The 54,727-nt window shown below is 66.0% G+C and carries 55 protein-coding genes and 1 pseudogene (2 of these 56 running past the window's edge); 25 read left to right on the top strand and 31 right to left on the bottom strand.

Annotated features, from left to right (window positions below; translation table 11 throughout):
* Positions 1–539 carry the end of a TonB-dependent receptor gene (locus tag KK488_RS13635; RefSeq protein ID WP_214624229.1) on the top strand. 1,705 nt of this gene lie to the left of the window's left edge, so the window shows 539 of its 2,244 coding nt (coding positions 1,706–2,244); its start codon lies beyond the left edge, outside the window; the stop codon is at positions 537–539.
* Positions 539–1,873 (top strand): alkaline phosphatase family protein, encoded by a 1,335-nt coding sequence (locus KK488_RS13630; protein ID WP_214624228.1) that lies wholly within the window; start codon positions 539–541, stop codon positions 1,871–1,873. Before KK488_RS13635 ends, KK488_RS13630 begins: the two co-directional genes overlap by 1 nt.
* A 230-nt stretch (positions 1,874–2,103) precedes the next feature.
* Here KK488_RS13630 and KK488_RS13625 read toward each other — a convergent pair whose 3' ends face one another.
* The 3 genes from KK488_RS13625 to KK488_RS13615 form a co-directional block, all read right to left on the bottom strand.
* Positions 2,104–4,206 (bottom strand): PQQ-dependent dehydrogenase, methanol/ethanol family, encoded by a 2,103-nt coding sequence (locus KK488_RS13625; RefSeq protein WP_250890406.1) that lies wholly within the window; start codon positions 4,204–4,206, stop codon positions 2,104–2,106.
* A 155-nt stretch (positions 4,207–4,361) separates the two neighbouring features.
* Positions 4,362–7,490 (bottom strand): TonB-dependent receptor domain-containing protein, encoded by a 3,129-nt coding sequence (locus tag KK488_RS13620; RefSeq protein ID WP_250890404.1) that lies wholly within the window; start codon positions 7,488–7,490, stop codon positions 4,362–4,364.
* A gap of 405 nt (positions 7,491–7,895) precedes the next feature.
* Positions 7,896–9,623 carry an acyl-CoA dehydrogenase gene (locus KK488_RS13615; protein ID WP_214624225.1) on the bottom strand — a complete coding sequence of 576 codons (1,728 nt, stop codon included), beginning with the start codon at positions 9,621–9,623 and terminating at the stop codon, positions 7,896–7,898.
* A 99-nt stretch (positions 9,624–9,722) separates the two neighbouring features.
* Between KK488_RS13615 and dctA the strand changes: the two genes are divergently transcribed.
* On the top strand, positions 9,723–11,033 hold the full coding sequence (dctA, locus tag KK488_RS13610) for a C4-dicarboxylate transporter DctA (protein ID WP_432653851.1): 1,311 nt from the start codon (positions 9,723–9,725) through the stop codon (positions 11,031–11,033).
* Positions 11,034–11,121: 88 nt separating this feature from the next.
* Complete coding sequence (locus KK488_RS13605) at positions 11,122–12,894, top strand: chloride channel protein (protein ID WP_214624224.1); 1,773 nt, start codon at positions 11,122–11,124, stop codon at positions 12,892–12,894.
* A 9-nt stretch (positions 12,895–12,903) separates the two neighbouring features.
* On the opposite strand, the gene KK488_RS13600 is transcribed toward KK488_RS13605, so the two are convergent.
* A complete protein-coding gene (locus KK488_RS13600) occupies positions 12,904–15,021 on the bottom strand; it encodes a nuclear transport factor 2 family protein (protein WP_214624223.1) in 2,118 nt (705 codons plus the stop codon).
* Positions 15,022–15,159: 138 nt separating this feature from the next.
* The gene (locus KK488_RS13595; RefSeq protein WP_214624222.1) at positions 15,160–16,176 is read right to left on the bottom strand and encodes an alpha/beta hydrolase; all 1,017 of its coding nucleotides are present in this window, start codon (positions 16,174–16,176) and stop codon (positions 15,160–15,162) included.
* Between the two features lie 95 nt (positions 16,177–16,271).
* On the opposite strand from KK488_RS13595, the gene KK488_RS13590 reads away from it, so the two are divergent.
* On the top strand, positions 16,272–16,745 hold the full coding sequence (locus KK488_RS13590) for a Fur family transcriptional regulator (RefSeq protein WP_214624221.1): 474 nt from the start codon (positions 16,272–16,274) through the stop codon (positions 16,743–16,745).
* A gap of 353 nt (positions 16,746–17,098) precedes the next feature.
* Here the strand turns inward: KK488_RS13590 and KK488_RS13585 are convergent, their stop codons facing one another.
* The 3 genes from KK488_RS13585 to KK488_RS13575 all read right to left on the bottom strand — a co-directional run bounded on the left by KK488_RS13585 (position 17,099) and on the right by KK488_RS13575 (position 18,907).
* Positions 17,099–17,974, bottom strand: coding sequence for an OmpA family protein (locus tag KK488_RS13585; RefSeq protein WP_214624220.1), 876 nt, complete (start codon positions 17,972–17,974; stop codon positions 17,099–17,101).
* A 194-nt stretch (positions 17,975–18,168) separates the two neighbouring features.
* Positions 18,169–18,516: a hypothetical protein gene (locus KK488_RS13580; protein ID WP_214624219.1), complete on the bottom strand. Its 348-nt coding sequence runs from the start codon at positions 18,514–18,516 to the stop codon at positions 18,169–18,171.
* Between the two features lie 4 nt (positions 18,517–18,520).
* Positions 18,521–18,907 carry a VOC family protein gene (locus KK488_RS13575; protein WP_214624218.1) on the bottom strand — a complete coding sequence of 129 codons (387 nt, stop codon included), beginning with the start codon at positions 18,905–18,907 and terminating at the stop codon, positions 18,521–18,523.
* Between the two features lie 94 nt (positions 18,908–19,001).
* On the opposite strand from KK488_RS13575, the gene dxs reads away from it, so the two are divergent.
* On the top strand, positions 19,002–20,930 hold the full coding sequence (dxs, locus tag KK488_RS13570) for a 1-deoxy-D-xylulose-5-phosphate synthase (RefSeq protein WP_214624217.1): 1,929 nt from the start codon (positions 19,002–19,004) through the stop codon (positions 20,928–20,930).
* Complete coding sequence (locus tag KK488_RS13565) at positions 20,927–21,724, top strand: DUF72 domain-containing protein (protein ID WP_214624216.1); 798 nt, start codon at positions 20,927–20,929, stop codon at positions 21,722–21,724. Before dxs ends, KK488_RS13565 begins: the two co-directional genes overlap by 4 nt.
* Before the next feature lie 43 nt (positions 21,725–21,767).
* On the opposite strand, the gene KK488_RS13560 is transcribed toward KK488_RS13565, so the two are convergent.
* The 4 genes from KK488_RS13560 to ileS all read right to left on the bottom strand — a co-directional run bounded on the left by KK488_RS13560 (position 21,768) and on the right by ileS (position 26,408).
* Positions 21,768–22,241, bottom strand: a complete 474-nt coding sequence (locus KK488_RS13560) for a pyridoxamine 5'-phosphate oxidase family protein (protein ID WP_214624215.1) — start codon at positions 22,239–22,241, stop codon at positions 21,768–21,770.
* Between the two features lie 89 nt (positions 22,242–22,330).
* A complete protein-coding gene (locus KK488_RS13555) occupies positions 22,331–22,750 on the bottom strand; it encodes a DUF3035 domain-containing protein (protein ID WP_214624214.1) in 420 nt (139 codons plus the stop codon).
* Positions 22,751–23,266: a signal peptidase II gene (lspA, locus tag KK488_RS13550; protein WP_214624213.1), complete on the bottom strand. Its 516-nt coding sequence runs from the start codon at positions 23,264–23,266 to the stop codon at positions 22,751–22,753.
* A 187-nt stretch (positions 23,267–23,453) separates the two neighbouring features.
* Positions 23,454–26,408, bottom strand: coding sequence for an isoleucine--tRNA ligase (ileS, locus tag KK488_RS13545; protein ID WP_214624212.1), 2,955 nt, complete (start codon positions 26,406–26,408; stop codon positions 23,454–23,456).
* A gap of 277 nt (positions 26,409–26,685) precedes the next feature.
* Here ileS and KK488_RS13540 point away from each other — a divergent pair, with 277 nt between their 5' ends.
* Positions 26,686–26,955: a hypothetical protein gene (locus KK488_RS13540; RefSeq protein WP_214624211.1), complete on the top strand. Its 270-nt coding sequence runs from the start codon at positions 26,686–26,688 to the stop codon at positions 26,953–26,955.
* A gap of 22 nt (positions 26,956–26,977) precedes the next feature.
* Here KK488_RS13540 and KK488_RS13535 read toward each other — a convergent pair whose 3' ends face one another.
* From KK488_RS13535 to purE, 7 genes are all read right to left on the bottom strand, one after another.
* Positions 26,978–27,385, bottom strand: coding sequence for a polyketide cyclase (locus KK488_RS13535; protein ID WP_214624210.1), 408 nt, complete (start codon positions 27,383–27,385; stop codon positions 26,978–26,980).
* 195 nt (positions 27,386–27,580) lie between these two features.
* Positions 27,581–28,144 carry a GNAT family N-acetyltransferase gene (locus tag KK488_RS13530; protein WP_214624209.1) on the bottom strand — a complete coding sequence of 188 codons (564 nt, stop codon included), beginning with the start codon at positions 28,142–28,144 and terminating at the stop codon, positions 27,581–27,583.
* A gap of 146 nt (positions 28,145–28,290) precedes the next feature.
* On the bottom strand, positions 28,291–29,217 hold the full coding sequence (locus KK488_RS13525) for a bifunctional riboflavin kinase/FAD synthetase (RefSeq protein ID WP_214624208.1): 927 nt from the start codon (positions 29,215–29,217) through the stop codon (positions 28,291–28,293).
* 105 nt (positions 29,218–29,322) lie between these two features.
* Positions 29,323–29,817, bottom strand: a complete 495-nt coding sequence (locus tag KK488_RS13520) for a dihydrofolate reductase (protein WP_214624207.1) — start codon at positions 29,815–29,817, stop codon at positions 29,323–29,325.
* Positions 29,818–29,828: 11 nt separating this feature from the next.
* On the bottom strand, positions 29,829–30,323 hold the full coding sequence (locus tag KK488_RS13515) for a dihydrofolate reductase (RefSeq protein WP_214624206.1): 495 nt from the start codon (positions 30,321–30,323) through the stop codon (positions 29,829–29,831).
* Positions 30,320–31,408, bottom strand: a complete 1,089-nt coding sequence (locus KK488_RS13510; protein WP_214624205.1) for a 5-(carboxyamino)imidazole ribonucleotide synthase — start codon at positions 31,406–31,408, stop codon at positions 30,320–30,322. The genes KK488_RS13515 and KK488_RS13510 overlap by 4 nt, the downstream gene beginning before the upstream one ends.
* 137 nt (positions 31,409–31,545) lie before the next feature.
* Positions 31,546–32,055: a 5-(carboxyamino)imidazole ribonucleotide mutase gene (gene purE, locus KK488_RS13505; protein WP_250890401.1), complete on the bottom strand. Its 510-nt coding sequence runs from the start codon at positions 32,053–32,055 to the stop codon at positions 31,546–31,548.
* Positions 32,056–32,251: 196 nt separating this feature from the next.
* Here purE and KK488_RS13500 point away from each other — a divergent pair, with 196 nt between their 5' ends.
* Positions 32,252–32,872 (top strand): GGDEF domain-containing protein, encoded by a 621-nt coding sequence (locus KK488_RS13500; RefSeq protein ID WP_214624204.1) that lies wholly within the window; start codon positions 32,252–32,254, stop codon positions 32,870–32,872.
* Positions 32,873–33,151: a GNAT family N-acetyltransferase gene (locus KK488_RS13495; RefSeq protein ID WP_214624203.1), complete on the top strand. Its 279-nt coding sequence runs from the start codon at positions 32,873–32,875 to the stop codon at positions 33,149–33,151.
* A gap of 91 nt (positions 33,152–33,242) precedes the next feature.
* Here KK488_RS13495 and gpmA read toward each other — a convergent pair whose 3' ends face one another.
* Positions 33,243–33,929, bottom strand: coding sequence for a 2,3-diphosphoglycerate-dependent phosphoglycerate mutase (gpmA, locus tag KK488_RS13490; RefSeq protein WP_214624202.1), 687 nt, complete (start codon positions 33,927–33,929; stop codon positions 33,243–33,245).
* A 134-nt stretch (positions 33,930–34,063) separates the two neighbouring features.
* Here gpmA and KK488_RS13485 point away from each other — a divergent pair, with 134 nt between their 5' ends.
* Entirely contained in the window at positions 34,064–34,774 is a 711-nt protein-coding gene (locus KK488_RS13485) for a dienelactone hydrolase family protein (protein WP_214624201.1), read from the top strand.
* A gap of 18 nt (positions 34,775–34,792) precedes the next feature.
* On the opposite strand, the gene KK488_RS13480 is transcribed toward KK488_RS13485, so the two are convergent.
* Positions 34,793–35,950, bottom strand: a complete 1,158-nt coding sequence (locus KK488_RS13480; RefSeq protein WP_214624200.1) for a M14 family metallopeptidase — start codon at positions 35,948–35,950, stop codon at positions 34,793–34,795.
* Positions 35,947–36,540 carry a DUF4136 domain-containing protein gene (locus KK488_RS13475; protein ID WP_214624199.1) on the bottom strand — a complete coding sequence of 198 codons (594 nt, stop codon included), beginning with the start codon at positions 36,538–36,540 and terminating at the stop codon, positions 35,947–35,949. The genes KK488_RS13480 and KK488_RS13475 overlap by 4 nt, the downstream gene beginning before the upstream one ends.
* Positions 36,541–36,813: 273 nt before the next feature.
* Here KK488_RS13475 and KK488_RS13470 point away from each other — a divergent pair, with 273 nt between their 5' ends.
* The 3 genes from KK488_RS13470 to KK488_RS13460 all read left to right on the top strand — a co-directional run bounded on the left by KK488_RS13470 (position 36,814) and on the right by KK488_RS13460 (position 38,658).
* Entirely contained in the window at positions 36,814–37,197 is a 384-nt protein-coding gene (locus KK488_RS13470; RefSeq protein WP_214624198.1) for a GFA family protein, read from the top strand.
* 112 nt (positions 37,198–37,309) lie between these two features.
* The gene (ykgO, locus tag KK488_RS13465) at positions 37,310–37,435 is read left to right on the top strand and encodes a type B 50S ribosomal protein L36 (RefSeq protein WP_008069451.1); all 126 of its coding nucleotides are present in this window, start codon (positions 37,310–37,312) and stop codon (positions 37,433–37,435) included.
* A gap of 503 nt (positions 37,436–37,938) precedes the next feature.
* Positions 37,939–38,658: a 2-phosphosulfolactate phosphatase gene (locus tag KK488_RS13460; protein ID WP_214624197.1), complete on the top strand. Its 720-nt coding sequence runs from the start codon at positions 37,939–37,941 to the stop codon at positions 38,656–38,658.
* A gap of 138 nt (positions 38,659–38,796) precedes the next feature.
* On the opposite strand, the gene KK488_RS13455 is transcribed toward KK488_RS13460, so the two are convergent.
* On the bottom strand, positions 38,797–39,342 hold the full coding sequence (locus tag KK488_RS13455; RefSeq protein WP_214624196.1) for a TetR family transcriptional regulator: 546 nt from the start codon (positions 39,340–39,342) through the stop codon (positions 38,797–38,799).
* A gap of 78 nt (positions 39,343–39,420) precedes the next feature.
* On the opposite strand from KK488_RS13455, the gene KK488_RS13450 reads away from it, so the two are divergent.
* Together KK488_RS13450 and KK488_RS13445 are read left to right on the top strand one after the other, a co-directional pair.
* Positions 39,421–40,485: a Rieske 2Fe-2S domain-containing protein gene (locus tag KK488_RS13450; protein ID WP_214624195.1), complete on the top strand. Its 1,065-nt coding sequence runs from the start codon at positions 39,421–39,423 to the stop codon at positions 40,483–40,485.
* A gap of 45 nt (positions 40,486–40,530) precedes the next feature.
* A complete protein-coding gene (locus tag KK488_RS13445; protein WP_214624194.1) occupies positions 40,531–41,157 on the top strand; it encodes a hypothetical protein in 627 nt (208 codons plus the stop codon).
* A gap of 10 nt (positions 41,158–41,167) precedes the next feature.
* Here the strand turns inward: KK488_RS13445 and KK488_RS13440 are convergent, their stop codons facing one another.
* Complete coding sequence (locus tag KK488_RS13440; protein WP_214624193.1) at positions 41,168–41,632, bottom strand: VOC family protein; 465 nt, start codon at positions 41,630–41,632, stop codon at positions 41,168–41,170.
* Positions 41,633–41,933: 301 nt separating this feature from the next.
* A complete protein-coding gene (pyk, locus tag KK488_RS13435; RefSeq protein WP_214624192.1) occupies positions 41,934–43,397 on the bottom strand; it encodes a pyruvate kinase in 1,464 nt (487 codons plus the stop codon).
* A 113-nt stretch (positions 43,398–43,510) separates the two neighbouring features.
* Between pyk and KK488_RS13430 the strand changes: the two genes are divergently transcribed.
* The gene (locus KK488_RS13430; RefSeq protein WP_214624191.1) at positions 43,511–43,804 is read left to right on the top strand and encodes a DUF1244 domain-containing protein; all 294 of its coding nucleotides are present in this window, start codon (positions 43,511–43,513) and stop codon (positions 43,802–43,804) included.
* A 131-nt stretch (positions 43,805–43,935) separates the two neighbouring features.
* Here the strand turns inward: KK488_RS13430 and KK488_RS13425 are convergent, their stop codons facing one another.
* The gene (locus tag KK488_RS13425; protein WP_214624190.1) at positions 43,936–44,226 is read right to left on the bottom strand and encodes a GIY-YIG nuclease family protein; all 291 of its coding nucleotides are present in this window, start codon (positions 44,224–44,226) and stop codon (positions 43,936–43,938) included.
* A gap of 313 nt (positions 44,227–44,539) precedes the next feature.
* On the opposite strand from KK488_RS13425, the gene KK488_RS13420 reads away from it, so the two are divergent.
* Positions 44,540–45,583: an aspartate-semialdehyde dehydrogenase gene (locus KK488_RS13420; protein ID WP_214624189.1), complete on the top strand. Its 1,044-nt coding sequence runs from the start codon at positions 44,540–44,542 to the stop codon at positions 45,581–45,583.
* 385 nt (positions 45,584–45,968) lie between these two features.
* Positions 45,969–47,339 (top strand): annotated as a pseudogene (locus tag KK488_RS13415) (DEAD/DEAH box helicase); the annotation flags it as partial.
* Between the two features lie 663 nt (positions 47,340–48,002).
* Here KK488_RS13415 and KK488_RS13410 read toward each other — a convergent pair.
* The 3 genes from KK488_RS13410 to KK488_RS13400 form a co-directional block, all read right to left on the bottom strand.
* Complete coding sequence (locus KK488_RS13410; RefSeq protein ID WP_214624187.1) at positions 48,003–48,872, bottom strand: sigma-70 family RNA polymerase sigma factor; 870 nt, start codon at positions 48,870–48,872, stop codon at positions 48,003–48,005.
* The gene (locus KK488_RS13405; protein WP_214624186.1) at positions 48,872–49,327 is read right to left on the bottom strand and encodes a carboxymuconolactone decarboxylase family protein; all 456 of its coding nucleotides are present in this window, start codon (positions 49,325–49,327) and stop codon (positions 48,872–48,874) included. The genes KK488_RS13410 and KK488_RS13405 overlap by 1 nt, the downstream gene beginning before the upstream one ends.
* A gap of 215 nt (positions 49,328–49,542) precedes the next feature.
* Positions 49,543–50,166, bottom strand: a complete 624-nt coding sequence (locus tag KK488_RS13400; RefSeq protein WP_214624185.1) for a LysE family translocator — start codon at positions 50,164–50,166, stop codon at positions 49,543–49,545.
* A gap of 123 nt (positions 50,167–50,289) precedes the next feature.
* Between KK488_RS13400 and KK488_RS13395 the strand changes: the two genes are divergently transcribed.
* The 5 genes from KK488_RS13395 to KK488_RS13375 all read left to right on the top strand — a co-directional run bounded on the left by KK488_RS13395 (position 50,290) and on the right by KK488_RS13375 (position 53,043).
* Positions 50,290–50,529, top strand: coding sequence for a DUF2312 domain-containing protein (locus KK488_RS13395; RefSeq protein WP_214624184.1), 240 nt, complete (start codon positions 50,290–50,292; stop codon positions 50,527–50,529).
* 26 nt (positions 50,530–50,555) lie between these two features.
* On the top strand, positions 50,556–51,227 hold the full coding sequence (locus tag KK488_RS13390; RefSeq protein ID WP_214624183.1) for a glutathione S-transferase family protein: 672 nt from the start codon (positions 50,556–50,558) through the stop codon (positions 51,225–51,227).
* A 51-nt stretch (positions 51,228–51,278) separates the two neighbouring features.
* Positions 51,279–51,596 carry a YbjQ family protein gene (locus KK488_RS13385; RefSeq protein ID WP_214624289.1) on the top strand — a complete coding sequence of 106 codons (318 nt, stop codon included), beginning with the start codon at positions 51,279–51,281 and terminating at the stop codon, positions 51,594–51,596.
* A gap of 15 nt (positions 51,597–51,611) precedes the next feature.
* Positions 51,612–52,364: an SDR family oxidoreductase gene (locus KK488_RS13380; RefSeq protein WP_214624182.1), complete on the top strand. Its 753-nt coding sequence runs from the start codon at positions 51,612–51,614 to the stop codon at positions 52,362–52,364.
* Positions 52,365–52,554: 190 nt separating this feature from the next.
* Positions 52,555–53,043, top strand: coding sequence for an arsinothricin resistance N-acetyltransferase ArsN1 family B (locus KK488_RS13375; RefSeq protein ID WP_214624181.1), 489 nt, complete (start codon positions 52,555–52,557; stop codon positions 53,041–53,043).
* A gap of 9 nt (positions 53,044–53,052) precedes the next feature.
* Here KK488_RS13375 and KK488_RS13370 read toward each other — a convergent pair whose 3' ends face one another.
* Complete coding sequence (locus KK488_RS13370) at positions 53,053–53,484, bottom strand: Rrf2 family transcriptional regulator (RefSeq protein ID WP_214624180.1); 432 nt, start codon at positions 53,482–53,484, stop codon at positions 53,053–53,055.
* Positions 53,485–53,569: 85 nt separating this feature from the next.
* Between KK488_RS13370 and KK488_RS13365 the strand changes: the two genes are divergently transcribed.
* Positions 53,570–54,271, top strand: coding sequence for a class I SAM-dependent methyltransferase (locus KK488_RS13365; RefSeq protein ID WP_214624179.1), 702 nt, complete (start codon positions 53,570–53,572; stop codon positions 54,269–54,271).
* Between the two features lie 16 nt (positions 54,272–54,287).
* Here the strand turns inward: KK488_RS13365 and KK488_RS13360 are convergent, their stop codons facing one another.
* A protein-coding gene (locus KK488_RS13360) for an NAD-dependent epimerase/dehydratase family protein (protein ID WP_214624178.1) crosses the window boundary here: on the bottom strand, positions 54,288–54,727 show its 3' end. Its footprint extends 541 nt past the window's final position; only the last 440 of its 981 coding nucleotides appear in the window; its start codon lies beyond the right edge, outside the window — the gene reads right to left on this strand; the stop codon is at positions 54,288–54,290.

The raw sequence follows: 54,727 nt of genomic DNA, 5'->3' as shown, positions 1-54,727 counted from the left end.
TGCTGGTCATTCCCGGCGGCGCGGGCATCGTTGGCGCGCCCAACGTGCTGGCCAATGTCGGCGGCGTCCAGTCGCTCGGCTTCGAGGCGGCGGGCGACCTCAAGCTCGGCGCCGGCTTCAGCCTCTACGCCTCCTACAGCTACACGGACTCGACCTATCAGGACGACGTGAAGCTTGGCACCGGCACGGTCGTGCCGATCTCGGGCAAGACGGTAGTCGACAGCCCGCGCCACATGGCGCGCGGCGAGCTGGCCTATGATCAGGGCCCGATCTATGGCCGGGTCGGCGTCAACTACATGTCCAAGCGCTACTTCAGCTACATGAACGATGCCTCGGTGCCGAGCCGGGTGCTGGTCGATGCGTCGGTCGGCTATCGCTTCACGCCGCAGATCGAGCTGCAGCTCAACGCGACCAACATCTTCGACAAGGAATATGTCGGCACGATCGGCTCCAACGGCTTCTCCGTCAGCGGCGATTCCCAGACGCTGCTGATCGGCGCGCCGCAGCAGTTCTTCGCGACGCTGAAGGCCGGCTTCTGATGGGCCGCCAGTCCCTGCTGGCAGCCCTGGTTCTCGCCGCGACTCCGGTCGCGGCGAGCGCCGAGCCGGTGCTGATGATCTCCATCGACGGGCTACGGCCGGGCGACGTGATCGAGGCCGACAAGCGCGGCCTCAAGCTGCCGAACCTGCGGCGCTTCCTGACGGATGGAGCCTATGCACAGGGCGTCAACGGCGTCCTGCCAACCCTCACTTATCCAAGCCACACCACCCTACTGACCGGCGTCGGCCCGGCGAAGCATGGCATCTATAGCAACACGACCTTCGACCCGTTCCAGGCCAATTATGACGGCTGGTACTGGTATGCGAGCGACATCAAGGTACCGACCCTGTGGGACGCGGCCGCCAAGGCGGGCCTCTCGACCGGCAATGTCCACTGGCCGGTCAGCGTCGGCGCCCATGCCCGCTGGAACCTGCCACAGATCTGGCGCGCGGGCACAGCCGACGACGCCAAGCTGATCGGCGCCCTCGCTTCGACCGGGCTGGTGGCCGAACTGGAGAAGTCACTTGGCGAGCCCTATGCCGCCGGGATCGACGAGAGCATCGATGCCGACGAGAAGCGCGGGCGCTTCTCGATCGCGCTGATCAAGGCGCACAAGCCGGACTTCACCACCGTCTATCTGACCGCGCTCGATCACGAGCAACATGCCAAAGGGCCGGACACGCCGGAAGCCCATGCCGTGCTAGAGCGGATCGACGCGATCGTCGGCAAGCTGATCGACGCGGAGCTGGCGGCGCATCCCGATGCCGCGATCGCGCTGGTCAGCGATCATGGCTTCGAGCCGATCACGTCCGAGACGAATTTCTTCCGGGCGTTCATCGACGCCGGGCTGATCACAATGGACGGCACGAAGATCAAGGACTGGGAAGCCGCGCCCTGGATCTCCGGCGGATCGGCCGCGATCATGCTGCGCCGGCCGGACGATGCCGCGCTTGCCGCCCGAGTCCGCGCGGTGCTGGAGAAGCTCAAGGCCGATCCCGCCACGCATATCGCGCAGATCATCGGCAAGGACGAGATCGCCACGATGCGCGGCAATCCGGAGGCAAGCTTCTATGTCGATCTGATGCCCGGCACGATGACGGGGCCGTTCCTCTTCGCCGCCGGGCCGGTCTCCGGGGCGCCGCATTATCTGGGGATGCACGGCTATTTTCCCGGATCGGCGAATATCCGCTCGACCTTCATGCTGCTCGGCAAAGGGATCGCCAAGGGCAAGGATCTGGGCGTCATCGACATGCGCGCGATCGCCCCGACAGTGGCGTCGCTACTGGGCGCGGAACTGCCCAATGCGGAGTTGAAGGCGCTGGCGGTGCGATAGAGCTACTTAAGCCCCTCCCTTTCAAGGGAGGGCGCATCAGGTCGGTCATGCCCCCGGCATGACCTAAACAGCGCAGGGCGCTGTTTACAGGATCCGGGGTGGGTGTCGCGCAGCGATCTGAAACGCCGCAGCCCCACCCCAATCCCTCCCCTCAAGGGGAGGGGCTAATTTTCCTCGATCCCCCAAAAAAATGCGGGAGGGGCGCAGTGACACCCCTCCCCAAGGGGGGATTATTTGCCGCCTTCGGCCTTCAGCAATTCCTTGGCCTGGCCGTTGAGGAAGGCGCGGATACCCTCGGCATCCTCGGGCTTCAGATAGTCCTTGAAGCTCGCCATGCCGTTCTGCGCCAGCGCCCCACCGATCACGACCTGCTGGAACGCGTCCTTGTCCTTCAGCAGCGCCGAGCGCTTAAGATCCGGATTCACCGGACCATTGTGGCAGATGGTGCAATACATGTAGTAAAACTTGCTGCCGGTCGCGACCTGCGCCGGCGTGAACGCCTCATTGCTCGGCGTCGGCTTGTCCTTGGGAACCGGCGTGTAGGCCGGCAGCTGCGCCTTGCCGCCGATCTTGAAGGCGACGATCATGCCGGTGGGCATCTTGTCCTTCATGAAGGGCGTGCCGCTCGCCATGCCCATCGAGCCGCCATAGCCGGCCATCACGGCGATATATTGCTCGCCCTTGACGCGGTAGGTGATCGGCCCGGCCAGCACGCCGCGATTGGTCTGGAAGGACCAGAGCTTCTTGCCTTTATCGGCGCTGTACGCCTCGAATTCGCCATGGGCCGTGCCTTCGAAGACGAGATTGCCCGCCGTCGCCAGAGTGCCGCCATTCCAGGGCCAGTCGCGCTGGATCTCCCACCGAGGCTTCTGCGTGAGCGGATCATAGGCGACGAGCTTGCCCTTCACCATGCCCTCGAGCGCCTTGCGGCGGCCTTCGACCGTAGCCGGCATGCCGGGCACCGCTGGCGGATCGAGGAAGGAGACCGCGGTGTTCCAGCGGCCGGGATGGATCTCGAACGGCTTGGCATCGCCATAGACGAGCGGATGCTCCATCGCCGGGATATAGACGAGGCCGGTCTTGGGCGAATAGCTCATCGGCATCCAGGCATGGGCGCCGATGCCCGAGGGAATGATCAGCGCCGGGCCATTGTCATAGCGGATGCCCGGCTTCTCGATCGGCCGGCCGGTCTTGTAGTCGATGCCCACCGCCCAGTTCTGCACGGCATAGGGCTGGGCCGAGATGAACTTCCCGTTGGTGCGGTCGATCACATAGAAGAAGCCGTTCTTCGGCGCCTGCATCGCGACCTTGCGGACCTTGCCGTCGATCTTGAGGTCGGCGAGCATGATCTGCTGCGTGGCGGTGTAATCCCAGCTCTCGCCCGGATTGATCTGATAGTGCCACTTATATTTGCCGGTGTCCGGATCGAGCGCGAGGATCGAGGACAGGAACAGATTGTCGCCCTTGCCCTGGCTGCGCCAGTGGTGGTTCCAGGGCGATCCGTTGCCGACGCCGATCAGCAGTTGGTTCAATTCACGGTCATAGACGATCGAGTCCCAGACGGTGCCGCCGCCGCCCAGCTTCCAGTAATTGTCGCCATACCAGGTCGGGCGGGCCAGCTTCTCGAGAATCTCGTCCGAGGCGGCATGATCCGGCCCGTCCTTGGGATTGCCGGGCACGGTGTAAAAGCGCCAGACCAGCTTGCCGGTGTTGGTGTCATAGGCGGAAATATAACCGCGCACGCCGAGCTCGGCGCCCGAATTGCCGATCAGCACCTTGTCGCGCACGACGCGCGGCGCGCCGGTGATCGTATAGGGCTTCTTCTGGTCGACGGTGACGACCGACCAGACCTGCTTTCCAGTCCTGGCATCGATCGCGATCAGGCGACCGTCGATGGTGCCGACGAAGACGCGGCCCTTCCACACTGCGACACCGCGATTGACCACGTCGCAGCAGGCATGGGCGGCCTTGGAGCCGTCATTCTGCGGATCGAACTGCCAGAGTTGCTTGCCGGTCGCAGCGTCGACCGCGACGACCTTCGACCAGGCGGTGGAGGTGTACATGACGCCGTCGACGACGATCGGCGTCGCTTCCTGGCCGCGGGCCGTATCGAGATCGAGCGACCAAGCGAGGCTGAGATCCTTGACGTTGCCGTCGTTGATCTGGGTGAGCTGCGAGTAACGCTGCTCGTCATTGGTGCGGCCATAGGTCAGCCAGTTGTCGTCATCGCTTTCAGCCCGGTCGAGCCGACCCTGATCGATCGCGGCGGGCCCAGCGGAGGATTGGCCGAAGCCGGCATCCTTGTTGCATCCGGCCAGGGCGAGAAGCGCCATTGCCGCCGACGCAAACCCTATCGCTCGCCGCATCTCCATCTCTCCGTTTCTTGATCTGTCAGGCTTTTCCGCTCGTTTTATCACGACGCGGCGACGTCGTTGGCAAAAAAGGGGGACCGCCCGGCTGGAGCGGCCCCCCTCTCCCCTTTTTGGGATCAGAACTTGAATGTCGCGCCGACGTAGAAGCGACGGCCATTCAAGTCATAGAAGTAGGCGTTGAACGGGCTGGCGCCGATGCCGTTGGCAAGGCCCGTGGCCGAGGCATTATATTCAACCAGCGGCGGAGCCTTGTCGAACAGGTTGTCCACGCCCCAGCGCAGCGTCGCATTCTTCGTGATCGTGAAGGTACCGCTCAGATTGAAGAGATCATAAGCGGGCGCTCCGACGAACGGCGTCGCATTGTTGGACGTATAGGCGATCGACTTGGCGGCAGGCAGATGCTGCCACTGCAGCGAGATCGACGCGCGATCGAGCGAGTAGCCGAACGTGTTGAACATCTTCCAGCGGAAGGCGCCCGGGTTCAGACCATTCTCGGCGATGGCGGCGCTGCCTGCCGGACCCAAGGTACCCGCATATTCGACCAGCTGACCGGCCGCGCCAGCCGAAGCAGGCAGAGGTGCGGACTTGAGCGAGATCAGATAGTTGAACACCGAGTTCAGGCTGAACGTGCCAGGACCGACCGGGAAAGCCCAGTCGAGCTGCAAGTCGATGCCCTGCGTGCGGAAGCGACCATTGTTGAGATAGGTCACCTGCACGTTGCCGAGCGCACCGTCGCCAGCCACGCGACCGATCGCCTGGCACTGCGCCGTAGCAGCGGCCGCCGTCGGATTGTTGGCGATCGCCGGGTTGAAGGTCGGATCGAAGCAGGTGCGCTGGGCAGTATCCAGCGTGAGCGGCCCGATCGCGTCGTCGACCGAGATGTTGTAATAGTCGACCGACAGACGCAGGCGGCGGAACATCTCATTCGACGAAGGGGAGCTGATCACTGCACCCAGCGTCCAGGTCTTTGCCTTCTCGGGCTTGATATTCGGGTTGCCGACCAGGGTCGGGAACGCGAATGCGGGGCCAGGATTGTTGTAGAACTGGGGGTCACTATAGAATTTTGCCGACGTTCCTGCGATCGACTGATCCATCAGGCTCTTGCAGACCGCGAGCACATTGGCGGCGTTCGGATTGGCCTTGGGATTGGCTGACCAGCCGAGCGTGTTGTTCAGGCGGCAAACGTCACCACCGCCCGCGGCCGTAAAGGTCTGCTGCGGAGCGAGGTAAAGCTCGGCGACGTTCGGTGCGCGGATCGCCTTGTTGTAACCGCCGCGGATACGCAGCCAGTCGGTGACTTCCCAGTCGGCGGCCGCCTTCCAGGTGAAGGCATTGCCCGTCGTGTTGTAGTCGGAGTTACGAACGCCCAGGTTCAGCTCCAGCTTCTTGACCAGAGGCAGATCGGCCAGGACCGGAACCAGCAACTCGCCGTACAGCTCGTTAGCGGTGATCTTGCCGTTGGAGCTGCCGCTCGGATAGATGCCGATCGTCTGATCAAGGAAGGACGAGCCCTGCGTGGTCAGGGTGTCGTTCTGGAAGTCATAGGCGTTCTGGCGATGGCTCGCACCGAGCGCGATCCGGACGGAGCCGGCCGGCAGGGTGAAGATGCCGCCCTGGAGGTTACCCTCGAACACGGTCTGCTGCATCACGGCGCGGTTGGAGAGCGGCGCGCTGATCGCGTTGATGCAATCCTGCGTGATCGCCTTGTTCTTGTTGAACGGATCGAAGCCGCTGGTGCAAGTGGCCGACGACGCACCGAAGCCGCCGAATGCCGCATTGCCCTGCGCCTTGAAACCCGCACCCCAATTCGGCGCCGAGATCACCGCGCGGAAGCGCTCGAGCGATGCCGTGCCCTTGATGAGCGCATTCGTCTCCGATTCACCCTGCGATGCGCTGACGTCCCACGTGAAGTCGGTGCCCGGGATCTTGCCCTCGAAGCCGGCGACCATGTTGTAGGTGAACACGTCCGTGCGAGCGGTGCGGTTCATGAAGTCGAGATAGTAAGTGAGCTGCCATGGACCGTTCGGATCCGGGCGACCGTTGAGCAGCGTGGCAAGCTCGGTCGGAATAGCGCGGCCGTCCCGCGGGATTGCGGCCGACCATCCGTTCACGGAAGGTGACGGCTGGTTGATCGTCGTGGTCTGAACGCGCGTGAAGGTGGCCTGAGCGAAGACGCCGACCCAGTCGTTGATCTCGTAATTGCCACGCGCATAGACATTGTAGCGCTCGAGCGGCAGCTGCAACAGTTCGTCCTGGAAGTTCTGACCGAGCGTACCGTCGCCCTGCTTCTTGTACTTCAGGCCCGTCAAGTCACCCTTAAACCGGTATGCGCCACCGGGAGGGCTCTGGAAGAAGCCCGTGAAGGCCGTGCCGTCATCATTGAAATAGAAACGGCTCGAATTGAAGCCGGTCGGAACGCCATTTACGGTGTCGCCGGGAACATTCGTGCCGAAGATCGAAGCGACGGCCCCCTGCACCGGTGCGTTACCAGGAATAGGCTGATAGCCCGACTGGTGCGGGAAGAACTCGTTGCCGGTAAAGCGCGGATCCCGCCAGGCGTCGCGGAACCAGCTACGGTCGCGGCGATAGGCCGCCTCGCGATTGTTCATCGACAGGCCGATGGTGATGTTGCCGCGGCCATCGTCAAAGTTGGAACCCATGATGCCGCTGATCGAATATTCGCGGCCATCGCCCCGCTGCGAGAGGCCCATCTGAGCGTCGAGCTGTAAGCCCTGGAAATTCTTCTTGAGGATGAAGTTGACGACGCCGGCGACGGCGTCCGCACCGTAAGTCGCCGAAGCGCCGCCAGTGATAACCTCGACGCGCTCGATCGCGGCGGCGGGGATGGTGTTGATGTCGACCACGCCAAGCGCGTTCGCCGGCGTCGTGCGGCGACCATCGACCAGGACGAGGCTGCGGTTGGTGCCAAGGCCGCGCAGCGAGACAGTCGCAGCGCCCGGGGTGCTGGTCGCGGTCGGCTGAATGTCGCCGCCGAGTGAGGGGGTCTGGACCGGCGTGAAGTTGGGCAGCTTGTTGAGATTGGTTTCGAGCGCAGCGGTCGAAGACTTCTGCAGCAGTTCCTGACCGGCGGTCACGATCGGGCTGTTCGCCTCATAGTCGCGCCGCACGATGCGCGAACCGGTGACGACGATCGCGGGCTCACTGGGCTCGTCGGCCTGCTGCGCATCCTGCGCGTGGCCAATCGTGGGAAAGGTCAGCGCGCTCGTGCCGGCGAGCACCGACATCAAGCAGAATTTTCGGAATGTAAAAGACATATCTCTCTCCCTTGTTCAACGACGCGCTTGCGCGCCAATCCGGTTCTCTCGGCCGCTGTAGGCCTTGTCCGTTGTTGACTTTATCCCGCGCCAAAAGTGGCCCGGGGAGCCGTTTCACGCTGACTAGCTATCATGATATATAGATTCAAGCGGATATTGTCATTTTCAAAAACTGTGACCGCATTGCATCACTCAGCCGTAACGGCCGGGATAGCTTCCTGTTTTTCATTACATGATGCGCAAATTCGCTGCGTGAGCAAGGCACCGGCAAGGGCCTTAAGAGCCGGTTGAATTATAGAGATATTCAACCGTTTAGAGTCCGCAGGCGTTTGCGCCACTCCGCCATTCTTGCATGAGGGAGCAGGCGATATTGATCTAGTCCGGGATTTCGAGCTGGTCGGATGGCGCGCGGATCGCCGCGATCTGAGCCAGCGCAACCGGCAGGCGCTGCGTCACGAAGAAGCTCGCCACGGCCTGTTTGTCTTGGAGCAAGGCGGGATCACCCTCGTTCGCGACCAGCTTGCGCGCCGCACGGTCGGCCTGGCGCCCGAACAGCCAGCCGCCGATGACGCCGCCGCACAGGGCGAGGAAGGGAGTTGCTGCCGCACCAAGGCCGACCTGATCGTGGGCGAGCATGGCTTCGCGGGCCCGCGCGAGTTGATCCAGCGCCGCGGTCATCGCCCCTTGCATCTCCGCATCGGTCCAGCCGGCCACGTCCCGCGCGATCGTCGTTTCAAGCTCTCTCATCGCCGCGCCATTGTCGAGGCGCAGCTTGCGGCCGGCCAGATCCATCGCCTGGATACCGTTGGTGCCTTCGTAGATCGCCGCGATCCGCGCATCGCGATAATGGCGCGCGACACCCGTTTCCTCGATGAAGCCGGCGCCGCCATGCACCTGAATGGCGAGGCTGGTCACCTCGATACCGGCGTCGGTCGCCCAGGCCTTGCTGATCGGCGTCAGCAGGTCCGCCCGGCGCTTCCAGTAAGCGCGCCGCTCCGGGTCGCTCTCCTTGTGCGCGCGGTCGACGGCGGCGGCATTGGCATAGACGATCGCGCGCGCCGCCTGCGTCAGGCTGCGCATCGTCATGAGCATGCGGCGCACGTCCGGATGGCCGATGATGGGACCGAACTGGACGCGCTCCCGCGCATAGGCCAGCGCATCCTGCGACGCGCGCTCGGCGATGGCGACACCCTGATTGCCGACATTGACGCGGGCATGGTTCATCATCGTGAACATGGCTGCGAGCCCACCATTGGGCTCGCCGACGAGCCAGCCGAGGCAGTCGCCCGTCTCGCCGAACGCCATGGTGCAGGTCGGCGAGGCGTGAATACCCATCTTGTGCTCGATGGCGATGCAGCGCGCATCGTTGCGCACGCCCGGATTGCCGTCCGCATCGGGCAAAAATTTCGGCGCGAGAAACAGGCTGATCCCCTTCGAGCCGGCTGGCGCGTCGGGCAGGCGTGCAAGGATGAAGTGGACGATATTCTCGGCGAGATCATGCTCGCCCCAGGTGATGAAGATCTTCTGACCCTTGAGACGATAAGTGCCATCGCCGGCCGGCGTCGCGCTCGTGCGCAGCGCACCAACGTCCGATCCCGCCTGCGGCTCGGTGAGCAGCATCGTGCCCGTCCATTCCCCTGAGACCAGCTTGGGGAGGTAAAGCGCCTTCATCGCATCATCGCCATGCGCCTGCAGCGCCTCGATGGCGGAGAGGCTGAGCATCGGACAGAGCGCGAAGGCCATGTTGGCGGCGGTGAACTGCTCCTGCACCGCCACCGATAGGACGAAGGGCAGGCCTTGGCCGCCCGCCGCCGGATCGGCGGAAAGGCCGTTCCAGCCCGCCGTCGCGTAGTCCTGATAGACCTGCGCGAAGCCCGCTGGCAGCGTCACCTTGCCATCCGCAAACCGCGCGCCTTCGCGATCGCCAATCCCGTTCAGCGGCGCGAAGCCCTGCTCAGCAAGCCGGGCTGATTCGGCCAGGATCTGGCCCGCCATGTCGAGAGTCGCATCCTCGAAACCGGGCAGCGTGCTCAATTCCGTAAGGTCCGCGACCGTCTCCAGCACGAACAATTGTTCCTGCGTCGGCGCGCGATAATCGGCCATTCCGCTCTCTCCTGTTTCCTGTTGCCCCGGCTGTATCGCGAAACCCTGCGCTCGTGTAGGGCAAGCGCAAACGGGCACGACGGACGGGGCGGATCGGGCATGGCGGACACGGTCATGGGCAAGGAACGGAGCGCAAGCGGCAGGACCGCCTGGTGGCGTCATCTCTACCTCCAGGTGCTGATCGCGATCGCGCTGGGCGTCCTGCTCGGCGCCCTGCGGCCCGAATGGGGCAGCGCGATGAAGCCGATCGCCGACGCCTTCATCAAGCTCATCAAGATGGTCATCGCGCCGGTGATCTTCCTCACCCTGACGAGCGGCATCGCCCATATGCGGGGTCTCGGGGAGCTCGGCCGGGTCGCCTTGCGCGCCCTCGGCTATTTTGTCGTGGTGTCGAGCCTCGCCCTGATCATCGGGATGATCGTTGCCAATGTCGTGCAACCGGGCGCGGGGCTCAATATCGATCCGCGCACGCTCGATGGCGCGGCCGTGGCGGATTATGTCGATCAGGCGCATCATGCCTCGATCACGGACTTCCTGCTGGCGATCATCCCGACCACGCCGCTCTCCGCGCTCACCGACGGATCGATCCTGCAGGTATTGTTCGTCGCGGTGCTGACCGGCATCGCCATCGCCCTGGTCGGCGAGCCGGCGACGCCGGTCGTCGACCTGCTCGACCGGCTCTCGGTGATCGTCTTCCGCCTCGTCGCCCTGATCATGCGCCTCGCGCCGATCGGCGCTTTCGCGGCCATGGCCTTCACCATCGGCCATTATGGCATCGGCGTGCTCGTCAATCTGGCCGGGCTGGTGGCGACTTTCTATCTCACATCGGCCTTGTTCGTGCTGCTGGTGCTGGGCGCCATCGCGCGGGTAGCGGGCTTCTCGATCCTGCGGCTGCTCATCTATATCAAGGGTGAGTTGCTGATCGTGCTCGGCACCTCCTCGTCCGAGGCAGCCCTGCCCCCGCTCATTGCGCGGCTGGAAGTGGCGGGCTGCGAGCCGGGCGTGGTCGGGCTGGTCATTCCCCTGGGTTACAGCTTCAATCTCGACGGCACGAACATCTACATGACTTTGGCCGCCCTCTTCATCGCGCAAGCCTGCGGCGTCGAGCTCTCGCTCGGCCAGCAATTCGCCCTGTTCGGCGTCGCGATCATCTCCAGCAAGGGCGCGGCCGGCGTCACCGGATCGGGATTCATCACATTGGCCGCGACACTTGCCGTGGTGCCGAGCGTGCCCGTCGCCGGCATGGCACTGATCCTGGGGGTCGACCGCTTCATGAGCGAATGCCGGGCGCTCACCAACATCATCGGCAACGCCGTCGCCACCATCGTCATCGCGCGCTGGGAAGGCGCGCTGGACGAGGACCTACTGACGGCCGCGCTGGGCCAGCAGGGCGCCGCGGCAAGCGCGTAATGGCGATGCCTGGCGCGCACCGGGCACCTTTGCCGGTGCTCGGCATATTTCTTGACGGACAGGGGCAAGGGGGCGCTTAGGTTCCGTCATGCGCCGATCCTGGAAATCCCTTCTGTGGCTCCTTGCGCTGCGACAGCGCCGGTTCCTGCGTGAGAGCGAAGCCGCTTTCATCCTGCTGGCCGCGCTCGCCGGCCTGAGTGCTGGCCTGGCGACGAATCTCCAGCAGTGGCTGGCCCATGGCATCCAGCACCTCTTTTACGGTGTAGCGATGAACCGGCTCAGCGCACTGGCATCGATTCACCATCCCTGGCGCTTGCTGGCATTACCGATTGGCGGGCTGCTCCTGGCCTGCCTGATGCGCGCTCTGCGGCACCGCAAGCGGGCGCCGATCGACGTGGTCGAGGCCAATGCACTGCACGGCGGGCGGATTCCCTTCAGCGACAATCTCGTGATCGCCGCGCAGACGATCCTTTCCAACGGCGCGGGCGCGTCGGTCGGTCTGGAGGCAACCTACGCCCAGATGGGCGGCGGCATCGCGTCGGTGCTAGGGCAGTGGCTGAAGCTGCGCCGCAACGACCTGCGCACCCTCGTCGGCGCCGGTGCCGGCGCCGCCGTCGGCGCGGCGTTCGGGGCACCGCTGACGGGCGCTTTCTACGCATTCGAGATCGTGATCGGCAATTACACGCCGGCGGCCGTTGCGCCGGTGATGGCGGCGGCGCTGTCGGCCGCCTTCGTCACGCGTGCGCTCGGCGTGTCGCCCTATCTCATTGCGACGACCGCGGACCGGGCTCTCGCACTTCCGGATTATCTGGCCTATGCCGCGCTCGGCCTGATCTGCGCGGCGATCGGCATCGCCATCATGCGCCTCGTCACGTTTGCAGAGCAGCGGGTGCAGCGCTGGACGGCGATCCTGAGCTGGCGACCGGTGATTGGCGGCGCCCTGCTCATTCCGCTCGCCTGGCTCTCGCCACAGTCGCTCTCGGCAGGCCATGGCGCGCTGCATCTCGACCTGCTGCTGCGGCCAGCCCTCTCGGTATTGCTCGTGATCCTGCTGATCAAAATCGCCGCCTCGGTGATCTCGCTCAGCTTCGGCTTCAGAGGCGGTCTGTTTTTCGCCTCGCTGTTTCTGGGCTCGCTCATCGGACAGATTTTCGCGGGCGTGATCAACGACAGCCCGCTGGCTCTGTCCCTCAATGTCTATGATGCCGCGCTGGTCGGCATGGCCGCGCTCAGCGTCTCGATCGTCGGCGGCCCGATGACACTCGCCATGCTGATGCTGGAGACGACCCACGACTTCGCGCTGATGGGCGTGGTCCTCACCGCCGCCTTGCTGTCCAGTTCCGTCACGCGCGAGGCGTTCGGCTATTCCTTCTCGACCTGGCGCCTGCACCTGCGTGGCTCGACCATTCGCAGCCCGCGCGACATCGGCTGGGCGCTGACGCTCACCGCCGGCCAGATCATGCGCAAGGACTGGGTTGCGGTGCCGGACAGCATGTCGGTGGCAGCGTTTCGCGCGCACGTCCCGCTGGGCTCGACCAGCAAGGCGATCATGGTCGACGCGCACGGCGCCTATCGCGGAATCATATCGACGGCGTCGGCGTACAGCCCGGATCTGGACGGAGCAGCGCCCATCGCGCCTCTCGCGACCCTGAGCAACATCACGCTCGCACCGGACACCGACATCCAGTCCCTGCTCTCCCTGTTCGATCGATTGTCGGCCGACGAGATCGTGGTCGCGGATGCGGCGCGGAACGTTTTGGGTATCGTCACCGAGAAGCATGCGCGGCGACGCTATTTCGAGGAATTCGAGGCTTCGCAGCGGGAAGTCTTCGGCGAGGGCCGGCGCGTGCGCGGCCGTTGATCAGCAACGTTAGGGCGAGCTGTTCGCGATGGGTGCGTTGGGGGGGGTCTGGTAGCCGTTACGATCCAGACGAAGATCGGGACGAACCTCGCAGGGGCCGCAATCCTCCTGATAGCGCTCGGGAACGCGGCCGCTGACCGGATTGGTATAGTTGAACCACATCGGCATGATGCTCGGCCATTCCAGCGCCGGACCGATGCCGCCGCGCATGCCCTCCTCGCGCCGGCCCATCGACTTCAGCGGCACGTCAGGCGGGAAATTGCCGCCGGTGAAGACACGCTGCGGCGTGCCGGGCGGCGGCGGGACAGGATCCTTGGACTTCGCCCAGACGCCGTCCTTCCAGGCGACGGGATTGATGTAGGGCTCGTCGAGCGTCAGGTCCCAGATGCGCCAGACGCCATTCTCCAGCACATATTGGTTGTTATACATGCCGCCCCAGAAGGCGGCGGCGTAGAAATCGCCGGCCTTGCCGACCTCCCTGCCGGTGCGCGGCTGGAACAGGCGGCTGCGGCCGGTGGTGGATCGGCCGTCCGCCGAGACGAGGATCACCGGCTGGACCAGCCAGTGATAGGAGATGCCCGGGCGCATCTGCGGCACGGGCCCGCTGACGCGCGCTTTGATGATGCGATCGCGGCCGATATAATAGCCGGCGAAGGGAGTTTCCTTGAAGCCCTTCTCGGCCATCACGCCCGCGAAGCCGGCGGCGTTGCCGTCGTCGATATAGTAGCCATAGGCCGTCGAGACATTGTTCGCGCCGTCCCACGCAGCGGAACGGGCGAGGCGTCGCCTGGCCTCGTCGAGCGTGACGGGCGCGGCCTTGACTGACCTGATGGCGCCGGTGAGCGGGTGCGCGGCGACGAGCCTGGCCTCCCCGGTCAGCGCGATCGCCTTGCCCGTCACGGGATGGGCGGTGAGGAAGGCAGGGACGGCGAGGCCCTGCGACGCGGGAGCGGCGTCCGGGCTCGGCGCATCCGACGCGTTGGGGGGGGCGGGCACCGGGTCGACAATGCGGCTCTTGCCCCAGCCCTGAAAGATGTCGGTCTTCATCAGCGGGAAGCGACGCAGCTCACGGAGCTTCCACACGCCATTCTCGCGCACGAAGCGATTGCGGAAGGCGGCAACCTCCCACCAGCCCTTTTCCTGATCGGCCTCGCCGAGCATGCCGAGCTCGATGCCGCGCGCATAGGCCTCGTTGCCGCCGGGCGCGATGGTGACGGTCACGTCGAACTGGACGCGATCGTTAAGCTGGCCGTGGCTCAGGCCGGCCGGACCGATACTCTCCAGCCAGCGGCGCACACCGGCCTTGCCCCGCCAGACGCCCTGACCGCCATTCTCGACGACGCTGTCCGCCGCGAACAGATCGACCACGTCGTCCCACATCCTGCGATCGGCATAGAAGCCATAGGCGGCCTGGAGATTGCGGATGCGATCTTCCTCATTGAGCGCGTCGACGCGCTTCTGGAGGGCGGCGAGGCTGGCCCGGGCCGCAGGCGCCGTGCCGGTGGCGGGCGGGATCGGGATGCCGGCGCTCTCGACGGTGTAATGCGCGGGCGGGATCGGCAGATCGCCGCCGCCCCAGTTCGTCCAGCCATCCTCATAGGCGCCGTCATATTGCGGATAATAATGGGCAGTGGCGATCTTCCAGACGCCGCGCTCGCGCACATAGTCATTCTCGAACACGCCGCCCTCGATGCGCGCGGCGCCGCTATGACCATGGAAGATGATCGCCTGCCAGCGCACCTTGGCGCTTTCGCCGCCCGCCGACAGGTTCGCCAAGGGCGCGTCGATCATCATGGTCGAGAGATCGCCGGCGCGCAGACCCTCATGACCGCCGCCATAGCGTGTGCGCAGGAAGGCGGCGATGGCGCCGGGGCCGGTCACGGTCTGCGCGGCCTTCACCTGGCCGTCGAAGATGAATTGCCCACCAGAGGTGAACAGCGCCCCCGCTTCGCGCCACAGCCCTGCCTGCGCATATTGGGCATAGCTGCGCTGGAGCGTCAGCACGGCGCGCAGGCTCTCGGTGCGATCGACGTCGCGCGCGAAGCTGTCGAGGGCAGGATCGGCCTGGGCGGGAACCGCGAGGAGCAGGGCAAGCAGCGAGCAGATCAGGGCGAACGGACGCGGCATGGCTCTCTCCTCGATTGACGGCCCCATCGGGGTCGCGCGTTTTCTAGCGCCCGGCGGGGCCGGAGCAAGGAAAGCGAACCATCCGCCCCGCCCTATCCAAGCTTTAGTGCCGTTCTGGGCATGTCGATCGCCCGGCCATTACTTCGTCGCGAGATGCTCGGCGAAGAAGGGCAGCACGAAATCACGGAAGCGCAACGGCATATGGTTCATATGATCGCCGTCATATGTCTCGAACTTGTGCGTCACGCCGAAGCGGGTGAGTTGCCTGTCCATGTCCTGATTGCTGCCGAGCAGCGTGTCCTTGTCGCCCACGTCCATGGCGATGGCGGTCATGGTCTTGAGGCTGCTCGCATATTGCGGGATCATGATGTCCGGCGCGTTGGCCGCCCATTGCGCCATCACGCGCCGGTCGGGCTCGCCATTCCTGGTCGGCAGGTCGACGAACAGGGGCGCCTTGTCCGGCGCGGGCGACCAGGCGGCGGCGGAGGCGAACATGGCACGGACGCTGAAATCGCCTTTCAGCACTTCCTCAGGCGTGAGCATCTCGAGCGCCTTGCCGCGCTCGGGCGTCATCGGCTGGGGCAGGAGGCAGCAGGCGCTCATCGCATAAAGGCTGGAGAAGACCCCGGGATATTTCATGCCGATCTTGAACGTGCCGTAGCCGCCCATCGAATGGCCGGCGAGGCCGCGCGCGTCGCGCCGGGCCAGCGTGCGGTAATGGCCGTCGACATAGGCGACGAGGTCGCGGGCGATGAACCCCTCGAAATTGCCGACTGTCGCCGAGTCCGAATACATGGAGCCGCCATGCTTCGTATAGCTGTCCGGCACGACGAGGATCATCTCGTGCCCCCGGGCCGCCTCGCCTTCCATTGCCTCGCCGAACTTGACCACCGCGTCGTAGCGCTCGGCCGTCGCGGAGAAGCCGTGGAGGAAATAGACAACCGGATAGCGCTTCTTCGACTCCTTGCCGTAGCTCGGCGGGAGGACCACGATGACGTCGCGATCGGCGCTGTTGCCCTCGAGATTGCCCTCCACCGAGGGCGAGTGGACCTTGATCCTCTCGATCGCGACCTGTGCCGCGGCGGGCGCCGAAAGAACGAGGCCGGCCATGATCGAAGCGGCGGCCATTCGCCGCAATGCCGTCCCGACTCGCATAGCTCTCTCCCGATGGACTTTATCAACCGCGATTAGCCGAGCGCGACCGGCGATGCCAGCTTGTGTGTGTGCGCCGCGCTGCTTACATGAGGACCATGGCACAAGCCGCTCCTCATCATCACGACCATAGCGAGCCGACCGGCAAGGGCCTCGCCAAGGCCGCGCGCGAGACGCTGGAGGCGCAGGGCGAGCAATGGACCGACATGCGCGCAGACATCTTCGCGGTGCTCGCGGCGATGGACAAACCCGCCTCGGCCTATGACATCGCCGACAAGGTTTCGCACAGGCGCGGCAAGCGCGTGGCGCCCAACAGCGTCTATCGCATCCTCGACCTGTTTGTGAGCAACAACCTCGCGCAGCGCGTCGAGAGCCAGAACGCCTTCATCGCCAATGCGCATCCGGGCTGCCTGCACGACTGCATCTTCCTCGTCTGCAAGAGCTGCGGCGAGACGACTCATGTCGACAATGATGTCGTGACGGGGCAGGTGCGCGGCGTGGCCGCGAGCCAGGGTTTCACGGCGGACCGGCCGGTGATCGAAGTGCTCGGCACCTGCGCCAAGTGCGCCTGAGCGGTTTTTCCGCCTGATCGCGCACGCAAGGCGCCGATCGACCGCATCTTTCCGCTTTTCGAGTGACGTTTCGTTGCGGAGCGATGATCGTTCATTGCCCGGGCTCGCCCAGGCGCCCAAGGCGCTAGGCAGGACGGCCGGAGCGGAGGGGCCCCGGAGGCAGTTCGAGCAGGCGTGGAAGAGCGCGGACGTCCGGATCGAGGCGTCGGCGGTTTAAGGTCGGGGAGCTGCCATAAGCCCCTCCTCTTTAGAGGAGGGGCTATGCTGTCCGCAATCGCTCGCCTCGAGCGGGTCCGGCCATATCGGCCTGCTTCAGCGAGGACTGGGGGCGAGCCAAGCCCGCCCCGCGGACCTCACATGCCGTCGACGGCCTTGCTGACCATGATGTTGACCGCGACACGGCGGTTCTGCGCCTTGCCTTCCTCGGTCGTGTTGTCAGCCAGCGGATCGGCCATGGCCATGCCGGTGGGCGTCAGCATGCGATAGGGCTTCCAGTGGCAGGCCTGCTGGAGGTAGTTGACGACGCGGGTGGCGCGCTTCTCGCTCAACACCTGATTGAAGTCCGGGTTACCCGTCGAGTCCGTGTAACCGACCACAAGCAGCAGCGCGTTATTCGTTCCCTCGGCTGAGGCTGCAGCGGCGCAGAGGTTCTGCTTCGCCTCGGGTGACAGCTCCGACTTGCCGGTGTCGAAGTTCACGTTGGTCGTGCCCTTGATATTATAATTGTCGATGTCACCCACGCGACCGCGCAGCGCCTCGGTGGCGGCGGTCTGCTCCTCGAAGCCCTGGGCCGTGCCGCTGCGGATCATCGACGCCGTCTTGAGATCATTGTTGCGGAACACGACCTGGCTCGCGATCAGGCCGGCGTCCGACTGCCATGTCTTGACGGTCACCGGGAGGCCATTGAGCAGGGAGTCGGCGGTCGGCTTGCTGCGACTGCCGAACAGGCCGCTGCTCGCCTTGATCTTGGTCGCATCGTCAAGGGCAATGACGGTACGCGAGCCGTCCGCGGCGGTAACCTGGAGCTTGTCGCCCTTGCGCGCGGAGATGAACCCCTTGATCTCGGGCCCGGCGGTCTTGGTGCCGTAAACATTGATGTCGTTATTGGCGGCGGTCGTCGTCCCGGTCTCGGTCTGCGGCTGCGACTGCGCGAGCAGGCTGCACGGGGCCGACATGGTCAGCATGGCGAGCAGGACGAGCTTCCCGCGCCTATTGGTGATGACACGCATTGATCCGCTCCTTCAAATTTCACCCCCGAGAAGTCAGCCTGTTCAGGCGAACCTTTCTGGCAGATGAACCGCCCGGTAAAACAATTTTGATGGGCAGGCAATTCGAGCCGATCATGCGACGAACCGATGTCGGCATTGCCGCCACGCCCATCGGATCGCTCAAAAATGTCCCGTCGGATTCCGCGCTTGCGCCCCTATCGTCGACCGCGCCGACCGAACAGCGGCGTCCAGCGCGCCAGCAGCAGGATCGCGCTCGGCCAGAACAGGGTGTTCCAGATGTCCTTCCAGTTCGCCGCCCAATAGACGCGGCGTTGCCACCGGAGGGTGTCGCCGATGTCCCAGAGCTCGCCCGCGAGCGCGGCGGCCAGGACGACCAGCCAGGGGCGCCAGTCGCCCGGCCGCCAGCGGAAGACGAGCATCGAACCGAAGAAGAGGATGAGCGCGACATAGACATGCAGCGCATCCTTGGCGAGGCCGGTATGGGCGACCAGCCAGAGCTTGGCGAGCTGGAAGGACGAGACCGGGCCGGCGAGCGACACCATCGGTTCAGCCGAGCTGGGTCAGGCTGAGGAGATTGCCCTCGGGATCCCTGAACCAGATGAGGCGGGCGCTGCCGTCCGGAACGGTCCAGATGCCGCGCGCATCCTGACCGAACCCCTCGAATATCTCGCCCCTCACGCCGTGCGGCGCGAGCCGGTCGAGCAGCATGTCGAGATCCGAGACCACCCAGCCCAGCACGGTGCCGGGCGCGGGCTTGTGGTCCGGCATGGCGGCGAGGCGCAAGGTCGCACCGCCGCCCAGATCGAAGGTCGCGGCGAAGTCGTCCTGCGCGATCAGGGTGAGTCCCAGCGTATCCCGATAGAAAGGCAGCAGCGCCGCCACGTCCCGGCTGGGGACGAAGGCCACCGGTTTCGCGCCGCTCAACAGGCTCATGACGAGTCTCCTCCACAGGATTTGCATGACGTCATAGCAGCAGGCGGACGAACTTCGTTCGACATTTGATCCCGGGCGCATTAAATCCGCCCCCATGACGGACCAGCCTGCCACGCCCCTGCTCGATCAGGTGCGCGATCCAGCCGACCTGCGCAAGCTTGCGCCGGGACAACTTCGCCAGCTTGCCGACGAACTGCGCGCCGAGACCATCTCCGCCGTCGGCGTGACCGGCGGCCATCTCGGCTCGGGACTTGGCGTGGTCGAGCTGACCACGGCGATCCATTATGTGTTCAACACGCCGCAGGACAAGCTGGTCTGGGACGTGGGGCATCAATGCTACCCCCACAAGATCCTGACCGGGCGGCGCGACCGCATCCGCACGCTGCGCATGGGCGACGGGCTCTCCGGCTTCACCAAGCGCAGCGAGAGCGAGTATGATCCGTTCGGCGCGGCGCATTCGTCGACCTCGATCAGCGCGGCTTTGGGCTTCGCGATCGCCAACAAGCTCTCGGGCCAGCCGGGCAAGGGCATCGCGGTGATCGGCGACGGCGCCATGTCGGCCGGCATGGCCTATGAGGCGATGAACAATGCGCGCGACGCGGGCAATCGCCTGATCGTCATCCTCAACGACAATGACATGTCGATCGCGCCGCCGGTGGGCGGGCTCTCGGCCTATCTGGCGCGGATCGTCTCCAGCCGCGAGTTCCTCTCGGTGCGCGAGACGTTGCGCCGCCTCGCCCGCAAGCTGCCCCGCCCGCTGCACAAGGCGGCCAAGAAGACCGACGAGTTCGCCCGCGGCATGGCGATGGGCGGAACGCTCTTCGAGGAGCTGGGCTTCTATTATGTCGGGCCGGTCGACGGGCATAATCTCGACCAGCTCATCCCGGTACTGGAGAATGTGCGCGACATGGCGGACGGGCCGGTGCTCGTCCATGTCGTGACGGTCAAGGGCAAGGGCTATGCCCCGGCCGAAGCGGCGGCCGACAAATATCACGGCGTGCAGAAATTCAACGTCGTCACCGGCGAGCAGGCCAAGGCGCCGCCGGGACCGCCGAGCTACACCAATGTCTTCGCCAAGGCGCTGATCGACGAGGCGGCGCGCGACGAGAAGATCGTGGCGATCACCGCCGCCATGCCGTCCGGCACGGGCCTCGACAAGTTCGCGGCCGCCTATCCCGACCGCTGCTTCGACGTCGGCATTGCCGAGCAGCATGCGGTGACCTTCGCGGCGGGCCTCGCGGCGCAGGGCATGCGGCCGTTCGCGACCATCTATTCGACCTTCCTGCAGCGCGCCTATGACCAGGTGGTGCATGACGTGGCGATCCAGAATCTGCCGGTGCGCTTCGCGATCGATCGCGCGGGACTGGTCGGCGCGGACGGATCGACCCATGCCGGCAGCTTCGACGTGACCTATCTCGCCACCTTGCCCAACATGGTGGTGATGGCGGCGGCGGACGAGGCAGAGCTGGTCCATATGGTCCACACTGCCGCCTGCCACGACAGCGGGCCGATCGCGCTGCGCTATCCGCGCGGCAACGGCACCGGCGTGGCGCTGCCGGAAACGCCGCAGCGGCTCGAGATCGGCAAGGGCCGCATCGTGCGCGAGGGCAAGAAGGTCGCGATCCTCTCGCTCGGCACACGGCTGGAGGAAGCGCTCAAGGCCGCCGATGCGCTGGACGCGCGCGGGCTCTCGACCACCGTCGCCGACCTGCGCTTCGCCAAGCCGCTCGACGAGGCGCTGATCCGCAAGCTGCTGACCACGCACGACGTGGCGGTGACGGTGGAGGAAGGCGCCATCGGCGGGCTCGGCGCGCATGTGCTGACGCTGGCCAGCGACGAGGGGCTGATCGACGCCGGCCTCAAGCTACGCACCATGCGGCTGCCGGATATCTTCCAGGATCAGGACAAGCCCGAGAAACAGTATGACGATGCGCGCCTCAACGCGCCGCACATCGTCGAGACGGTGCTGACGGCGCTGCGGCACAACAGCACGGGAATCGACGAGGCCGGAGTGCGGGCGTGACCGGCGCCATCCGCACCGGCATCGGCGGCTGGACGTTCGAGCCGTGGCGCGGGACTTTCTATCCCGCCGACCTGCCCAAGGCGAAGGAGGCGGATTATGCCGTCCATCATCTCGGCACGATCGAGATCAACGGCACCTTCTATCGCACGCAGACGCCCGCCACCTTCGCCAAGTGGCGCGATGCGGCGCCGGACGGGTTCGTCTATGCGGTGAAGGCGCTGCAATATTGCGTCGCCAAGAAGAAGCTGGCCGAGGCGGGCGAATCGATCGGCAAGTTCCTCGCCTCGGGCCTCAGCGAGCTGGGCGACAGGATGGGGCCGATCCTCTGGCAGTTCCGCGAGCATCGCAAGTTCGACCCCGAGGACATCGCCGCGTTCCTCGACATGCTGCCCGCGCAGATCGACGGTGTGCCCGCGCGCCATGTGCTGGAGGTGCGGCACGAGAGCTTTGCCTGCGCCGAGTTTGTCGAGCTGCTGCGCAAGCATGAGGCGGCGGTGGTCGTCGCGGATCATGACACGCATCCGCAGATTGCCGATCTGACGGCGGATTTCGTCTATGCGCGGCTGATGCGAAGCCAGGAGGATGTGCCGACCGGTTATGATGCGGCTGGACTGGATCGCTGGGCGAGTGTGGCCAAAGCTTGGGCCAAGGGCGAGGCGCCTGAGGGGCTGCGCTATGCGGCCGATGCGAAGGGCGATGGCACGGCGCGGGATGTGTTTGCTTATTTCATCTCTGGCGCGAAGGTGCGCAATCCGGCGGCGGCGATGGCGCTGGCGGAGCGGTTGACGGGATGAGGGACTCTTCGCCCCTCCTCTGAAGAGGAGGGGCTCGGTGGCTTCACACCGCCTCGTGGACGTGCTTGCCGGCTTCGCGGCCCTTGATCTTGCTGCCGGTCACCATCCTGAGCAGGCCCTTGATGCCAACGTCCGCTTCCCAGATCTCGACGTCCATGAGGTCCATGCGCAGCATCAGCAGATCCGGATCGTCGCGGCCGCCATCATACCAGGCGGCGACGGTCGGGGACCAGAAGCGGTCGATCAGCGCCGGGTCCTGTTCCGGGTAGAGCACACCCGAGATGCAGGCGAAGAGATCGTGCCCCTTGGCGACGTACTGCGCCATGGCCGGGCCGCCTTTGGCGAGGCGATTGTTCCGTTCCGTAAAGAACCAGATCGCGCCGCCGCGCGCGGGGCCGAGATCGCGATCGAGCTGGGCGGTCATCGGCAGGGCATGATCGTCGCTGTCGTTGCGCTTGACCATGAGGAAGGGGCTGCGGGCGAGCGCGTTCCAGAAATCATCCTTGACGTCGGACATGGCGAATTCCTTTCGCCGGCCCAACGAGCGGGCCGGCGCAAGGGTTTCTGCCGGAGTCCGGAAATGCGGCGAGCCGTGGCCCGCCGGACTTACTGCGCGGAGGCCACCACACGGGCGAACTGGCCGTCGCCCTCCGGCGCGGTCACGATGTCCTGCGTGGTCGCGCCCTTGTCGACCACTTCGGTCGACGGATCGCCCACCGAGGAGCGGATGCCGATCTCGGCCAGCGAGCGGCCGGCCTGGCGCAACGCACTGGTCTCGCCCGGGCTGCGCGGCGCAGTGCCGCCGAACATCGCCTCGAGCGCGTTCTGCTGGAGCGTGTTCTGCTGGGCAGCGGCCGTGCCCGGCGCGGGCGGGGTCAGCGCGAAATCGGGCGGGATGACCAGCGGGGGCTGGCGCGACACCGCCATCTCGTCCGGCCGGTCGCGATTGAACAGGCTGGTCGCGCCGCAGCCGGCAAGCATGGAAATGCCGGCAATGGCAACGGACAGGCGAACGACATGATGCATCTAACGTGACTCCTTGACTGCCGTCTTTTCGCGCAGCAGCAGCGCCCGCGCAAGCAGGATGAGGACGCCGATGGTGATCGCGGCGTCGGCGAGATTGAAGATGAGGAAGGGGCGCCAGCCGCCGATATGGAAATCGGCATAGTCGATGACGAAGCCGAGGCGCACCCGATCGATGATATTGCCGATGGCGCCGCCGAGCACGAGGCCGAGCGCGAAGGCATCGTCCCGCCCCTTCTCGCGCCACATCCACCAGGCGACGAAGCCGGCGATGACCAGGGTCATGACGACCAGCAGCCAGCGCATGACGTTGGTCTCGGCATAGAAGAAGCCCATCGAGACGCCCTTGTTCTCGGTGTAGGTGAGATTGAAGAAGGGCAGCAGCTCGATGCCCGCGCTGCCCCGGCTGGCGAGCTGGAGCGTGTGGAGCACGAAGAATTTGAGGAGCTGGTCGACCAGCACGATGACGCCCGCGGTGGCGACGCCGAGCCGGCGATGATTAATGGCGAGGACGCTCATGGGTGGGCACTCCGGAAGGCGGATCCGCCAAATCCTCCCCGGCGCGGGGAGGTGGCAGCCCGGAGGGCTGACGGAGGGGCCCCGCAACGCAGCGCACCATCCGGACGGCAAGTCCTGGCCGTAGAACCCCTCCACCAGCTTCGCTGGTCCCCCTCCCCGTACCGGGGAGGATTTTTTTTGCATAACGTCATGCCAGCACCTCGGCGCAGCGATCGCACAGGGCGCCGTCCTGCGTCACCTCGGGCAGGTGGCGCCAACAGCGGCCGCATTTGTGATGGCTGGTCGGAGATACTTCAATCTCTATCGTCCGTGCAGTATCATAACCATCTTTGAAGATCGAAACCGGAGCGGTGATGGCAATTTCAGCCATGTCCACAGACTGCAAAATCTCCTCCTCGTAAGGAGAAAAAACCTGAATCCGCACACCAGCTTCAAGACTTGATCGCACACGCTTCTCCCGCCGCAGGGGCTCAATGGCCTCGTTCACCTGATCGCGCGATGAACGGATCGCCGCCCAGCGCTGGCCGAGCGACGGATCGAGCCAGGCGGCGTGCACGTCCGGCCAGACCAGCAGATGCACCGAGCCGCTCTCCGGGTAACGCGACTGCCAGACTTCCTCGGCCGTGAATGGGATGATCGGCGCGGCATAGCGCACCAGCGCGTGGAACAGATGATCGAGCACGGTGCGGTAGGCGCGGCGCTTGTCGGTCTCCCGGCCCGTCGCCGGATCGATCTCGCAATAGAGGCAATCCTTGCGGATATCGAAGAAGAAGGCCGAGAGATCATTGTTGGCGAAGTCATTGAGGGCGCGGGTGTAGCGGCCGAACTCCAGCCAGTCCTCGCGATCCTCGCCCTTGTCGACGACAGCGCGCATCTGCGCGTCCAGCTCGGCGAGCTTGTGGAGCATGTAGCGCTCCAGCTCCGGCATGGCCGAGACGGGCACGCGATCATCCTGCGAGAAGCCGGCGAGCGCGCCGAGCAGATAGCGGAAGGTGTTGCGCAATTTGCGATAGGCATCGGAGGAACCGGCGAGCACTTCCTTGCCGATGCGGACGTCGTCGAAATAGTCGGTCGAGGCGACCCACATGCGCAGGATGTCGGCGCCGCTCTCGCCGATGATCTTCAGCGGATCGACGACATTGCCGAGGCTCTTGGACATCTTGCGGCCCTGCCCGTCCAGCGCGAAGCCGTGGGTCAGCACCGCGTCATAGGGCGCGCGGCCGCGCGATCCGCAGCTTTCCAGCAGCGAGGACTGGAACCAGCCGCGATGCTGGTCAGATCCCTCGATGTAGAGATCGGCGCGGACGCCGGCGCCATAGCGCGCCTCGACGACGAAGCTGTGGGTGGAGCCGCTGTCGAACCAGACGTCGAGAATGTCGTTGACCACCTCGAAGTCTTCGAGGCGATATTTGTCGCCGAGCAGCGCCTGATGATCGGCGCCGAACCAGGCGTCCGCCCCGCCCTGCTCGAACGCGGCGATGATGCGGGCATTGACGGCGGGGTCGTTGAGATATTGCCCGCTCTGGCGGTTCACATAGAGCGCGATCGGCACGCCCCAGGCGCGCTGGCGGCTGATCACCCAGTCCGGACGATCCGAGACCATGGCGTTGATGCGGTTCTTCGAGCGCTCGGGCACCCAGCGGGTGCGCTCGATCGCGTCCAGCGCCACCTCGCGCAGAGTCGGGCCGTTGCCCTTGCCATGGCCGGCGATGAGGCTGGTGAGGCCGATGCCCAGCGGCACCTCGGGCGGATGCACCGGCTCGGGCGTCGAGATGTCGCTCGGCTGGTCCATCGGGATGAACCATTGTGGGGTGCAGCGATAGATGATGCGCGCCTTGGAGCGCCACGAGTGGGGATAGCTGTGCTGGAAGGCGCCGGCCGAGAGCAGGGCGCCGACCTCGCGCAGGTCCGAGCAGATCGGGCCATCGGGGGCGTTGAACTTCGGGTTGATGACGCTGTTCGAGCGCGCGTCACCGCGCGGCAGCCAGAGCCAGTCGGCGCGATAGACGCCGTCCGCCTCGACCGCGAAGACCGGATCGATGCCATGCGGCTTGCAGGCGAGGAAATCCTCCTCGCCATGATCGGGCGCCATGTGGACGAGGCCGGTGCCGGCGTCGGTGGTGACGTGCGGCGCGGAGATGAATGGGCGCGGCTTGGCGAAGAAGCCGCCGAGATGGTGCATCGGGTGGCGGGCGACGGCGCCGGCGAGTGACCCGCCTAGAAGGCCCAGCCCTTTGTCGACCGAAGTCTTCCCCAACCGCTCAAGAAAAGACTTTTCGAGGTTGAGCGCGTAGATAAATCGACGCCCATCGATCTCAGAGACGACGTACTCAATCCCTTCACCGTAAGCGATTCCTTGGTTGACCGGGATCGTCCACGGTGTGGTCGTCCAGATCACCGCATAGTGCGGGATTCCGGAACTGATCGCCTCTTGAAGCTCCGGCGCGTTCGGCGCCTCGACGATCTCAAACGCCAGATCGATCTGGGTTGAGGTCACATCCTCATATTCGACCTCGGCTTCGGCAAGCGCGGTCTTCTCGACCGGGGACCACATCACCGGCTTGGCGCCGCGATAGAGCTGGCCGGTCTCGGCGAAGGTCAGCAGTTCCTTCACGATCGCGGCCTCGGCCTCGAACTTCATGGTCAGGTACGGGTCTTCCCAATCGCCCATGATGCCGAGACGCTTGAACTGCTCGCGCTGCACGTCGACCCACTTGGCGGCATAGGCGCGGCACTGGGCGCGGAACTCGGCGGGCGGCACCTCGTCCTTGTTCTTCTTCTGCTTGCGATATTCCTCCTCGATCTTCCATTCGATCGGAAGGCCGTGGCAGTCCCAGCCGGGCACATAGGGCGCGTCCTTGCCGAGCAGCGACTGGCTGCGCACGATGATGTCCTTGAGCACCTTGTTCATCGCATGGCCCATATGGATGTCGCCATTGGCATAGGGCGGGCCGTCGTGGAGGATGAAGCGCTGGGCGCCGGTGCGGGCCTTGCGCAGGGTCTTGTAGAGATCCTGCTCTTCCCAGCGCGCGAGAATGGCCGGCTCCTTCTGCGCGAGGCCGGCCTTCATGGGGAAGTCGGTCTGGGGCAGGAAGACGGTGGACTTGTAGTCCGCGGTGTCGGGGCTGGGCTGGTCGGTCATGATGGCGGGCATCTAGCAAAGCCCGTTCGTCCTGAGTAGCTGCTGAGCGACGTCGAAGCGGCGTATCGAAGGACAGCGCCTGACGCTTCGATACGGGCCTTCGATAGGCTCAGTCCCTACTCAACGCGAACGGGGAGGGAAAAGAGGTTCGCCCCTACGCGAGGCGGCGGGCGGGCGCAAGCGACGGGCGCCAAGGGACCGAGGCGCGCGGCAGTCGTTGAGGCTGCCGCTGGTCTGCTCTATGCAGGTCGCCGTCCAACAGCAGAGAGGATTCCCGATGCGCGTCGCTCCCTTGTTTGCCGGTCTCGCCGTGGTCGTCGCCGGCCTCTCCGCCTGCAGCCAGGAGGCGCAGGACAAGGCCAAGGATGCCGGAAATGCCATTGCCAACGACATGAGCAATGCGGCCAGCAATGTTTCCGCCGCTGCCGACAAGCTCAGCGACCGGGCGCAGAATGCGCTTAACAAGGCGAGCGCGGCCGCCACCAACGCCAGCAATGCCACCGGCGCGGCACTGGAGAATGCCGGACGCGACCTGCGCAAGCACTGAACCGTCAGCGGAGGGCGCGCGCTCAGCCGCGGCCGGGCCGCTCGATCATCGCCTTGAGCGCCTTCAAGTCGCGGTTGATCAGCTTGATGTCGGCGGCGAAGCGCTCCTCGTCCATCCCCGGCTGGCGGAACAGGGTGAGGACAACTTCCGCGCCTTCCCCATTCTCCAGGACGCGGAGCGGCACATGGACGGGCGCCCCCTCGCCCGTGTCGACGACATGATCCATGACGCCATAATCGTTATGCGGCGTGAAGCGGATGCGGATCGGGCCGTCCGGGCCGATCGCCTCCCAATGATCGCCGGCCGGGTGGAGATCGCTCTCGGCGAGACCCGCTGCCCATCTGGGGAAGACCTCCGGCCGCCAGATCTGCTCGTAAAGCGCTCGCCACGGCATGGCGACGGAGATGCTGAAGGTGCGCGCTGGCAACATGAGTGGGTCCGATCTGCCTTTGGGGATCCCGTTACAATGCGAACATGCATGTGGCCATCCTTCTCCCGCAAGCGGGAGAAGGATATGCAGCCTCAGGACGGAGTTGGATGAGGGTCTTTCTTCGGCAGGGTCCAGAAGGCCCTCACCCTCCCGCTTCGCGGGTCCCTCCCTCTCCCGCCAGCGGGAGAGGGTGATTTAGGCGGTCAGGCGCGCATAGACCGGTGTCGCCGTGAACGCCTCCCAGGTGGTTTTCCATTGCCGCACCGGTTTGGCCTCCGGCCAGAAGGGCGTCCACATCTCGCCCGGCTCCGCGCCCAGCGCGCGGGCGACACGAGCGCTCGGCTCGTTGGCCGGGTCGATCATGTGCAGCGTCTGCGTGCGGCCGAGCATGTGATGCGCCCAGTGGAATGCGGCCGCGGCCGCCTCGACCGCATAGCCCCTGCCCTGGAAGGCCGGGAAGATGCCCCAGCCGATCTCGAAATCCGGCCAGCCCGGCGGCTGGAGCGGGCCGACATGGCCGACGAAGTTGCCGCTCGCCTTCTCCTCCACCGCGAAATTGCCGAAGCCGCGCGCGGTCCAGTGGCCCGAGAGATTGCAGAAGCGCTGCCAGCTCTCGGCATAGCTGAGGCCCCGCCCCTCGCGCGTGATGAAGGCGGCGAAGCGATCGTCGCCCATCTCCGCGCAGAAGGTCTCGACATCGTCGGCGCGGAAAGCGCGCAGGATGAGGCGGGGGGTCTCGATGGTGGGGGGCTGGGTCATGTCTCTCCATTTTGTCTTTAGCCCCTCCCCTTTAGGGGAGGGGTTGGGGTGGGGTTTCAACCTTGGCGACTTGACGCGACGTTGCGATGATCGCTGCGCGACACCCACCCCCTACCCCTCCCTTGAAAGGGAGGGGCTTAGATCAGTCATGCGCCCAAAATCTCCCGCGCCCGGGCGACGTCCTTGTCCATCTGCGCGACCAGCGCGTCGAGGCTGTCGAACTTCTCCTCGCCGCGCAGCCGCTCGATCAGGGCGACGTCCAGCGTCTGGCCATAGAGGCTGCCGGAAAAATCAAAGAGGAAGGTCTCGAGCAGTTCCTTAGGCGGATCGAAGGTCGGGCGGATGCCGAGATTGGCCGCGCCCGCATAGACACGCTCGTCGGGCAGGCGCACGCGCACCGAATAGATGCCGTAAGCCGGCCGCAGATAGGAACCGAGCAGCATGTTGGCGGTCGGGAAGCCGATGGTGCGGCCACGCTTGTCGCCGTCGATCACCTCGCCCTGAATGGCGAAAGGGCGCGTCATCAGGCGGGTCGCCGTGGCGCAATCGCCCGCCACCAGCGCGTCGCGGATGCGGCTGGACGAGACGATCTCGCCATGCTCGTCCAGCACCGGCGCGACGGCCTCGGCCGTGAAGCCCTGCGCCGCGCCGAGATGGCGCAGCACATGGATGTCGCCGCCGCGGCCCTTGCCGAAGGTGAAGTCCTCGCCGGTGACGACGCCCGCCGCGCCGAGCGGGCCGGTCAGCATGGCGACGAATTCCTCGGCACTCTTGGCCGCCAGCGCCTCGTTGAACCGGAAAACCAGCATCGCGTCCGCCCCCGCCTGCCCGAACAGCCGCTCGCGCTGGTCGAGCGTGGTCAGGCGGAAGAAAGGGGTCTCGGGCCGGAACAGGCGCACGGGATGCGGATCGAAGGTCGCGACGATGACGGGACGCCCTTCCGCCCGCGCCCGCTCGACGGCGCGTGCCACCACGGCCTGATGACCGAGATGAAAGCCGTCGAAATTGCCAAGGGCGATGATGCCGCCGCGCAGATGCGCCGGGATCGCCCCCTCGCTGGTGATCCGTTCCATTCAGCCCGGCTATAGGCAGCGCGGAGGGTCTGCGCCAGTCCCTGCTAGACACAGGCTTTTCCATCCGGGAAACTCAGCGAACCATCTCGGGGTTGGCCGAATTGCTCAGGCGCGCAGATAGGTGACGTAGCTATAGGCCGGCACGTCGCCAAGCGTGGGAAAATCCTCGCGGGCAGTCTCGCGCCAGCGGGCAGGATCGGGTGAGGCAATGAAGGCATCGCCCATCGGATAGCTATGCACCTGGGTCAGTTCGATGCGATCGGCGATCGGCTCGAACAGGCGATACAGCTCGGCGCCGCCGATCACGGAGATGACCGGCGCGTCGGCGATGGCGACCGCGTCCTCGACACTGTGGACCACCTCGGCGCCCTCCCGCGCCAATCCCCCGTCGCGGGTGAGCACGATATGGCGGCGGCCGGGAAGTGGCCGAGGGAAGCTCTCGAAGGTCTTGCGGCCCATGACCATCGGCGTACCCATGGTCATCGCCTTGAAGCGACGCTGCTCGCCGGGAATGCGCCAAGGGATGCCGCCGTCGCTGCCGATCACGCCATTGTCGGCGCGGGCAATCAGCAGAACGATCTCCGGGCGGCCTGCGACCATGCGACGGGGTTTCAGGCGCGCAGATAGGTGACGTAGCTATAGGCCGGCACGTCACCGAGCGGCGGGAAGTCCTCGCGGGCGGTCTCGCGCCAGCGTGTGAGGTCCGGCGCGGGGATGGTCGTGTCGCCCGGCGGCGCGATGTGGACCTCGGTATATTCCAGCCGGTCGGCGATGGGCTCGAACATGGCGTGGAGCTCCGCGCCGCCGATCACCGAGAGCACCGGGCCGTGCGCCGCGGCGATCGCCTCCTCCATCGTGTGGACAACCTCGGCGCCGGGCGCCGACCAGTCGGGATCGCGCGTCAGCACGATGTGACGCCTGTCCGCCAGCACGCCGGGCAGGCTCTCGAAGGTCTTGCGGCCCATCAGCATCGGCGTGCCCATCGTCATCGCCTTGAAACGGCGCAGATCCGAAGGGATATACCAGGGAATATCGTTGTTCGCGCCGATCACGCCATTGTCGGCGCGGGCGAACATCAGGACGATTTCGGGCTTGCTCTCACTCATGCCTGTCCTCCCAGACGCAGCCGCGTCACATGGCCCATCTTGCGGCCGGGGCGCGCCTCATGCTTGCCGTAAAGATGCAGATGCGCGGTCTCGTCGGCGAGGATCTGCGCCCAGTCGTGCGCCTGGTCGCCGATGAGATTCTCCATCGCGACGCCGGGCGCGGCCAGCAGGGTCGAGCCGAGCGGCAGGCCGCAAATGGCGCGGACATGATTCTCGAACTGGCTGGTGACGGCGCCCTCGATCGTCCAGTGACCGCTATTGTGGACGCGCGGCGCCATCTCGTTGAAGATCGGCCCATCGGCGCCGCAGAAGAACTCCAGCGCCAGCACACCGACATAATCGAGCGCCTGCGCGATCCTGCCGGCGATGGCACGCGCCTCCGGCACCTGCGCGAGGATCGGCGGGGGTGCGGGCACGGTCGAGGTATCAAGGATGCCGTCCGCATGGACGTTGACCGGCGAATCCCAGAAGCGGAGCTGGCCGTCATGGCCCCTCACGAGAATCACCGAGAATTCGTGATCGAACCGCACGAAGCCCTCCAGCACCGCGCTCTGCCCGCCAATCTCGGCCCAGGCGCGATCGAGCGTGGCCGGGGCGGTGTCCATCAGGCGGGCCTGACCCTTCCCGTCATATCCGAAACGGATGGTCTTGAGGATCGCGGGGGCGCCGACCTGCGCGATCGCCGCGTCCAGCGCAACGCGATCCGGGACCGGCGCATAAGGTGCGGTGCGGCCGCCGAGCCCGGCGACGAAGCCCTTCTCCGCCAGCCGGTCCTGCGCGATGCCGAGGGCGCGCGCATTGGGCTGGACATGGCCGAGCTGGCCGAGCAGCGCGACCGCCTCGCTCGGCACATTCTCGAACTCGTAAGTGATGACGTCGACCGCATCGGCGAACCGGCCGAGCGCGTCGGCGTCCCCATAGGCGCCGCGCGTCCAGCGCGGCGCGACATCGGCGGCCGGCCCGCTCTCCTCGGGCGCGAAGATATGCGCGCGATAGCCGAGCTGCGCGCCCGCCATGGCGAGCATGCGGCCGAGCTGGCCGCCGCCGACGATGCCGATGGTCGAACCGGGAGGGACGAGTTTCAAGGGATGCTCCCGATCACCAAACTGCCGTCATTCCCGCGGACGCGGGAATCCAGACCGCATTGGCGCACTCGTCATCGACATTGCAACTGGATTCCCGCGTTCGCCGGAATGACGAGATGCTGAGGGTGCGAGGCACCTCATTCGGGCGTCTCCGCCACCGCCTCGGTCTGCCGCTTGCGCCAGGCATCGAGCCGCCGGGCCAGCGCCGGATCGTGATTGGCGAGAATGGCGGCCGCCAGCAGGGCGGCGTTGATCGCGCCGGGCTTGCCGATCGCAAGCGTGCCGACAGGGATGCCGCCGGGCATCTGGACGATGGAATAGAGGCTGTCGACGCCCGAGAGCGCGGCGGACTGGATCGGCACGCCGAGCACAGGCAGGCGCGTCATGGCGGCGGTCATGCCCGGCAGGTGCGCCGCGCCGCCGGCGGCCGCGATGATGATCTCCAGCCCACGTCCTGCCGCGTTTTTGGCATAGTCAGCCATCCGGTCGGGCGTGCGGTGCGCCGAGACGATACGGCATTCATGCGGCACATCGAGCGTTTTGAGCGTGTCGGACGTATGGCGCATGGTCTCCCAATCGGATTGCGAGCCCATGATCACGCCTATTTTCACCATCTTACCCGCCCCGACCTTATCGCCTAAATCCATGCCTAATGCGCCTGGACATGTCGGCTGGAAACCTTTCGTTAATTCGCTCGCCAATAGAGATCAGGGGCAGGCGGCACAACCGATCAAAACGGTCCAGCTTCGGGACCGGTCGCTCTTTTGGGGCTGCAAAAATCAAAACATGAAACTATACTTCGTAAAACGGGTTCACATCTTGGTCGCGCAAGGGAGGTAGAGCTTGGCACGAGCCACTACCCGGGACGTCGCGCGCGACTCAAACGGCGGCGACCTCCCGGCACTGGAACAAGAGGTTTTCGCGCTCCGCAGAGAGCTGCGGCTGCTGCAACTCGCCAATGAGGAGCTCGAGCGGCTGGTGGTGCGCGACACGCTCACGCCGCTGTTCAATCGCCGCCATTTCATCTCGTGCCTCGCCGATCGCCTCAGCCGCCTGGAACGATACGGCACCCTCGCCGCCCTGGTCTTCGTCGACGTCAACGGCATGAAGCTGATCAACGACAATTACGGCCACAGCGCCGGCGACTATGCGCTGCTGCATATCTCGCGCCTGCTGGCCGCCTCGGTGCGCAGCACGGACATCGCCGCGCGTGTCGGCGGAGACGAGTTCGCGCTGTTGCTCGATGGCGTGACCGAGGATGGGGCCCGCGACAAGGCGAGCCAGCTCGCCGCCGCCATCGCGGCCTCGGAATGCCGGTTCGGCGAGGATGTCCTCATGCTCTCCGCCTCGTTCGGCTGCACCGCGCTGCGCCCCGGCGACAGCGACTTCTCCGCGATCGCCCGCGCCGACATGGCCATGTATTCCGCCAAGCGGCGCATCGGAAACGGCTACGGAGGCGCCTGAATGTCGGGAAACATACGCCACAATGAAGCGCTGCATCGCTACGAGCTGGAGGTCGACGGCGGCCTCGTCTTCGCCGACTATCGGCCGCAGGGCGACAAGCTGCTGATCGTCCATACCGAAACGCCCCCGGCGCTGCAGGGTCGCGGCCTTGCCGGGCAGCTGGTCAAGGGCATGCTTGCCGATATCCGCGCCCGTGGGCTCAAGATCGTGCCGCAGTGCAGCTACATCGTGGCCTATCTGCAGCGGCACCCCGAGGAGCGGGATCTGGTTGCGCAATAGGGTTCGCCGGTGCGTTGTGCAGTGTCGAGACGCGAAACTTCTTTAGAAGCGGCGAGTACCTGTCTTTCCTCGGATGGAGGCCGCCGCCCCCTCACCGCTCCGAGAGATAATAGCGATCCACCGCCTTCAACTCGTCATCCAGCTCATAGACGATCGGCTGGCCGGTCGGGATTTCGAGGCTGGTGATCTCGTCGTCCGGAATGCCCGAGAGATGCTTGACCAGCGCGCGCAGCGAGTTGCCGTGGGCCGAGATCAGCACGCGCTTGCCAGCCCGCAGCTCCGGCGCGATGCGGCTTTCCCAATAAGGCAGGACGCGGGCGATCGTGTCCTTGAGGCTCTCGGTATTGGGGATCGCGATGCCGGCATAGCGGCGATCTTTCGAGAGGTCATACTCGCCGCCCGGCGCCAGCGGCGGCGGCGGGATGTCGAAGCTGCGGCGCCAGATCAGCACCTGGTCGGCACCATGTTTGGCCGCCGTCTCCGCTTTATCGAGGCCGGTCAGGCCGCCATAGTGGCGCTCGTTGAGGCGCCAGTCCTTCTCGACCGGCAGCCACAGGCGGCCCATCGCCTCCAGCGCGATGTTGAGCGTCTTGATCGCGCGCAGCTGGACCGAGGCGAAGCACTGATCGAAGTCGAGACCCTTGGCAGCCATCAGCTCGCCGGCCGCCTTGGCCTCCGCAGCGCCCTTCTCGGTCACGTCCACGTCCCACCAGCCGGTGAAGCGATTCTCCAGGTTCCAGGCGGACTGGCCGTGGCGGATGAGGACGAGGGTCGGCATGGCAGGGCTCCAGTCTGTCGATATTGGGGGCCTGATAGCGCGATTTCACGGCGGTGCAACTTGTCCGGGCCATCACAATCCGTCATGAAACCGCCCGCAGGCGCATAGACAGGCGAACGTGAAGGAGAAGCAGCATGGCAATCGAGCGGACAGTGCACATCCATGAGGGTCCCGGCGGCCCGTTCGAATCCATGTTCGTGAGCGACGCGGACGCCGGCACCCAGCCGGGTATCCTGCTCTTCCCCAATTTCTGGGGCGTCAAGGAATGGGACTATGCCAAGGCCGAGACGCTCGCCGCGCTCGGCTACAAGGTGCTGGTCGTCGACTATTATGGGCAGGACAAGCGCGCGGCATCCATGGAAGAGGCCGGGAAGCTGCTGCACGATTTCATGGACGACAGGGCGCTTGTGAAGGAACGGCTGCTCGACGCTATGGCGGAACTCAGGAAGCAGCCCGGAGTGGACGGCGCGCAGCTGGGCGCGATCGGCTTTTGCGCCGGGGGCAAGTGCGTGCTCGACCTCGCCCGTGCCGGGGCGGACATCAAGGGCGGCGTGAGCTTCCACGGCGTGTACGACGCACCGCCCTTCCCCAACGCCGCGATCACCGCCAAGCTGCTGATCTGCGACGGCTGGAACGACAGCCTCTGTCCGCCAGACGCGAAGGTCGCGCTCTGCAAGGAACTGACCGAGGCAGATGCCGACTGGCAGTTCATCAGCTACAGCCGCACCGGCCATGCCTTCACTGCCGACGACACCCCGCCGAGCCCGGCCTTCGGCTTCCAGCCCGACACCAACCGGCGGAGCTGGAAGGCGATGACGGATTTCTTTGAGGAAGTGTTCGGCTGAGCCTTCTCAAGCGCCTCTTCAAATCTCCTCCACCATCTCCGCCAACGTCGCCAGGCAGTCGCGGGCGAGCTGCATCGAGCGCTCGGGGCTCCAGCCCTGGGCGGGATCGGGCATGTCGACATTGTCCTTGAACGGCATTTCCAGCGTCATCGCGACGGCGCCGTAGCGCTCGGCGAGCTGGGCGGTGGCCATGGAGAGATTGGCCTTGCCGGGCCGCGCCTCGGGATAGCCGAGGCGGGTCTGGAAATCGGGCGTGCGGACCGCCAGCGTGTCGCGATACTTGCGGAACGAAGCGAGCTGCGCGTCCTTGATCGACGGGATGCCCTCGAAACCGGCGAGGAAGACGGCCGGGATCGCCTCGTCACCATGCACGTCCATGGCGAAGGCGACACCGGTCTCGTCCATCCGGTCGCGCACGCACAGCACTTCGGGCGAGCGCTCGGCGCTTGGCGCATGCCACTCGCGGTTGAGATTGACGCCTGCCGCATTGGTGCGAAGGTGTCCCCGCGTCGAACCATCGGGGTTCATGTTCGGAACGATGTAGATCCTGCAGGCGGCGAGCAGCTTGCGGGCGTGGACATTGCCGGGGTCGGTCAGCATGTCCAGCGCGCCTTCCATCCACCACTCGGCCATGGACTCGCCGGGATGCTGGCGGGCGATGAACCAGATGGGTTTGGCGCCGGTGCCCAGCTCGAGGCAGTCGATCGGCCGGCCATCGAGGCTGAAGCCGAGCTGGCGCAGGGTCACGCCGTCGCAGGCACCGGCCTGTGCAACCAGATCGTGATGCCGTTCCAGCGAGTAAGGCGCGAAATAGGCGAACCAGGCGGCGTCGCTCTCCAAGGTGTAGCGCACCGTCAGCGTGCCGCCAGCCTCGTTCACGTCGTAGCTGGAAGTGGCGCGGCGCCACGTCTCGCGATCCTCCGAGACGCAGGCGCCATAATCGGCCCAGCCGTCCGGATAGGCGGAGGCCGCGAGGCCGGTGATGCGCAGGGTCAGCGCCGTGCCGGCCGGGGCGGCGGCGCGGAAATGGAACCACTGGAAGAAGTCGCTCTCATTGTCCTTGCGGATCGAGAGGGTGGCGGTGGTTCCGTCGATGCCCTCGACGACGATATTGCCGCTGTCGAAGACGCTGGTGATGCTCAGCGCGGCGGCCGCGCTCCTGGTCTGGTCGGTCATTTCACCGTGATAGTCTGACCCGAGGGACCAGGATAGTCCCTGAACAGCGCGTCGGCGAGCTTGCCCGCGGCCAGACCCGGCTGCGCGGCGGGCGTGCCCTGCTTCGCCTGCGTCTCGGCGCGGCCTTCCCAGATGGCGGTCCTGTCGCTGACCCGGCGGAGCTGGACGCGCAGGCGTGTCGCCACCACCGGCTTGGGCTTGCCGGAGAGATTGATGCCGATGCCAAGGCCCAGACCGCTGCCGTAGCTGCCGGTCGATCCGCCGACCCCGACGCTGACCGGCGAGCGCCGCTGCTCGGCGGGCGCGAGCGTGTCGCGCGTCGTGTCGATCACCGCCTCGAAATCGGCGGCGCCGCCGTCGACGACGGAGAAGCCGGTGCGCGTCAATGCCGCGCCGACGGCATTGGCGGTGGTGCGGAACTCCAGGCTGCCGGCGTCGGCCGCATCGCCCGGCACGAGCAGCACCCGCCCCTGCCGCGCGACCGCATCGCCATGGAAGCGCGTCACGTCGACCGGTGCCAGCGCGGTGGCGCAGCCCGTCAGCAGGAGCGCCGGCAGCGCCGAAGCCATGATATGTCTGAAGCGCGTCATTGCCCGTCCATCCTCTCTGCCGCCGATCCCACAACGATCGCGGCGCAATTTCGTGACCGGACAGGAGTGCACCCTTAGCGGGCGGCGATCAACATTGTCGGGCGACTGTGGCATGGCAGCATCCGATTTGCGCGTCATTTTCGGTCGAAAATCACGAAGTTCACGGGGTGGCGCAATTGTAAAAACTCCGCCGCCCGAGTCGCCCGAACGGCTCAGGTCTGATCGGGGACAGCATGACTCGCTATGCGCGATGTAGGACAGGGGGGATTTCGCATGAGGCAGACCTATCAGGGCGCGTGTCACTGCGGCCGGACGCGGTTCGAGGTGACGGCCGATCTCGATCATGTGCGCGCCTGCGACTGCTCAATCTGCCGGCAGCGCGGCGCGCTCAACCATCGCGTGGCGGAGAAGGATCTGCGCCTGCTGACGCCGATCGAGCATCTGAGTCTCTACACGTTCCACACGCAGACGGCCCGCGACTATTTCTGCCCGGTCTGCGGCATCCAGCCGTTTCGCCGTCCGCGCGGGCTGACCCCAACCGAGGAAGCGGCGGGCCTGCCGCGCTTCGAGGGGTGGGCGGTCAATGTGCGCTGCCTGGAGGGTGTCGACCTAGACACGATCCCGATCCGGCGCGTGTTCGGGAGCCGGTTGCCCTGAGCGGGCGCCCCGCTTCCGCTTTTTCCGCCCCGCGTGCCTTGACTTTGCGCCGATGCCCCCATAGAGGCGCGGCTTCGTTTTCAGCCCTGCAGAATCATTCGGAAGCCCGATCATGAAGATCCGTAACTCGCTCAAGTCGCTCAAGGACCGCCACCGGGACAACCGCGTGATCCGTCGTCGCGGGCGCACCTATGTGATCAACAAGACCCAGCGCCGCTTCAAGGCCCGCCAGGGCTGAGCTTCCGCGCCGGAAGCGGATCGCCTCGGTCCGCTTGACGAGACAATCGACGCCCGGTCAGCCTCTGACCGGGCGTTTTGGCGTTTGTTTCATGACGATCGAGCCGCCGCCAACCCTTCCCCCAAGCGGGAGAAGGATACGCAGCCTTTTTGAGCGAAGCGAATTAGGTGCGGTTGGATGAGGGTCTTACTTTCGGCAACCTCCAGAAGACCCTCACCCTTCCGTGCCTTCGGCACTCCCTCCCTCTCCCGCAAGCGGGAGAGGGTTTGTGTAGTCCCGAATCACTTGGCCCTCCCCGGTGGGAGCGGGGAGGGCCGGAGTGGGATCAGTGGGAGACTTCACTCATTGGCGTCGTGGGAGAAACGCCGTTTTCTTCAGCGCCGTGGGAGAAGCGCTGAAATGGGGTATAGCCCCGACTTGTCGCGAGACTTTGTCGCGAAACGCAAAATTTGTATCAACTTGTCGCATGTCGGCGCGTCGACGATGCGGAAGGAAACCGGAAGATGACCGTCCGCTGTGAATGGGGCCTCAAGGGCGTCGAGCTGCTGCGCGACCGGGCGGGCGTCATCGTGATCGTCGACGTGCTCTCCTTCACGACGGCGGTGGACGTGGCCACGGCGCGCGGCGCGCTGATCTATCCCCATGCTTACGACCGCAGCGCGGACGGCGCGGCGCGGGCGGAAGAAGCTGCCCGCGCCGTGGGCGCGGTGCTCGCTCTACCCCGGAAGGTTGCGGCGGGCGGGCAATACAGCCTCTCGCCCGCCAGCCTCGCCGGGGCTGCGCCGGCCGCGCGGATCATGCTCCCCTCCCCCAACGGATCGACGCTGACCCTGGCCTGCGGCGACACGCCGGTGTTCGCCGGGTGCCTGCGCAACGCGACGGCGCTGGCCGATTCGGTGCGCGCCTTTGCCGGCGGGCGCGACATCGCCGTCATTCCGGCCGGCGAGCGCTGGCCGCAGGACGACAGCCTGCGCCCGGCGATCGAGGACTGGCTGGGCGCGGGGGCGATCATCTCGGCGCTCGGCCTGCCCTGCGCGCCGGAAGCCGAGCTGGCGCGCATCTCCTTCGAGGCCGCACGGGCCGACTTCGCCCATCTCATCCGCACTTCCATGTCCGGCCGCGAGCTGATCGAGGGCGGCTATGAGGGCGATGTCGAAATGGCGATCGACCTCGACGTGAGCGACGGCGCGCCACTGCTGGTCGACGGGGCCTATCGGCAGTAGGGGTGGACGTCGGCCGACCCGGCCGTTCGTGTCGAGCGAAGTCGAGACACGTTGGCACAGCGCTGAGCGTGTCTCGACTTCGCTCGACACGAACGGATGGGTTTCCATTCAACAGGACGCGGGCGATTCCATCCTACATCACGACTGTCCGATGCGCGCCTCCCAGCCGCCGATCAGCACGTCGAGCGCCACCACGAAACTGCCGCGATCGGCACCGACGGCATCCGGCCGGGCCGAGCGCAGGGTCGTCCAGCCGGTCACCAGCGCCTGCACCGAGCGCTGGGCGACGATCGCCTGATCGCGCGGCAGGCCCAGCGCGCCGAGCGATTGCAGGATGAAGGTGAGCGACTCCTCCGCCAGCCCTTCCTGCGGGCGAGCGATGACGATGAGTTGGCGCGCCTCGGGGATGGCAATCTGCGCGTCCCATAGCGCCAGGCCGAAATCATGCAGCCAGCGCTGCCAGCTCGGCGCCGGCCGCACAGCATCCAGGCAGGCGCGAAAGATGGAGGCGGACATGAGGCCAAGGAGCATGTCCTTGTCCGCCACGTGCCAATAGAGCGAGGACACGCTGACGCCGAGCCGCGCCGCGACCTTGCGCAGGCTGACCGCGCCGAGCCCTTCCTCCCGCAGGAGCGCGACGGCTTCACGCACGATCTGGTCTCGATCCAGCTTTGCAAAGGACATGGGGCTGCCTTGACAGCAATGGCGCGGAAAAGCATTACCCTCTAAACGAACATTGTTCGATTAGAGTCGGAGAGAGGCATGTATCCCTTCACCCCGGGCAGCTATGCGCCCCGCAACGGCTGGTATGTCGCGGCCTTCGCCGAGGAGATCGGCGAGGCTTTGCTCAGCCGCTGGATCCTCAATCAGCCGGTGGTGATGTATCGCACCGCGGACGGGACGGCGGTGGCGCTGGAGGGGCGCTGCCCGCATCGGCATTTTCCGTTCGGCGAGAGCAAGCGGATCGGCGACACGATCCAGTGCGGCTATCATGGCATCACTTTCGATGCGGCGGGCAAATGCACCTTCGTGCCGAGCCAGACGACCATTCCCGGCGTCTATTCGATCAAGCGCTATCCGCTCGTCGAGCGTGGTCTGTGGGCCTGGATCTGGCCGGGTGACCCGGCCAGGGCGGACGAAGCGCTGATCCCGACGCTGGACGAGATCGGCTATACGCTGCCCGGCATGATCCCGAACGCCTTCTACGCCATGCATGTGAAGGGGCGCTACCAGCTGCTCAACGACAATCTGCTGGACCTGACGCACCTGGGCTATCTGCATGGCACCTCGATCGGCACGCCGGACGATGCCGCCACGCCCGAAGTGCGCGACCTTAACGAGCGGCGCCTCTCCAGCCGCCGCACGATGCTCGACACGCCGCAGCCGCCGCTGCACATGGAGAATACCGACTATCGCGGGCCGATCGATCGCATCTCGGGCATGGATTTCTTCTTTCCCGGCTTCCATTCGGGGATCGGCGAACAGCGCTATCCGCGCAGCCATCCGCAGGCCGGGCAGATCATCAACACCAGCCGCGTGTGGCATGCCGTGACCCCGGCGACGCGCATGACCTGCAACTATTTCTTCGCGATGAGCGCCACCACGCAGGAGCGGCTCGACCGGGCCAAGATCACGCTGAAGCCGGTGCTGGACGAGGACAGCTTCGCCACCGAGGCGATCGAAAAGATCATCCAGACGATGGACGAGCTGCCGCCCGAGCTGATGCTGAAGAGCGACGTGACGGCCGTGCAGGGGCGGCGAATTCTCCAGGCGATGATGGATCGTGAAACGTTGGAGCGGGAGGGGCTGGACGCCGCGACCGCCTGAGTGCAGGCTTCGTCATCGATGACAAAGTCTGGAGAGAGGCACGACATGAACCGGTTCGAACAGGCCGTCTATGACTGCATGAAACCCACCGAGCGGCTCTATGAGCAGACCAGCAATCCGCTGCACAGGAAGATCCTGCTCAATTTCTGGCGGCACGTGCATCTGGAGGGCGCGGGCCTCTACGACCGGATCTGCAGCGACGACATGATGGTGGCGAACCCGGTCTATCGGGTCACCTGGGGCGCCAACCCGGCAGTGATCGAGGGGCGCGAAGGCGTCATGGCCTTCTACAACAGTGTCGGCGACGTCGTGCTGTGGAACAGCGACGACCGGATCGCCGTGGCGGACTGGGGCGTCGCGGACGAACTCACCTTCAACCTGCTCGGCCTCGGCGCGATCATGCAGGCGATCGGCTATGCCGTGCCCGATCCGGACAAATATTACCACGTGCAGAGCCGGCAGGCTTTCATCTGGCCCTATGACGAGAATGCCCGCCTCGCCGGCGAGCATCTCTATGAGGACAAGACGAGCCTCACATGGGAGGAAGTGGACGAGAGCGAGCTGACCACGGCGGCGCGCGTCAAGGAGATCCAGAAGGAGCTGCTCGCCGAGCTCCACGAGCGGTTCGGCGAAAATTTCTGGGTGTATGAGAAGGAAGCGGCGGCGGCCTAGGAGCCGCCCCTCAGTTGTCGAACCAGGGATTCTCCATGTCGCTCTCGACTTCCGGGCCGTGGCCCTGACGGGCGAAGATCTTGATCTTGCGGCCGTCGGGATCCTCGACGACGATGCACCAGGAGAGCCGGGTGGGGATGATGCCGCTGTGCGATGCGCCGACCGCGTCGAGATGCTTGACCCAGGCTTCGAGATTGTCGCGCGTCGGCACGACAAGCGAGATCACGTCGAACTTCTTGGCGGCGGCGGCATGGGCGGGCAGCAGGCGCAGGTCGAGCGCCGTGCCCAGTCCCGGCACCTGGCAGATATAGGCGTAGATATTCCCATCCGCATCGCGATGATCGGCTGCGGCGATGCGCTGCGCGAAGAAGGTCTTCTCGTAGAAGGCCAGGGATTTGTCGCAGTCCGACACCGCGAACTTGAGCGTGCGCAGCGCCTCGATCTTCAGCGCATCGTCGATTGCCACGCTCGCCATTGCCGTCCGTCTCCCTGAACCCTGGCCCGTTGGCCGAATCGGGACCGTGCCGGCACCGATCATGGGCGCGAGGCTACACCAGCGGCACGGCGGGTCTTATCCCGCGCGGAAGCAAAACGGTGCGCGGGGCGGCAGCACCCCTCTCCCGCTTGCGGGAGAGGGAGGGACCCGCGAAGCGGGAGGGTGAGGGTCTTGTGGACGTTGCCGATGAAGCAAGACCCTCATCCAACTGCGCCTAATTCGCTTCGCTCATAAGGCTGCGTATCCTTCTCCCGCTTGCGGGAGAAGGTTTGGGGCGCGCCTACCCCTCGCCCTCGCCATGTGCCTTGAGCTCGTCGCCGCGGATCGTGGCGACGTGGAGCACGTTGGTCGAGCCCGGCGTGCCGAAGGGGACGCCGGCGAGGATGATGATCTTGTCGCCGGCCCCGGCCACGCCATGGCGCAAGGCCATGCGCTTGGACTTGCCGATCATCTCCTCGAAGCTGCCGACGTCGCGCGTGCGCACGGCGTGGACGCCCCACATCAGCCCCAGCCGCCGCGCGGTGCTGACGCGCGGGGTCAGCGCGAGGATCGGTGCGGAGGGGCGCTCGCGCGCGACGCGGCGCACCGTGCTGCCCGAGGAGGTGAAGCAGACGATCGCCTTGGCCGTCACCGTCTCGGTGATCCGTTGGCTGGCCTCGGCCAGCGCGTCGGCCGTGGTCGGATCGGGCATGGTCTTGGTGAAGTGCAGCCGGTCGAGATAGCCCGGATCATGCTCGACGCTGTGGGCGATGCTGTCCATCATCGCCACGGCCTCCTCGGGCCAGTCGCCCGCCGCCGTCTCGGCCGAGAGCATCACCGCGTCGGCGCCGTCATAGACCGCCGTCGCCACGTCCGACACTTCGGCACGGGTCGGCGTCGGCGCCTTGATCATCGATTCGAGCATCTGTGTCGCGACGACCACCGGCTTGCCGAGGCGCCGGGCGCTCTCGACAATCTGCTTCTGCAGCGGCGGCACCGCATAAGGCGGCAGCTCGACGCCGAGATCGCCGCGCGCGACCATCACCGCGTCCGACATCTCCAATATCTCGTCCAGGCAGGCGAGCGCCGCCGGCTTCTCGATCTTGGCGAGCAACTGCCCATGGCCACCCATCAGCCGCCGCGCCTCGGCCAGATCCTGCGGGCGCTGCACGAAGCTGAGCGCGATCCAGTCGCAGCCCGCCTCGACCGCGAAGGCGAGATCGCGCCGGTCCTTGTCGGTCAGCGCCGCCATGGGCAGCACGACGTCGGGCACATTGACGCCCTTGCGCTCGGACAAGGTGCCACCGACCTCGACGAGCGTGTCGATCGCCACGTCGCTGACCGACTGGACGCGCAGCACCAGCTTGCCGTCATCGAGCAGCAGGCGCGTGCCTTCATGCGCCGCGGCAAAAATCTCGGGATGGAGCAAAGCGACGCGACTCTGGTTGCCAGGCGTCGGATCGCGATCGAGCCGGAAGCGTGCGCCCTTGGCCAGCGTGACCGGGCCGTTGGCGAAGGTGCCGATGCGCAGCTTGGGGCCTTGCAGGTCCGCCAGGATGGTGGTCGGGCGGCCATAATCCTTCTCGAAACCCCGGATGATCTCGATGTTGGCGGCATGTCCCTCATGCCCGCCATGGCTCATGTTGAGGCGGAAGGCATCGGCGCCGGCCAGGTACAGCTTGCGGATCATCGCCTCGCTGCTGCTGGCCGGGCCCAGGGTCGCCAGGATGCGAACCTTGCGGGTGCGGGGTGGGAGCTTCTTCATATCAGGCGATACCCTCTTGCGTCAGCGCAATGCCTGCCCAAATGGGAAAATCCAAGCAGCAACTGTCCGAAAGCGGACAATAGTCGTTCGAACCCGAAGCAGAGGGACATGCAATGACGATAGAGGCGCTCGATGACAAGATCGCGGCGGCGGCGTTCCGGCGGCTCGTCGAACATCTGCGCCATCGCACCGATGCGCAGAATGTCGACCTGATGGGCCTCGCCGGCTTCTGCCGCAATTGCCTGGGCGACTGGGTGCAGGAGGCGGACGGCACGATGAGCAAGGACGAGGCGCGCACGCTCATCTACGGCATGCCGCAAAGCGAATGGAAAGCGCGCTACCAGACCGAGGCGACGCCCGAGCAGCTCGCGAAGATGCAGGAAAGCATGGCGAAGAACGCGGGTTGAGGGCGGCGGCGAGTGCCGGCCGGGAGACCTGTCCAAAACCGGACGAGATGCCAGCTTTCGCTGGCATGACGAGTGGGGATTCGGTGGTTTTGTCAGTCTCGTCACCCCAGCGAACGCTGGGGTCTCGTGCGTCAGAGGATGACGTCGAAGAGATTATCCCAACCTGGATTGATGCTCTCGACCAGCTCGATCTTCCACGCGCGCTGCCAGGCCTTCAGGGCTTTCTCCCGCGCAATTGCCGTTACGATGTCGTCATGGCGTTCGGCGAAGACGAGCCGGGTAAGATTGTATTTTCGGCAGAAGGACGATCCGGTTCCGTTGCGGTGCTGGAAAACCCGCGCCGGCAGATCCGCCGCGACACCGACATAGAGCACGCCACGGGGCTTGTTCGTCATGATGTAGGTCCAGCCGCCGCGTTCCATGCCGGAATCTTAGTCACTGCCTCATGAGATGCCAGCTTTCGCTGGCATGACGACCAAGGGCGAACGTACCTGTCCCACAAAAATCACGTGCCCCCGGTTTACATCTTAACCTCTCGCCTTTAGAGGCGCGGCCCATGTCGATGATGATCGCCAAGCCGATTAGCATTAAACCGACCCGCGCTCGCGGGGCGGTTTCGGATGCGCGCGCGGCCTGAGGGCCCGACGATCCGGACCCAAGCCCCGCGAAGAGCGCGGGGCACTTTCCACCGAAAGCTGATCCCCGCGCCTTCCACCAACAGGAAGGAAGTTGATCATGGTTGCCCGTTTCTCCTCCAATGCCCGCCTGAATGTCGGCGTAGTCGGCGCCACCGGCCTCGTCGGGTCGATGATGCGCCAGCTGCTCGCCGAGCGCGAATTCCCGGTCGGCACGCTGCGCCTCTTCGCCTCGGCCCGCTCGGCCGGTTCGCAGGTCGAATGGAACGGCCAGCAGATCACGGTCGAAGATGCCTCGACCGCCGACTTCACCGGGCTCGACATCGTCTTCTTCTCGGCCGGCGGATCGACCAGCAAGGCGCTGGCGCCGAAGGTCGCGGCGGCGGGCGCGATCGTGGTCGACAACAGCTCGGCCTGGCGCAGCGACCCGGACGTGCCGCTGGTCGTCTCCGAAGTGAACCCGCATGCGCTGGCGAACATCCCCAAGGGCATCGTCGCCAACCCCAATTGCACGACCATGGCCGCGATGCCGGTACTCAAGCCCCTGCATGAGGCGGCCGGGCTCAAGCGGCTGATCGTCGCCACCTATCAGGCGGTGTCGGGTGGCGGCATGGAGGGGATCGACGTGCTCGCCCGCCAGATCGATGCCGTGGGCAGTCGCGCCCGCGAGCTGGCCTTCGAGGGCAATGCCGAGTTCGTGCCCGCGCCGGAGAAATGGGCGGTGCCGATCGCCAACAATGTCGTGCCGCTCAATTATGTGCTGGGCGAGGACGGTTATACCGAGGAGGAGCTGAAGCTGCGCGACGAGAGCCGCAAGATCCTCGAGATCCCCGGTCTGCCCGTCTCGGGCACCTGCGTACGTGTGCCCGTGTTCACCGGCCATTCGCTCTCGATCAACGCCGAGTTCGAGCGGCCGATCGACGTGCAGACTGCGCTCGGCCTGCTCGCCAGGGCGCCCGGCGTGGTGGTGAGCGACGTGCCGAACCCGCTGGAAGCGACTGGCGCCGATCCGGTCTTCGTCGGCCGCGTCCGCCCGGACCGCACGGTGGAGCATGGCCTCGCGCTGTTCGTCGTCGGCGACAATCTGCGCAAGGGCGCGGCGCTGAACGCCATCCAGATCGGTGAGGTGCTCTGCGGGCGGTAACCTGTTCCTCCCCATCGCAGATGGGGAGGGGGACCACGAAGTGGTGGAGGGGAATGGCGCTCCCTATCGCCTGTCGGCGACTCCCCTCCACCGCCTTCGGCGGTCCCCCTCCCCAAGCGCGCTTGGGGAGGAATAGGCAGTGCGCAATTTTCTTGCTTTCTTGTGCAATGCACCCTATCTGCCTCCTCAGCGTCCGGCCCTGGCTTCTCAAAGTCAGCGCAATCCCGAGCCGCGTGAGGCCCCGCGTAATCGCATACGGGCCGCCGGGACTGACGGACGCATAACCGCTTAAGCAGCCTTCTTCACGCAGGGTCGCCATAACGAACCCTGCCGCGCCCGCGCCATAGATGCGCGCGCGCCGCAAAATCATATTGAGACGATTTTCATGTCATTCTTCGAACAGCTCGGTCTGGCCGAGCCTATCCTTCGCGCACTCAGCACGAAGGGCTATTCCGACCCCACGCCGATCCAGAGCCAGGCCATTCCCGCGCTCATGGAGGGTCGCGACCTGCTCGGCATCGCGCAGACCGGCACCGGCAAGACGGCGGCCTTCTCGCTGCCCTCGCTGCATCGCCTGTCCCTCAATCCCCAGCCGCGCAAGCCGGCCTCCTGCCGCATGCTGGTGCTCTCGCCGACCCGCGAGCTCGCCGCGCAGATCGCCGAGAATATGCGTGGCTATGCCAAATATCTCGCGCTCAACGTGCAGTGCATCTTCGGCGGCGTGCCCGTCGGCAAGCAGGCGCGTGCGCTGGTGCCCGGCGCCGACATTCTCGTCGCGACGCCCGGCCGCTTGCTCGACCTGATCGAGCAGCGCGCGCTGACGCTGCGCAATGTCGAGATCTTCGTGCTCGACGAGGCCGACCAGATGATGGACCTCGGCTTCATCAAGCCGCTCACCCAGATCGCCAAGATGCTGCCGGCCGAGCGCCAGAGCCTGTTCTTCTCGGCGACCATGCCGCAGTCGATCGCCGAGCTGGGCAAGCGCTTCATCAACGATCCGGTCAAGGTCTCGGTCGCCCCGCAGTCGACGACGGCCGAGCGCGTCGAGCAATATGCGACCTACGTCAATCAGGCGGAGAAGCAGGCCCTGCTGACCCTGCGCCTGCGCGAGACGATGACCAGCGAAGCGCTTGACCGCGCGCTGGTCTTCACCCGTACCAAGCATGGCGCAGACCGCGTGACCAAGCATCTCGTCGCCGCCGGCATCGGCGCGGCTGCCATTCACGGCAACAAGAGCCAGGGCCAGCGGACCGCGGCGCTGCAGGGCTTCCGCACCGGCGCGATCCGCGTGCTGGTCGCCACCGACATTGCCGCACGCGGCATCGACGTGACGGGCGTGTCCCACGTCTTCAACTTCGAGCTGCCGAACGTCGCCGAGCAATATGTCCACCGCATCGGCCGCACGGCCCGCGCGGGGGCGGACGGCATCGCGATGAGCTTCGTTGCGCCGGACGAGAAGCCCTATCTGCGCGACATCGAGAAGCTGACCCGCATCAAGCTGACCGAGATGCCGCTGCCGGAAGATTTCGTCGTGGAGGCGCGGCGCCTGCCGCTGCCCTCCAAGAAGGCGGTGGACGAGGCCGTACATGGCGATGCCGGCCGTGGCCGTCAGGGTCGCGGTGGCGGTCGCCCCGGCACCGGGCGCGATGGTCAGCAGCGTGGCGGCGAACGCGGCGGCGAACGGCGTACGCACGGCGGCCCCGGCCGGAATCGTGACGAGGCCCCACGCCACAGCGAGCCCCGTCGCGACGAGCGCGGCCGCAACGATCATGCTCCGCGTGTCGCCACTGCGCAGGTCCGCGACGAGGCGCCGCGCCACAATGGCGAGCGTCGCCCCGTTGCAATCGAGATCAGCGGTCAACGCCCTGCCTGGGTCAATCGCGCGCAGGAGGGTCGCCAGGGCCATGACGGGCGCGTTGCCCGCGACGAGCGCGGCGGCCATCATGGCCAGCGCAATGCCGGTGGGCGGCACGGCGAATCGCGCAATGGCGACGGCCGTCATCAGGGTCAGGGCCGTCCCGGCTTCGATCCGCTGAAGGTCTATTCCGATGCAGCCACCTCGTCGGGCGGCGAGCCGATGCCCAAGCGCATGCGCGACGGCGTCCAGCCGCAGGGCAATCCGCGCGGTGACGGTGCGCCGCGTGGAGGCAAGCCGCAGGGCCAGCGCCGTTTCGGCGGTGGCGGGCGTCCGCAAGGCGGCAACGGCGGTGGTCGCCGCAGTGGTGCCGGCCGCGCGGGCTAAGCCAGCACCGTCAAAACCCTCTCCGTTCGTTTCGAGCTGAGGTTCGAGCTTGTCGAGAACCGGAGTCGAGAAAGGCAGCTCGGCGTTGCGTTCTCGACAGCCGTCTCGACAAGCTCGACGGCCGCTCGAACCGAACGGACAGAGACAAAGGGCGGGCGCGCAGGCACCCGCCCTTTTTCAATGCAGATGCTTCAGCTTGTCCGGATTGCGCATGATATAGATCGCCGCGACCTTGCCGTCCTCGATCTCCAGCGCCGTGGTCTGGATCTCGCCGTCCGCCTCCATCGTGACGAAGCCGGGCAGGCCATTGACGAAGCCCGCCCGCACCAGCGTCGAGCCGTGCTTGCGGAACAGCACGCTCAGCACCTTGCTGAGGTGCATCACCCGCCGGAAGCCGGCAACCACCTCCAGCGCCGCGTTGCGCTTGCCGCCGCCGTCGCTGTGCATGCTCACGTCCGCCGCGAGCATCGCGCCGAGCGCGGTCATGTCGCCGGTGCGGGATGCCGCGAAGAAGGCATTGGCGATCTCCAGCCCCTTCTGTCGTTCGACCTGAAAACGCGGCCGCGCCGCCCGGACATGATCGCGCGCGCGGGCGGCGAGCTGGCGGGTCGCGGCCGGATCGCGCCCGATCGTGCCCGCCACTTCCTCGAAGCCGACGCCGAACACGTCGTGCAGCAGGAAGGCGGCGCGCTCCAGCGGGGAGAGCCGCTCCAGCGCCAGCATCAGCGGCAGGGTGACGTCCTCCGCTTCCTCCTCCTCCACGATCGGATCGGGCAGCCACGGGCCGACATAGGTCTCACGCTGGTGGCGAGCCGACTTGAGCTGATCGAGGCAGAGGCGCGTCACCGTCCGCCGCAAAAAGGCCTCCGGCTCGCGCACCTCTGCGCGATCGACGCCCAGCCAGCGGATGAACGCCTCCTGCACCACATCCTCGGCATCGGCGACCGAGCCAAGCATGCGATAGGCGACGCGGATCAGCCGGGGACGCAGTGGATCGAAGCTCACCGCCGCGTCGTCCGGCGCGCCCGGCTGCGTCCCCGTCCGCATCAGGCCGCGGCCTTGGCAGGCGTCTCGTACCAGAGGCCGAAGCCGACCGCGATCCGGTTCCAGCCATTGATGATGTTGATCATCAGAGTGAGGTTCACCTGCTCCTCCGCCGTGAAATGCGCGGCCAGCGCGGCATGGGCCGCTTCCTGGCTGTGGCCCTGCGCAATGGTCGTCAGCGCCTCCGTCCAGGCGAGGGCAGCGCGCTCGCGGTCGGTATAGCATGGCGCCTCGCGCCAGGCCGAGAGGAGATAGATGCGCTGCTCGGTCTCGCCATGGGCGCGGGCGTCGACGCTGTGCATGTTGATGCAGTTGGCGCACTGGTTGATCTGCGAGGAGCGGATCTTGACCAGCTCGACGAGGTCGGGCTCCAGCCCCTTCTCGACGGCCATGGAGACGGCGGTCCACTGCTTCATGAGCGAGGGCGAGGCGGCATAGGGGTCAAGCTTGGCGGTCATGTCTTTGTCCTTTGCTAGGTTGCACGGACATGACGAGCGGAGATCGGCCGGTGTGACATGGGCTCGAATCATTTTCATTCCCCGTTCGGTTCGAGCGACCATCGAGCGAAGTCGAGATGGTTGTCGAGAACTGCGACCAAGGGCAGATTTCTCGACTCCGGTTCTCGACTTCGCTCGAACCTCAGCTCGAAACGAACGGAATTGGAGGGGACTGCCTAATCGCTCGCCGCCAACCTTACCCCGAAGCCGATCATCAGCACGCCGCTCACCCGCTCGATCCATTTGCGGCCGCGCCGGTAGCTGCGCGCCAGCGGGCCGGTGGCGAGGATCATGACGACCGTGCCGTACCAGCTCAGCACCAGGATCAAGACCAGCACGAGAGCGGCCCAGAGCGTCGCGGTCTTGTCCGGCGCGGGCGCGGCGGCGGAGAAGGCCGAGCTGTAGAAGGCGATCGCCTTGGCATTGGAGAGATTGGTGGCGAGGCCGGCGCGATAGGCGTCGATCAGGCCGCGCCGCGCCGACTGCCCGGCCGGCGCCTCGCGCGGCGGCTTGCTCGCCGCCAGCCACAGCTTGATGCCGGCCCAGACCAGATAGGAGGCGCCGGCGATGCGCAGCACGAGATGCGTCCAGGGAAAGAGCTTGAAGATGATGGTGAGGCCGAACAGGCTGGCCGCCGCCCACATCATACTGACCGTCGCCACGCCGGCCACCGTGGCGAACGCCTCGGTGCGGCCGCGCAGCATGGCGCGCTGCGCGACCACCAGGAAGTTCGGCCCCGGGCTGATCACGCCCAATGCGAAGATGACGGCGATGTGGAAAAGCGGGGTCCAGTCGATCATGTCCGGCCGATAGCATCGCGATCGTGCACCGGGAAGCGATCGGTTCTGGACAGGCCCCCTCCCCCCTCGCTATCGCCGCGAGCCGATCAACCCCATCCCCAACTTTCTGGAGTGCCAATTCCCATGAGCGACAATATCTCCGCCGACCAGCTCCGCCTTCTCATCGAGCGCATTGAGCGCCTGGAGGAAGAGAAGAAGGGCATCGCGGACGACATCAAGGACGTTTATGGTGAGGCCAAGGCAACCGGCTTCGACGTGAAGACGATGCGTTCGATCGTCCGCCTGCGGAAGATGGAAAAGCATCATCGCGAGGAAGCCGAGATGCTGCTCGAAACTTACAAGGCCGCGCTCGGACTCGACTGACGCGCGGCCGTCAGGGAGATACGGTCATGCATCTCATCGGTTCGCTTGCCTCGCCCTTCGTCCAGCGCTGCCTCATCGTGGCCCATGCCAAGGGTCATGAGATCGACGTTGCGCCGCCACCCGGCGGCTCGATGCAGAGCGCCGAATTCCAGGCGATCAGCCCGATGGGACGGATCCCGATCCTCGCGCTCGACGATGGCAGCCATATGTGCGAATCGGGCGCCATCGTCGCCTATCTGGACGAGGCGCTGAGCGGACCTTCGCTACTGCCGGCGTCGCCCGCCCAGCGTGGCCGGGCGCGCGAGATCGAGGCGATCGCCGTGGTCGAGTTCGCCACCGGCATGCGCCCGTTCCTGGTCCATCGCGTCTTTCGCATGTCGGAGAACGAGCCGGTCGTCACAGCGGCGCTTGCCCAGGCGGAAAAAGGCTGCGTGGCGCTCGCCCGGCTGATGGGCGATGATCCCTATGCCGTCGGCGACAGGCTCAGCATCGCCGACGCGGTGATGGTGCCGTTCGTGACCCTGGCCAGCATCATCTCCATCGTGCCGGAGATCGCTGATCTGCTGACGCGACACAGCTTCCTCACCGCCTATCTCGACCGCGCCCAGGCCGACCCGGTGCTGGCACGCGCCACGAGCGAAATGCGGCAGAGCTTCGCCGCGATCATGGCGCGCAATGCCCAGCCGGCAACGAGCTGAGCCATGGCTGACAATCCCTGGGGCAATGCGCCCACCGAGATGCCCGCCGAGATGATCGTGACGACCACCAACGGCGTCGACGGCCGCCCGGTACAGCGTTATTACGGTATCGTCACCGGCGAGGTGATCGTCGGCGCGAACCTGTTCCGCGACATTTTCGCCAGCATTCGCGACATCGTCGGAGGACGCGCCGGTTCCTATGAGGAAGTGCTCGGCCGCGCCCGCGAGGAGGCCCTCGCCGAGATGCGAACCCGTGCCGCGTCGCTCGGCGCCAATGCCGTCATCGGCGTCGATCTCGATTATGAAGTGCTCGGCTCCAAAGGCTCGATGCTGATGGTCTCGGCGACGGGCACCGCCGTTTACGTCTGACAGGAGAGAGATTGCATGACCGGACGGATCGCCGTCATCACCGGCGCGGGGAGCGGCATCGGTCGCGCCGTCGCCATCACGCTGGCCGGCAAGGGTTACAGGCTGGTGCTGGCGGGACGCCGCGCCGATGCGCTCGACGAGACGGCGGCGCTCTGCGCCGGCGCGGCCGAGGCGCCGCTCTGCGTGCCGACCAATGTCGCCGACGCGGGCTCGGTCAAGGCATTGTTCGATGCGGCGGTGGCGAGCCACGGCCGGGTCGACCTGCTCTTCAACAATGCCGGGCTCAATGGCGGGCGCTTCCACATCGAGGACATGGACATCGCCGCCTTCCGCGAGGTGGTCGACGTCAATCTGACCGGCGCCTTCCTCTGCATGCAGGCCGCCTTCCGCGTCATGAAGGACCAGAGCCCGCAGGGCGGCCGGATCATCAACAACGGCTCCATCTCGGCCTATAGCCCGCGTCCGGACACGGTCGCCTATTGCGCCAGCAAGCATGGCGTCTCGGGCCTCACCAAGGCCGGATCGCTGGAAGGGCGGCGCTACGACATCGCGGTTGGCCAGATCGACATCGGCAATGCGCAAAGCGGCTTTTCCGACAGCTTCGCCCGGGGCGTGCCGCAGGCGGACGGCAGGATGGTGCCCGAGCCGGTGATGAGCGCCAGCCTGGTCGGCGATGCCATCGCCTATATGGACAGCCTGCCGATCGACGCGAACGTCTTCGAACTGACGGTGATGCCGAGCAAGATGCCGTTTGTCGGGCGGGGATGACGGCGCAACCCTCCCCGTTCGCTTCGAGCGGCCGTCGAGCTTGTCGAGACGGCTGTCGAGAACGTCTTCTCGACTCCGGTTCTCAACTTCAGCCAAAGGCTGAAGTTTATCCTGAGCGCCCGCCCTGCGGGCAGTCGAAGGGCTCGAACCTCAGCTCGAAGCGAACGGGGAAAGGTTTCGAGGCCGGGCCATGCTGATCTGCCCCGCCCTCCCCACCGATGCCGCGCGCTGCGCGGACATCTACCGCCCCTTCGTCACCGACAATTGGGTGAGCTTCGAGACCGAGCCGCCAGATGCCGCGGAGATGGCCGCGCGCATCGCCACCTATGGCGCCAGCCACGCCTGGCTGGTCGCGCAGGATGAGGCCGGGACGGTGCTCGGCTATGCCTATGGCAGCCCGCACCGCACCCGCGCCGCCTACCAGACCTCGGCCGACATCGGCATCTATGTCGATCCCCAAGCGGCCCGCCAGGGCATCGGCCGCGCGCTCTATGCCGCGCTTTTTCCGCTGCTGAAGGCCAAGGGCGTCCATGCCGTCTTCGCCGGCATCGCCCTCCCCAACCCCGCCAGCATCGCCCTGCACGAAGCGATGGGTTTCACGCCGGTCGGCATCTATCGCGAGGTCGGCTGGAAGATGGACGGCTGGCGCGACGTCGGCTGGTGGCAGCGGGTGTTATAGTCGCGACAGTCAGGATCGCTCGCACAAACGCTTGTCGAAGTCGGCGGCGATGTCGGCGAGGCTCACGCCTCGAAGATGCGTCAGCAGTAGCACGCGGGCATCGTCCAGGGCGGTGGCCATGGATGCGTTGACGGCCTGTTCGACGAGACAATCCGGCGCCACTGTTGCCGGGCCAAGGGAAAAAAGGCGCGGTTCGCCGAGCGCCTCGTAGATATCCAGCATGCTGATCTGATCGAGCGGGCGGCTGAGGGTCCAGCCTCCGCCATGCCCCTTCACCGATTGGACGTGCCCCGCCTCGCGCAATCCAGCCATGTCGCGACGGACGACGACCGCGTGCGTGCCGAGCATCCGGGCGGCTTCCTCCGAAGTGATCGGTCCGTCCGCGCGCGCCAGATGAATGAGCAGATGCAGCGTTCTGGAGAGACGGGCGTCCAATTGCATGAGACTCTCTATCACGCAACATTTGAGGTTGCAAAACACTCCCAGCGGCGAATATGAAACTCTATAAGTTGCATGAGAGATTCCCATGACCGATACACCAGCACCCATCGACTTCCTTGCCGCCTTCTCCGATCCTGCCGCGGTCGCCCGCTATGCCGAAGGGCCGCGCCGCTTCGTTCCCGGCTTTGCCGACCTCCATCGCATGACCGCGATCCTGCTCGCCGAGCGGGCGCCGGCCGATGCCCATATTCTCGTCCTCGGCGCCGGGGGCGGACTGGAGCTCAAGGCGCTGGCCGATACGCACCCCGGCTGGACATTTGTGGGCGTCGACCCGGCGGAGCAGATGCTGGTCGCCGCGCGGGATCTGATGGGCGACGCAGCCCGGCGCGTCGAATGGGTCAAGGGCTATATCGAGGATGCGCCGCTGGGGCCCTTCGACGGCGCGACCTGCCTGCTGACGCTCCACTTCCTCGGCGCCGAGGAGCGACGACGCACGGTCGCGGAACTGCACCGCCGGCTGAAGCCCCGGGCGCCCTTCGTGGCCGCCCATTCGAGCTTCCCTCAAACCCAGCCAGCCCGCGCCCAATGGCTCGATCGCTACGCCGCATTCGCCATCGCCTCGGGTGTCGCTCCCGATCAGGCCCTTGGTGCCAGAAACGCCGTTGCGGCCAATCTCGATCTCTTCGACCCCGAGAAGGACGCAGCGATCCTTGAACAAGCCGGCTTTCGCGATGTCGCAATGTTCTATGCGGCCTTCACCTGGCGCGGCTGGGTGGGATATGCCTAGGTCGGATCACTGGAGTTCAATCAACCGGATAAGGCCCCTCGGCGAAGATCTCGTCATGATAGCCCTTGCTGCCGACGGCGCGGGCGAGGTCGCTGCGGAAGTCGCAGCCCTGCGCCAGGCAATCGAGCATATGAGCGAAGTCATGGACCGGGGACCAACCGAGCATATCGCGGGCGCGGGCATTCACATAGACGCGATCGAGCGCAGGCGGGAAGGACCAGCCGGCCCGCTCGAACAACGATTCCGCCTGCGGATAATGTCGCTCGATAACGGCGCGGGCATCGCGGTTCAGCAGCGGCAGGTCCGCCTGCGTGAAAGGCGAGGTTGCCGAAACGATGAAGCGGCCGAAACCCAGCGCCGGCGCCTTGGCGAGGGCGAGGCGATGCGCGCTGACGATGTCGGCGATGTCGACGCGGCGGTGGAGCAGTTCGAGCGCCTGGAGATTGTCGCGCGAGA

Origin of the sequence: Sphingobium nicotianae (genome assembly GCF_018603885.1) — a bacterium.
In the GTDB taxonomy this organism is placed as follows: domain Bacteria; phylum Pseudomonadota; class Alphaproteobacteria; order Sphingomonadales; family Sphingomonadaceae; genus Sphingobium; species Sphingobium nicotianae.
Note: the sequence above shows the minus strand (reverse complement) of the source record. Positions and strands in the feature narration are given on the sequence as shown.

Excerpts from the sequence above, each read along its gene's own strand:
- KK488_RS13630 (WP_214624228.1), top strand. The coding sequence starts at position 539 with ATGGGCCGCCAGTCCCTGCTGGCAGCCCTGGTTCTCGCCGCGACTCCG.
- KK488_RS13625 (WP_250890406.1), bottom strand. The coding sequence starts at position 4,206 with ATGGCGCTTCTCGCCCTGGCCGGATGCAACAAGGATGCCGGCTTCGGC.
- KK488_RS13620 (WP_250890404.1), bottom strand. The coding sequence starts at position 7,490 with ATGTCGGTGCTCGCCGGCACGAGCGCGCTGACCTTTCCCACGATTGGC.
- KK488_RS13615 (WP_214624225.1), bottom strand. The coding sequence starts at position 9,623 with ATGGCCGATTATCGCGCGCCGACGCAGGAACAATTGTTCGTGCTGGAG.
- dctA (WP_432653851.1), top strand. The coding sequence starts at position 9,723 with ATGGCGGACACGGTCATGGGCAAGGAACGGAGCGCAAGCGGCAGGACC.
- KK488_RS13605 (WP_214624224.1), top strand. The coding sequence starts at position 11,122 with ATGCGCCGATCCTGGAAATCCCTTCTGTGGCTCCTTGCGCTGCGACAG.
- KK488_RS13600 (WP_214624223.1), bottom strand. The coding sequence starts at position 15,021 with ATGCCGCGTCCGTTCGCCCTGATCTGCTCGCTGCTTGCCCTGCTCCTC.
- KK488_RS13595 (WP_214624222.1), bottom strand. The coding sequence starts at position 16,176 with ATGCGAGTCGGGACGGCATTGCGGCGAATGGCCGCCGCTTCGATCATG.
- KK488_RS13590 (WP_214624221.1), top strand. The coding sequence starts at position 16,272 with ATGGCACAAGCCGCTCCTCATCATCACGACCATAGCGAGCCGACCGGC.
- KK488_RS13585 (WP_214624220.1), bottom strand. The coding sequence starts at position 17,974 with ATGCGTGTCATCACCAATAGGCGCGGGAAGCTCGTCCTGCTCGCCATG.
- KK488_RS13580 (WP_214624219.1), bottom strand. The coding sequence starts at position 18,516 with ATGGTGTCGCTCGCCGGCCCGGTCTCGTCCTTCCAGCTCGCCAAGCTC.
- KK488_RS13575 (WP_214624218.1), bottom strand. The coding sequence starts at position 18,907 with ATGAGCCTGTTGAGCGGCGCGAAACCGGTGGCCTTCGTCCCCAGCCGG.
- dxs (WP_214624217.1), top strand. The coding sequence starts at position 19,002 with ATGACGGACCAGCCTGCCACGCCCCTGCTCGATCAGGTGCGCGATCCA.
- KK488_RS13560 (WP_214624215.1), bottom strand. The coding sequence starts at position 22,241 with ATGTCCGACGTCAAGGATGATTTCTGGAACGCGCTCGCCCGCAGCCCC.
- KK488_RS13555 (WP_214624214.1), bottom strand. The coding sequence starts at position 22,750 with ATGCATCATGTCGTTCGCCTGTCCGTTGCCATTGCCGGCATTTCCATG.
- lspA (WP_214624213.1), bottom strand. The coding sequence starts at position 23,266 with ATGAGCGTCCTCGCCATTAATCATCGCCGGCTCGGCGTCGCCACCGCG.
- ileS (WP_214624212.1), bottom strand. The coding sequence starts at position 26,408 with ATGACCGACCAGCCCAGCCCCGACACCGCGGACTACAAGTCCACCGTC.
- KK488_RS13540 (WP_214624211.1), top strand. The coding sequence starts at position 26,686 with ATGCGCGTCGCTCCCTTGTTTGCCGGTCTCGCCGTGGTCGTCGCCGGC.
- KK488_RS13535 (WP_214624210.1), bottom strand. The coding sequence starts at position 27,385 with ATGTTGCCAGCGCGCACCTTCAGCATCTCCGTCGCCATGCCGTGGCGA.
- KK488_RS13530 (WP_214624209.1), bottom strand. The coding sequence starts at position 28,144 with ATGACCCAGCCCCCCACCATCGAGACCCCCCGCCTCATCCTGCGCGCT.
- KK488_RS13525 (WP_214624208.1), bottom strand. The coding sequence starts at position 29,217 with ATGGAACGGATCACCAGCGAGGGGGCGATCCCGGCGCATCTGCGCGGC.
- KK488_RS13520 (WP_214624207.1), bottom strand. The coding sequence starts at position 29,817 with ATGGTCGCAGGCCGCCCGGAGATCGTTCTGCTGATTGCCCGCGCCGAC.
- KK488_RS13515 (WP_214624206.1), bottom strand. The coding sequence starts at position 30,323 with ATGAGTGAGAGCAAGCCCGAAATCGTCCTGATGTTCGCCCGCGCCGAC.
- purE (WP_250890401.1), bottom strand. The coding sequence starts at position 32,055 with ATGGATTTAGGCGATAAGGTCGGGGCGGGTAAGATGGTGAAAATAGGC.
- KK488_RS13495 (WP_214624203.1), top strand. The coding sequence starts at position 32,873 with ATGTCGGGAAACATACGCCACAATGAAGCGCTGCATCGCTACGAGCTG.
- gpmA (WP_214624202.1), bottom strand. The coding sequence starts at position 33,929 with ATGCCGACCCTCGTCCTCATCCGCCACGGCCAGTCCGCCTGGAACCTG.
- KK488_RS13485 (WP_214624201.1), top strand. The coding sequence starts at position 34,064 with ATGGCAATCGAGCGGACAGTGCACATCCATGAGGGTCCCGGCGGCCCG.
- KK488_RS13480 (WP_214624200.1), bottom strand. The coding sequence starts at position 35,950 with ATGACCGACCAGACCAGGAGCGCGGCCGCCGCGCTGAGCATCACCAGC.
- KK488_RS13475 (WP_214624199.1), bottom strand. The coding sequence starts at position 36,540 with ATGACGCGCTTCAGACATATCATGGCTTCGGCGCTGCCGGCGCTCCTG.
- KK488_RS13470 (WP_214624198.1), top strand. The coding sequence starts at position 36,814 with ATGAGGCAGACCTATCAGGGCGCGTGTCACTGCGGCCGGACGCGGTTC.
- ykgO (WP_008069451.1), top strand. The coding sequence starts at position 37,310 with ATGAAGATCCGTAACTCGCTCAAGTCGCTCAAGGACCGCCACCGGGAC.
- KK488_RS13460 (WP_214624197.1), top strand. The coding sequence starts at position 37,939 with ATGACCGTCCGCTGTGAATGGGGCCTCAAGGGCGTCGAGCTGCTGCGC.
- KK488_RS13455 (WP_214624196.1), bottom strand. The coding sequence starts at position 39,342 with ATGTCCTTTGCAAAGCTGGATCGAGACCAGATCGTGCGTGAAGCCGTC.
- KK488_RS13450 (WP_214624195.1), top strand. The coding sequence starts at position 39,421 with ATGTATCCCTTCACCCCGGGCAGCTATGCGCCCCGCAACGGCTGGTAT.
- KK488_RS13445 (WP_214624194.1), top strand. The coding sequence starts at position 40,531 with ATGAACCGGTTCGAACAGGCCGTCTATGACTGCATGAAACCCACCGAG.
- KK488_RS13440 (WP_214624193.1), bottom strand. The coding sequence starts at position 41,632 with ATGGCGAGCGTGGCAATCGACGATGCGCTGAAGATCGAGGCGCTGCGC.
- pyk (WP_214624192.1), bottom strand. The coding sequence starts at position 43,397 with ATGAAGAAGCTCCCACCCCGCACCCGCAAGGTTCGCATCCTGGCGACC.
- KK488_RS13430 (WP_214624191.1), top strand. The coding sequence starts at position 43,511 with ATGACGATAGAGGCGCTCGATGACAAGATCGCGGCGGCGGCGTTCCGG.
- KK488_RS13425 (WP_214624190.1), bottom strand. The coding sequence starts at position 44,226 with ATGGAACGCGGCGGCTGGACCTACATCATGACGAACAAGCCCCGTGGC.
- KK488_RS13420 (WP_214624189.1), top strand. The coding sequence starts at position 44,540 with ATGGTTGCCCGTTTCTCCTCCAATGCCCGCCTGAATGTCGGCGTAGTC.
- KK488_RS13410 (WP_214624187.1), bottom strand. The coding sequence starts at position 48,872 with ATGCGGACGGGGACGCAGCCGGGCGCGCCGGACGACGCGGCGGTGAGC.
- KK488_RS13405 (WP_214624186.1), bottom strand. The coding sequence starts at position 49,327 with ATGACCGCCAAGCTTGACCCCTATGCCGCCTCGCCCTCGCTCATGAAG.
- KK488_RS13400 (WP_214624185.1), bottom strand. The coding sequence starts at position 50,166 with ATGATCGACTGGACCCCGCTTTTCCACATCGCCGTCATCTTCGCATTG.
- KK488_RS13395 (WP_214624184.1), top strand. The coding sequence starts at position 50,290 with ATGAGCGACAATATCTCCGCCGACCAGCTCCGCCTTCTCATCGAGCGC.
- KK488_RS13390 (WP_214624183.1), top strand. The coding sequence starts at position 50,556 with ATGCATCTCATCGGTTCGCTTGCCTCGCCCTTCGTCCAGCGCTGCCTC.
- KK488_RS13385 (WP_214624289.1), top strand. The coding sequence starts at position 51,279 with ATGATCGTGACGACCACCAACGGCGTCGACGGCCGCCCGGTACAGCGT.
- KK488_RS13380 (WP_214624182.1), top strand. The coding sequence starts at position 51,612 with ATGACCGGACGGATCGCCGTCATCACCGGCGCGGGGAGCGGCATCGGT.
- KK488_RS13375 (WP_214624181.1), top strand. The coding sequence starts at position 52,555 with ATGCTGATCTGCCCCGCCCTCCCCACCGATGCCGCGCGCTGCGCGGAC.
- KK488_RS13370 (WP_214624180.1), bottom strand. The coding sequence starts at position 53,484 with ATGCAATTGGACGCCCGTCTCTCCAGAACGCTGCATCTGCTCATTCAT.
- KK488_RS13365 (WP_214624179.1), top strand. The coding sequence starts at position 53,570 with ATGACCGATACACCAGCACCCATCGACTTCCTTGCCGCCTTCTCCGAT.